The sequence below is a fragment of the Streptomyces sp. NPDC086077 genome (assembly GCF_040686175.1).
Classification (GTDB): domain Bacteria; phylum Actinomycetota; class Actinomycetes; order Streptomycetales; family Streptomycetaceae; genus Streptomyces.
Window position 1 is genome coordinate 1 of sequence record NZ_JBFBJT010000031.1, and the last position, 57,622, is coordinate 57,622.

Below are 57,622 nucleotides of genomic sequence, written 5' to 3' on the forward strand. Positions count from 1 at the left end.
GCATCTGGCGCTGGGTGCCCTCGCCGGGGTCGAAGAGGATGCCCTCGCCGTCCCAGCGCAGCAGGTAGCCGTTGTGGTTGCGGTGCCGGGTCGGGACCTGGCTGGCGGTGCCGAGGACCACCAATTCACGGACGGACACGACGACTTACCCGGGCGGCCATTCCAGTCCGCGCCCGCCCAGGACGTGGGCGTGCGCGTGCCAGACGGTCTGGCCGGCGCCGGTGCCCGTGTTGAAGACGATGCGGTAGCTCTCCAGCTTCTCGTCGTCGGCGACCGCCTGCGTCTCGCGCAGGACGTCGGCGGCGATCGCCGGTTCGGCGGCGGCGAGGGCCGCCGCGTCCCGGTGGTGCACCTTGGGGATCACCAGGACATGGGTGGGCGCCTGTGGGTTTATGTCCCGGAACGCGACGGTCGTCCCGGTCTCCCGCACGATCGTCGCCGGGATCTGACCCGCGACGATCTTGCAGAACAAGCAGTCGTCCTGCGGCTCCCCTGCCATGGTCCCTCCGGAGGTCGAGCGGTGGATCGTGTGGGGCATCGTATCGTCGCCGGGTGCGCCCGCCGTGTGGCCGGTCGCGCCCACGCGGCGGAGCCGCCCATCGACACGGCCCCGCGCCCCTTACGTGGGCAAGCTCGGCGGAGTCTTCGCGGGACGTGACTCCAACTCCTCCAGAGCCAGTCTTATGGCCTCGTCGAGCTGTACGTCCCGTTCCGCCGCGTAGTCCTGCGGACGCTGCACGACCTCCACGTCCGGGTCCACGCCGTGGTTCTCGACGCCCCACTCGTAGCCCTCCAGCCAGAAGGCGTACTTCGGCTGGGTGATCAGCGTGCCGTCCACCAGCCGGTAGCGGCTGTCGATGCCGATCACGCCGCCCCACGTCCGCACCCCGACGACCGGGCCGAGCCCGAGCGCCTTGATCGCCGCGTTGACGATGTCGCCGTCCGACCCGGAGAACTCGTTGGCGACGGCGACGACAGGCCCCCGCGGCGCGTCCTGCGGGTAGCTGTAGGGCCGCATGCCGCGCGGCACCGCCCAGCCGACGATCCGCCGGGCCAGCTTCTCCACCACCAGCTGGGAGGTGTGCCCGCCCCGGTTCTCCCGGACGTCCACGACGAGCCCCTCGCGGCCCACCTCCACCCGCAGGTCGCGGTGGATCTGCGCCCAGCCCGGCGCCTGCATGTCCGGCACGTGGAGATAGCCCAGCCGGCCGCCGGACCGCTCGTGCACGTACGCCCGCCGGTCCGCGACCCACGCGTGGTAGCGCAGCGGCTCCTCGTCGGCGATCGGTACGACGACGGCGTGCCGTACCTCGCCCCCGCCGGACGGCGAGATGGTCAGCTCGACCGCCTTGTCCGCCGTACCGACGAGCAGCGGCCCCGGACCGGTCACCGGATCCACCGCGCGTCCGGCCACCGCGACGATCGCATCCCCGGCGCGCACCGCGACGCCGGGGGCGGCCAGCGGGGAGCGGGCCTCCGGATCGGAGGTCTCCGAGGGCAGGATGCGGTCGATGCGCCAGCTGCCGTCCGCGTGCCGGGAGATGTCCGCGCCGAGCAGGCCCTGCCGGGCGCCGTCGCCGTGTCCGCCACGCGGGACGACGTAGGCGTGCGAGGTGCCCAGTTCGCCCTGCACCTCCCACAGCAGGTCCACCAGGTCGTCGTGGGTGGCGACCCGGTCCAGCACGGGCCGGTAGCGGTCGAGGACGCCGTCCCAGTCGACGCCGCTCATGTCCGGCCGCCAGAAGTGGTCACGCATGATGCGGCCGGTCTCTTCGTACATCTGCCGCCACTCGGCCGCCGGTTCGACGGTCTGGCGGACGCGGGTGAGGTCGACGGTGACGTTGGTGTCGTCGTCGCCGGAGGCGCGCCGGTCGCTCGGTACGACCTTCAGCCGGCCGTCGGTCCACAGCAGCACCCGCTTGCCGTCGCCGCTGACCGCGAAGTGGTCGGCGTCGGCCGCGAGGTGCTCCAGGCGCTGCTGGGCGAGGTCGTAGCGCTCCAGCTCGGTCTTGGGGTCGGGATCGTCCGGAGTGGCCCGGGCGGAGCCGAGGACGCCCTGCACGGGGTGCCGCAGCCACAGCACGCCGTCCTTCGCGGCGCGCAGGTTGGAGTAGCGTCCGGCCTCGACCGGGAAGGGCACGATCCGGTCGGCGAGGCCTTCGAGGTCGATCCGCGTCGTCGGCGTGCCCTCGCTGTCGGGGGTCTCGTCCTTGTCCGGCGTCTCGAAGGGACGGCCGTGCCGCTGCGGGCCGAACGGGGAGGGCGTGGTGGCGGACAGCGTGATCAGGTGCGGCCGGTCGCCGACCACGAACGCCAGGTCGAAGACGTGCTCGTCGTAGACCGGGTCGAAGGCGCGGCTGGACAGGAAAGCGAGGTGCTTGCCGTCGGTGGTGAAAGCCGGGGCGTAGTCCTGGAAGCGCAGCGGGGTCGCCTCGGTGACCGACAGGTCGGTGGTGTTGGCGAGCTTCAGCTGGCACAGCGGGCGCGGGCCGGGGTGGGACCAGGCGAGCCACGCCGAGTCGGGCGAGAAGACCAGGCCGCGTACGTCGCCGTTCTCGCTGCGGTCGACCTCGCGCACCTCGCCGGTCTCCCGCTCGACGAGCAGCAGCCGTCCGTCGTGCGAGGCGACGGCGGCCCGGCTGCCGTCGGGGGCCATGGCGAGCCCGAGGACCCGGCCGAGCCGGCCGCCGGCGAGCCGGCGCGGGATCGAGCCCGGCGCCAGCCCGGAGGCGGGTGCGAACTCCAGGGCGTCCTCGCCCTCGGCGTCCGTCACCCACACCACCCACTCCTCGCCCTCGGCGCGGAACGTGCGGGGCAGCCGGGCCCGGACGCCGGGTTCGACGGCCAGCGCGCGGGCGGGCCCGGAGCGGTGGGTCACCCAGTGCACGCCGCCGCGCACGGCGACCGCGCTGCCGCGTGCGGTGTGGTCGGGGGACGCCGAGCCGAACCAGCGGGAAGGGTTCACCGGGTAGGGCTGGCGGTCGGTGCGCTGCCCGCCGATCCGGATGTCGAGGCGGCGGGGCTCGGCGCCGTCGAGGTCGTCCAGCAGCCACAGCTCACCGGCGGAGGCGTACACGACGCGGGTGCCGTCGCCCGCCGCGTGCCGGGCGTAGAAGCCTCCCCCACTCTCGGCTTCGCTCGAGCGGGAGGTGCCCCCAAGGGGGGTGTGCCGGCGCAGGTCGGAGCCGTCGGCGAGGGAGGAGTACAGCGCGCCGGTGCCCTCGTGGTCGCAGAGGAAGGCGATCCGGTCGCCGGCCCAGACCGGGTACTCGATGTTCCCGTCGAGGTCCGCGTGCAGCCGTACGAACTCCCCGTCGCCCTCCGCGTCGATCCACAACTTGCCCGCCGTGCCGCCCCGGTAGCGCTTCCACGCGGCGGCCTCGCGGCCCATCGGCGCGGACAGCAGCACGGTGCGCGGGCCGTGGGCGACCTCGCCGACGGGGCCGTACGGCAGCCGCCGCGGCGGTCCGCCGTCGAGCGGGACGGCGTGCGCCCAGGTGCGGCGGAGGGTGGCCTGGCCGTGGGTGGTCAGGGCGAGGACCTGCCCGTCGGGGGTCCAGCCGCGCACCCGGGTCATCCAACTGCCCCAGTACGTCAGTCGCTTGGCGGGGCCGCCGTCGACGGGCGCGACATGCACCTCGGGGGCGCCGTCGCGGGTGGAGGTCCAGGCGACGGTGGTGCCGTCGGGTGAGATACGGGGCTGGGTCACCGGCACGTTGTCGGCGCTGACCCGCCAGGCGCGCCCCCCGTCGAGCGGCGCGAGCCAGACGTCGTCCTCGGCGGTGAAGGCCACCAACTCGCCCTGGACGTGCGGAAACCGGAGATACGCGGGCACTGCGGACTGGGTCACCAGGTCACCCTACGCAGGCACCCGGGTCCGCGCACAGGGGTTTGGATCACTTGCGTCGCCCGCTATTTGCCCTCGGGCCAGCATGTGGGGGCGCTTCGGCAGTAGACGGTCTTGGTGACGGTCACCGTCGTGGTGGGGCCGCCGCCCGGCGGGTTGCCGCCCACCGGCGGGGCGGAGGTGGCGTCGCAGTCACCCAGTCCGGTGACCCGGAACCACTCCTTGCCGTCGATCTTCGCGGTGAGGTCGCCGCGCACACAGGCGCCGCCGACCGCGCGGGTCACCTCGCCGGCGACGGTGATGTCCCTGCCGTCGGTGGTCCGCCCCTCGCAGTCGACGTCCGCGACGGCGCGGACGCTCGCCGACGGCGCCGACGCGCTCCGGTCCCCGAAGTCGGCCGTACACGTCAGCCACTGCACATCGGCCTCGCGCCGCTCCAGTTCCCGCGTCACCAGCTCGTCGGTCGTGTAGGCCACGGTCGCGGAACTCAGCGTCCCCGGCTCGCAGGCCACCAGCCCACCCGCACCGGCCACGACAACCACCACCGCACCGGCCGCCCGCCACCCACGAGGACGGCCACGAACCCACCGCAAAGCCCCCATGGCGGCAGCCTGCCACGCTCCCGCCCGCCCCGGAAGGGCACACCCGGCCACTCGGTGCCCGGCGCCGGCGTCGACGCAGGTGTCGTCAGACGTGCAGGAGTTGCCACTCCTGGAGTTCCACCAGGTTGCCTTCCGGGTCCTTGAGATGGGCCACGCGCAGGCGTGGGGTCATGGGGGCCGGGCCGTGGAGGAGGGTGGCGCCGCGGGACGCGACGCGGTCACAGTAGGTGTCGAGGTCGTCCACGCGCAGGACGACGAGGGAACGGTGGCCCGTGACGGTGTCGTTCACCTCGCCGAGCAGGCCGGCCATCGTCGCGCGGTCCTGGAGCGCGATGCCCGCCGAACCGGTCGTGGGGCTGAACTTCTCGTACGGCCCCTCGGTCGCGCCGGACTGCGGCTTCAGGCCAAGGACGTCGGCGTAGAAGCGGTAGCAGGTGGCGAAGTCGCTGACCAGAAGTCTGACCTGGGCTAGTTCCATGGTGTCCTCCCGCGTGGGGATCAGGACCAGCGTCCGGTACGGCCGAGCAGCAGGGCCGCCGCCGCGGTACCGGCCGTCGAGGTGCGCAACACGGACGGTCCGAGGCGGTAGGCAGGCGCCCCGGCCTCGGCGAACAGGGACAACTCCTCGGGGGACACGCCCCCTTCGGGGCCGACGACCAGCATGATCTCGCCCTCGGTGGGCAGTTCGGCCGCGGCCAGCGGCTCCTCACCGCCCTCGTGCAGTACGGCGGCGAAGTCGGCCTTCGCCAGCAGCGCGGCGACCTGCTTGCTCGTCGCCGCGTCCGCGACCTCGGGGAAACGCACGCGCCGGGACTGCTTACCGGCCTCGCGCGCGGTGGCCCGCCACTTGGCCAGGGCCTTGGCGCCGCGGTCGCCCTTCCACTGCGTGATGCAGCGGGACGCGGCCCACGGCACGATCGCGTCGACCCCGACCTCGGTCATGGTCTCCACGGCCAGCTCGCCCCGCTCCCCCTTGGGCAGTGCCTGGACGACCGTGACGCGCGGCTCCGCCGCCGGCTCCTCGGCCACCGAGTCCATGTGGACGATCAACCGGTCCTTGCCCTCGGTGTCCACGACCACGCACTCCGCCCAGCGCCCGGCCCCGTCGGTGAGGACCACGTCCTCACCGGCCCGCAGCCGCTTCACGGAGACCGCGTGCCGCCCTTCGGGCCCGTCCAGGACGTACCGCCCGCCGCCGCCCGCGTCGAAGTGGTCGACGACGAACACCGGCGCCGTCATCCGGCACCGCCCCGGCCGGACAGCGCCGACCCGGCCTCGGCCAGCTCGGCCGCCAGCACCTCCACCAGCTGCCCGGCGGGCAGCTCACGCGCCATCCGGTGCCCCTGGCCCGCCCACAGCGCCATGCCCTGCGCGTCGCCCGCCTTCCCGGCGGCCTTGCGGATCGGGGAGGTGAGGTGGTGGACCTCGGGATAGGCGGCGGGGGCGTACGGGCCGTGCTCGCGCAGGAAGCGGTTGACCAGGCCGCGGGCGGGGCGGCCGGAGAACGCGCGGGTGAGCGCCGTACGCACGAAGAGCGGGTTGGTCAGCGCCTGCTTGTGCACGGCGTTGGCGCCGGACTCGGCGGTGGCGAGGAACGCCGTGCCGAGTTGCGCCGCGCTCGCGCCGGCCGCCAGCACGGCGGCGATCTGGCTGCCGCGCATGATGCCGCCGGTGGCGATCAGGGGCAGGCCGACCGCCTCGCGGATCTGGCCCAGCAGGGAGAGCAGCCCGACGGCCGAGCCGTCGTTCTCGGGGATGTCCCGGTGGGTGCCCTGGTGGCCGCCTGCCTCGGCGCCCTGCACGATCACGCCGTCCGCGCCGGCCTGCTCGACGGCCCGGGCCTCGTCGGGGGTGGTGGCGGTGACGAGGGTGAACGTTCCGGCCCGGCGCAGGGCGTCGAGCACCTCACGGGAGGGGACGCCGAAGTGGAAGGAGACCACCGGCACCGGGTTGTCCAGCAGCACCGCGAGCTTGGCCTCGTAGCCGTCGTCCCGGCCGCTGTCGGGGTCGCCCAGCTCGGTCTCGTACCACGCGGCCTCGCCGGCCAGCTGGTGGGCGTAGACGTCGACGGCGGCGGGCTCGGCGTACTCGGACTGCGGCATGAACAGGTTCACGCCGAAGGGGCGGCCCGTCAGCCCCCGCAACTGCTTGATCTCCTGGTACATGCCGTCGGCCGTCTTGTAACCGGCCGCGAGGAATCCCAGCCCGCCTGCCTCGGACACGGCCGCGGCGAGCTGCGGAACGGAGACGCCGCCCGCCATGGGGGCCTGCACGATCGGAAGCGGGACGAGATCGGTCAGTGCGGAGGACATGACGGCATGTTGTCACGTCCTCCGAACAAGTCCGAATCGGGCCTGCCACCCGGCATAGGCCGGTGGCAACCCGCGGAGCCCGGAGTCCCCGGCGTCCGTCGAACGGGCCCGCCGACCGCGAGAACGACCCTTGCCGCCCCGGCTGGCCGGGCCCGCCCGGGGCCCCCGGCCGGCCTCGGCAGCCGCGCCGCTCGCCCCGTCAGCGCCCGTTGAACGCGTCCTTCAACCGCGAGAACAACCCTTGCTGCCCCGGCTGGAACTGCCCCGTGGGCCGTTCCTCCCCGCGCAGCTTGGCCAGCTCGCGCAGCAGGCGCTCCTGCTCCACGTCCAGCTTGGTGGGGGTCTGGACCTCGACGTGGACGATGAGGTCGCCGCGTCCGCCGCCGCGCAGGTGGGTCACGCCCCGGCCGTGCAGCGGGATCGACTGGCCGGACTGGGTGCCCGGGCGGATGTCGACCTCCTCCATGCCGTCCAGGGTCTCCAGCGGCACCTTCGTGCCGAGGGACGCCGCCGTCATCGGGATCGTGACCGTGCAGTGCAGGTCGTCGCCGCGGCGCTGGAAGGTCTGGTGCGGCAGCTCGTGGATCTCGACGTAGAGGTCACCGGCGGGACCGCCACCGGGCCCGACCTCGCCCTCACCGGCGAGCTGGATGCGCGTGCCGTTGTCGACACCGGCCGGGATCTTGACCGTCAGGGTGCGGCGGGACCGCACCCGGCCGTCGCCCGCGCACTCCGGGCACGGGTTCGGGACCACGGTGCCGAAGCCCTGGCACTGCGGGCAGGGGCGCGAGGTCATGACCTGGCCCAGGAAGGACCGCGTGACCTGCGACACCTCACCACGGCCGCGGCACATGTCACACGTCTGCGCCGACGTACCCGGCGCCGCGCCCTCGCCGCTGCAGGTGGAGCAGACGATGGCCGTGTCGACCTGGATGTCCTTCGTCGTGCCGAAGGCCGCCTCGTCCAGCTCGACCTCGATACGGATCATCGCGTCCTGGCCGCGGCGGGTGCGCGAGCGCGGCCCGCGCTGCGACGCCGTACCGAAGAACGCGTCCATGATGTCCGAGAAGTTCCCGAAGCCACCCGCGCCGAAGCCGCCCGCGCCACCGGCGCCGCCGGCCTGCGACAGGGGGTCGCCGCCGAGGTCGTAGACCTGCTTCTTCTGCGGGTCCGAGAGCACCTCGTAAGCGGCGTTGATCTCCTTGAACCGCTCCTGGGTCTTCGGATCCGGGTTCACGTCCGGATGCAGCTCGCGTGCGAGCCGCCGGAAGGCCTTCTTGATCTCTTCCTGCGACGCGTCGCGGCGCACGCCGAGGACGGCGTAGTAGTCCGTGGCCACTTACGACTCCGCCAGGATCTGTCCGACGTACCGTGCCACTGCGCGTACCGCTCCCATCGTTCCCGGGTAATCCATGCGGGTCGGTCCGACCACGCCGAGCTTGGCAACCGCCTCGCCGCCCGAACCGTAGCCCACCGACACCACCGAGGTGGAGTTGAGTCCCTCATGGGCGTTCTCGTGCCCGATGCGCACGGTCATGCCCGAATCCTTCGCCTCGCCAAGCAACTTGAGGAGGACGACCTGCTCCTCCAACGCCTCCAGCACCGGCCGGATGGTGAGGGGGAAGTCATGTCCGAAGCGGGTGAGATTGGCCGTACCGCCGATCACCAGCCGCTCCTCCGTCTCCTCGACAAGCGTCTCCAGCAGGGTGGAGAGCACCACGTGGACCGTGCCACGGTCCTCCGCCTCGAAGGCCTCGGGCAGATCCTGCACCAGCTGGGGCACATCCGAGAAACGGCGGCCCGCGATCCGGCTGTTCAGCCGGGCCCGCAGATCGGCCAGCGACGCCTCTCCGAACGGGGCCGGGCAGTCGACCATCCGCTGCTCGACCCGCCCGGTGTCCGTGATCAGCACCAGCATCACGCGCGCGGGTGCCAGCGAGAGCAGCTCCACGTGCCGCACGGTGGAGCGGGTCAGCGACGGGTACTGCACGACCGCGACCTGCCGCGTGAGCTGCGCGAGCAGCCGCACGGTCCGGGTCACCACGTCGTCCAGGTCGACGGCCCCGTCGAGGAAGTTCTGGATCGCGCGCCGCTCCGGCGCGGTCAGCGGCTTGACCTCGGCCAGCTTGTCCACGAAGAGCCGGTAGCCCTTGTCGGTCGGGATGCGCCCGGCGCTGGTGTGCGGCTGGGCGATGAACCCCTCGTCCTCCAGCGCCGCCATGTCGTTGCGGACCGTCGCCGGGGAGACGCCGAGACCGTGCCGTTCGGTGAGCGCCTTGGAGCCGACCGGCTCCTCCGTGCCGACGTAGTCCTGGACGATCGCACGCAGTACCTGCAGCCGTCGTTCACTGAGCATCCGCGCGCACCTCCAGTACGTCGTCCCTGGGCGCTCCCCCTGGCACTCGACGCACGCGAGTGCCAGTCTTACCGGCCCAGTGTACGGCCGTCCGGTACGCCCCGGGCAAGGCCCGTCCTGCCAGGTCGTGCCGGACGGGGGGTACGGCAGGCCCTGCCGACCCTGTCGCCGTGCTCCCGATTCCGGACGTTCGCCCCCGGGCAGGCGCGAACACCGCGACAGGGCCTAGCGTCGCCGTATGAGCGTGACTTGGGAAGAGGTGGGCTGGGAGCGGCTCGCGAGCGGCGTCGGCCGGTGCCGGCTGCCCGGGTGGGACTGCACGGTGGGGCTGGTGACCGGCCGGGGCGCGGCGCTGCTGATCGACGCGGGGTCGAGCCTCGCCGAGGGGGCGGGGCTGCGGGCGCGGGCGGAGGCCCTGGCCGGGCATCGTGTGACCCATCTCGCGCTCACGCACCCTCACTTCGACCACGTCCTCGGCGCGGCGGCGTTCGCGGGCGCGGAGGTCTTCGGCGCGGTCGGCGCCGACACCGTGCTCGGCGGCCGGCGCGGCCGGGAGGAACTGCGCGCGGACGCCGTCCGCCACGGCCTCGACGCCGCGACCGCCCAGGAGGCGGCCGACACCCTGGTCGCGCCCCGCCACCTCGTCTGCGGCGAGTGGACTCTCGATCTGGGCCCCGGCCGCCAGGTCCTGCTGGCCAACGTGGGGCCGGCGCACACGCCGTACGACCTCGCCGTACTGGTCCCCGGGGAGCGCGCGGGCGAACCCGAGGTGGTCTTCTGCGGCGACCTCGTCGAGGAGTCCGGCGAGCCGCAGGCGGGCCCCGACGCCGTACCGTCCCACTGGCCCGCCGCCCTCGACCGGCTGCTCGGCCTCGGCGGTGAGGACGCGCTGTACGTGCCCGGTCACGGTGCGGTCGTGGACGCCGCGTTCGTGCGGCGCCAGCGCGACGCCCTGGCCGCGCGGTTCGGCGTGTCGCACGGATGACGTAAGGAGCTGTCCATATCGTCATGCGAATGCGCCAGTATTCTCCGGACCTGACACCGCCGTGGAAGAAGCCCCGACCCGTGCCCGAGGTCCCCGCGGAGCCCGGACTGGTGGTCGAGGAGCCGGGCACCGGTTTCTGCGGCGCGGTGATCCGCTGCGAGGCGGGCACGGTGACCCTGGAGGACCGCTTCGGCAAGCACCGGGTCTTCCCGCTGGAGCCCCGGGGGTTTCTGCTGGAGGGCCGCGTGGTGACGCTGGTGAGGCCCGCCGCGGGGCCGGAACGGCCCACCCGCACCGCCTCCGGCTCGGTCGCCGTCCCCGGCGCACGCGCGCGTGTGGCCCGCGCCGGCCGCATCTACGTCGAGGGCCGGCACGACGCCGAGCTCGTCGAGAAGGTCTGGGGCGACGACCTGCGCGTCGAGGGCGTGGTCGTGGAGTACCTGGAGGGCGTGGACGACCTGCCCGCGATCGTGCGGTCCTTCGCGCCGGGCCCGGACGCCCGGCTGGGCGTGCTGGTGGACCACCTGGTGCCGGGCACGAAGGAATGGCGCATCGCCGAGTCGGTGACGAGCGGGCACGCCCTGGTGGTGGGCCACCCGTACATCGACATCTGGGAGGCCGTGAAGCCGTCGGCGCTGGGGATCCCCGCGTGGCCGGCGGTGCCGCGGGGGCAGGACTGGAAGACGGGGGTGTGCCGGGCCCTGGGCTGGCCCTCGGAGAACACCGGGGCGGTGTGGCAGGCGATCCTGAAGCGGGTGGGGTCCTACAAGGACCTGGAGCCGGAGCTGCTGGGCCGCGTGGAAGAACTGATCGACTTCGTCACGGCCCCCGCGTAGAGCACCCCCCGAGCACCTAGCCCCGAGCCTCCAGGCTCCCGCACAGCGGACCCCCGGCCCCGAACTCGTCCAAGGTGCCCCGGCGGCGAACCCCCGGACTCCCGGGACCACGCACCACGCCCAGGCCCCGAACCCCAGACTTCCGGTCACCACCGACCACGCCCCGGCACCCGCGCCCCCGGACCTCCGTGCGCGGCGCCCCGGCACCCGAGCGCCCCGGCCCCTGGGCCGCGACAGCCGGGCAGCGCGCTCCCGGCGGCGGGCCCCTGCGCCGGGTCAGTCCACGAGGTCTCGTACCACGGCGTCCGCCAGCAGGCGCCCCCGCAGCGTCAGTACCGCGCGCCCCTGAGCGTACGGCGTCTCCTGGAGGAGGCCGTCCGCCAGGGCCCGCCGGGCGGCCGTGCGGCCCTGTTCCCGGAGCAGCGACAGCGGCACGCCCTCGCGCAACCGCAGCTCCAGCAGGACGCGCTCCACGCGACGGTCCTCGTCGGAGAGCAGCTCGCGGCCGGCACCCGGGGAGCGGCCCTCGGCCAGCGCGGCGGCGTAGGCGCCGGGGTGCTTCACGTTCCACCAGCGCACGCCCCCGGCGTGGCTGTGCGCGCCCGGGCCCGCGCCCCACCAGTCGGCACCCCGCCAGTACAGCTCGTTGTGCAGACAGCGGGCGGCGTCGGACGTGGCCCAGTTGGACACCTCGTACCACTCGAAACCGGCCGCGGACAGCCGCTCCTCCGCGATCAGGTACCGGTCGGCGTGCACGTCGTCGTCCGTCATCGGCACCTCGCCCCGCCGGATCCGGCGGGCAAGCTGCGTGCCCTCCTCGACGATCAGCGCGTACGCGCTGATGTGATCCGGCCCCGCGCCGAGCGCCGCGTCCAGCGAGGCCCGCCAGTCGTCGTCGGACTCCCCGGGGGTGCCGTAGATCAGGTCCAGGTTCACATGCTCGAACCCGGCGGCCCGGGCCTCCGCGACGCACGCCTCGGGCCGGCCGGGGGTGTGCGTGCGGTCGAGGACCTTCAGCACGTGCTGCTTCGCGCTCTGCATCCCGAAGGACACCCGGTTGTAGCCGCCCTCCCGCAGGGCCGCGAGATACGCCGGGTCGACCGACTCCGGATTCGCCTCTGTCGTGACCTCGGCGTCCGCCGCCAGCCCGAACTCCTCCCGGATCGCCCCCAGCATCCGGACGAGATCGTCCGCGGCCAGCAGCGTCGGCGTACCGCCCCCGACGAAGACCGTCCGGACCTCGCGGGGGTCGTCGCCGAGCACCTTGCGGGCCAGCCGGACCTCGTCGATCAGCGTGTCGGCGTAGTTGTCGCGCGAGGCGAGCACGCCGCCCGTGCCGCGCAGCTCTGTGGCGGTGTACGTGTTGAAGTCGCAGTAGCCGCAGCGGGTGGCGCAGTACGGGACGTGCAGGTAGAACCCGAGGGGTCGGTCCGCCGCCCCGGCGAGCGCGGCCGGGGGCAGCGCGCCGTCGTGCGGGACGGGCTCGCCGTCGGGAAGTGCGGAAGGCATGTCCCCCATTGTCCCGTACGCCGGGCGTCACTCCGCCTGCAGCACCAGCAACGCCAGATCGTCCTCCGGCGGCCGTCCGCCGAACTCGTGCACCAGGTGCCGGATCCTTTCAGCGATCAGCTCCGCGTTCATCCCCGCGCACCCCGCCAGCGCCGCCGCCAGCCCGTCCCCGTCGTCGAACTGGCGCGAGCCGCTGCGACGCTCGGTCACCCCGTCCGTGACGCACAGCAGGGTGTCACCGGGCCGCAGCTCGAAGCTCTCGCTGATGTACGTCTCGTCCTCCACGACCCCGAGCAGGGTCTGCGGCCGCGCCGCCGTTCGAACGTCGCCGCCGGGCCGCAGGAGCAGCGGCAGCGGGTGTCCGGCGGAGGCCACGGTGCAACGGACGCCGCCGTCGAAGGGGGCGAGTTCGCCGTAGAGCAGCGAGAGGAAGCGGGTCTGCGGGCCCTCGCCGGGGCCTGCGGGGCCGACCAGGGCGCGGGCGGCCGCGTCGGCGGCCTCCGTGGCGTCGTCGAGGAGGAGCTGATTGAGGCGGTCGAGGACGTCGGCGACGCGGTAGCCCTCGCGGGCGAGCAGCCGCAGCCAGGGGCGGGCCAGCCCGATCACGACGGCCGCCTCGGGCCCCTTGCCCTGCACGTCCCCGATGGCGAAGCACCAGCGCCCGTCGCCGGCCGGGAAGAGGTCGTAGAAGTCGCCGCTGGGCCCGCCCTTGTCGCAAGGCTCGTACACCAGGGCGCTGCGCACGCCGGGGATCTGCGCGACCGCGCCGGGCAGCAGGCCGCGCTGGAGCACGGCGCTGATGGTGGCCTGCCGGGCGTACTGCCGGGCCGCCCCGATGGCCAGCGCCACCCGTCGGCTCAGGTCCTCGACGAGCCCGGTGATCTCGTCCGGGAACCCGGGGACGCCGGCCCGCCCGATGACCAGCGTCCCGAGCGGCCGTCCTCCGGCGACGAGCGGGTAGGCGAGGGCGACGCCGGTCCCCGCGTCGGCGACCAGCCCCTCGGGAACGACGGACGCGCCGTCTCCTCGCCCCTCCCCGGGCCAGGAATCCGCACCCCAGGAATCCGCACCCCACGCGTCCGACGGCCACGGGTACGGCGTCGGTCCGGACGGCGTCGGACCCTCCCCGCCGCGCGGTGGCTCCTTCTCCAGACAGCGGCGGAGTTCCTCGATCCGCTCCTCGCTGGCGTGCCACACCCGCGCCAGGCGCGTTCCGCCCGCCCCGCCACCCATGGCCTCGTCCGCCAGCCAGACCGCGCACCAGTCGGCGAGGCGGGGCACGATCAGCTGGCCGGTGAGCGCGGCGACCAGGTCCTCGTCCAGCTGCCCGGCGAGCAGGTCGGAGGCCTCGGCGAGGAAGGACAGCGCGCCCCGCCCGAGCCAGTCCCGGTCCCGCTCGGCCCGCTGCGGCGCGGGCGCGAGCAGCTCGGCGCCGGAGAAGCCCGTGTCCTCCGGGTCGTGCCCCTCCGCGTCCGGGCACACCTCGGCGGACATCCGCGCCCACACCGACTTGGCGCCCCGCCGGTACGTCACGCCCCAGGACTCGGAGAGCGCGGCGACCAGCCGCAGCCCGCGCCCGTACTCCGGTGTCTCGTACGCGGCTGCGCCGTCCCCGTCGCGGGGCGGCCGTGAGGGATGGTGGTCGCAGACCTCGACGACGACGGCACCGGTGTCCGGTTCCAGCCGGCAGACGAGCTCGACATCGGTACCGGCGTGCACGACGGCGTTCGTCACCAGCTCGCTGAGGACGATCATGGCGTCATGGGCGAGCCGGTCGGTGAGCCCCTCGGCGCCGGGCAGTCCGAGGGCACTCCACTCCTGGAACGCCGTGCGCAGCAGTCCCCGCGCGGTACCCGGCGCGAGAGGGCTTCCGCCGAGAGCGGCGCGCACCTGCGCGCCGGGGCGCACGGCGGCAAGGGACCCGGACTCCCTCTGCGCCGGAACGGCCCCCATCTACGGCTGCCCGAGCGGCTCGGACCAATACGCCTCGATCACGTCCGACAGGGTGACAGACAGGTCCCGCCCATCACCGCGGAGTTACCGAAGTGGCCAATTTCGACCAGAAAACGCCAGCCGTGCGTACACGGGAGGCGTAAACCAACCCGGGGACGCGGACCTGTGTCCAAAAACAGCACGACCGCGTACGCGCGACCGGCCCTCGGAACGGCCGACCGCGCGTGCGCCCCCTCAGCGTCCCCCTACGCCTCGCGCGTCCCCTCGTACATCTCCTCCAGCAGATGCTGGTACTCGCGCTCCACCACGGGCCGCTTCAGCTTCAGGCTCGGCGTGATCTCCCCGTGCTCCACGTCCAGGTCCCGGGGCAGCAGCCGGAACTTCTTGATCGTCTGCCAGCGCTGCAGCCCGGCGTTGAGCTGCTGCACATACCCCTCGACCATCGCCAGGGTCGCCGGCGCGGCGACCACCTCGGCGTACGGCTTGCCCTCCAGCCCGTTCTCCTGGGCCCACTGCATGATCGACGCCTCGTCGAGCGCGATCAGCGCGGTGCAGAAGTTCCGGTCGGCGCCGTGCACCAGGATGTTGGAGACGTACGGGCACACCGACTTGAACGCGCCCTCGACCTCGCTCGGCGCCACGTACTTCCCGGCCGAGGTCTTGAACAGGTCCTTCTTGCGGTCGGTGATCCGCAGATACCCGTCGGGCGACAGCTCGCCGATGTCCCCGGTGTGGAACCAGCCGTCCGGCTCCAGCACCTCGGCGGTCTTCTCGGGCAGCCCGTGGTATCCCTCCATGATCCCGGGCCCGCGCAGCAGGATCTCGCCGTCCTCGGCGATCCGCACCTCGGTCCCGGGCAGCGGCTTGCCGACCGTGCCGGTCCGGTACGCCTCACCCGGGTTCACGAAGGACGCGGCCGACGACTCGGTCAGGCCGTACCCCTCCAGGATGTGGATGCCGGCGCCGGCGAAGAAGTAGCCGATCTCGGGCGCCAGCGCCACCGACCCGGACACGCACGCCCGCAGTTGCCCACCGAAGGCGTCCCGCAGCTTGGAGTAGACGAGCGCGTCGGCCACCTTGTGCTTCGACGTCAGCGCGAAGGGCGCCGACGCGGTCCCGGTGCGCCGGAAGTTGTCCTGCGTGACCTTCGCGTACTCGCGCGCGACACCCGCCGCCCACTGGAAGATCTTGTACTTGGCGGCGCCACCGGCCCGGGCCTTCGCGGCGACACCGTTGTAGACCTTCTCGAAGATCCGCGGCACGGCCGCCATGTACGTCGGCCGCACCACCGGCAGGTTCTCGATGATCTTGTCGACCCGCCCGTCGACGGCGGTGATGTGCCCCACCTCGATGTGCCCGGAGGTCAGCACCTTGCCGAAGACGTGCGCGAGCGGCAGCCAGAGGTACTGCACGTCGTCCGGCCCGAGCAGCCCGGTCGAGGCGATCGCCTTCGCCATGTACGACCAGTTGTCGTGCGGGAGCCGGACACCCTTGGGCCGGCCGGTCGTACCGGAGGTGTAGATCAGGGTGGCCAGCTGGTCCTTGGTGATCGCGCCGACCCGCTCCTTGACCAGGCTGGGCTCCTTCTGCAACCGGGCCGCGCCCAGCACCTCCAGCTCGGCCAGACTGAGCACCCCGTCGCCGGTCTCCACGCCCTGCGCGTCGATGACGACGACATGCGTGAGCTCGGGCAGCTCGGCGCGCCTCTCCTGCGCCTTGGCCAGCTGCTCGGCGTTCTCCGCGACGAGCACCCGGCTGCCGGAGTCCGCGAGGATGTACGCCGACTCCTCGGCGTTGGTCTGCGGATAGATCGTGGTGGTGGCCGCGCCCGCGCACATGATGCCGAAGTCGGCGAGGATCCACTCGATCCGGGTGGCCGAGGCCAGCGCGACCCGCTGCTCCGGCTCGACACCCAGCTCGATCAGTCCGGCGGCGATCGCGTACACCCGCTCGGCGGCCTGCCCCCAGCTCAGCGACTTCCAGTCGTCCGGCCCCTGCCCCGAGGCCGGCGGGACCGGATAGCGGTAGGCCTCGGCGTCCGGGGTGGCCGAAACGCGCTCCAGGAAGAGGCCCGCTACGGACGGCGGACGGTTCTCGATCAAGGTCTGTGTGTCGCTCACGACATCCTCCGGGGCCCGCGACGGTGCGGCTGGCTCAGGGCGTCTTGCGCCTTCAATGCGGCAGTTTTCACTCGCGAGCCGTTGTTTAACTCGCGAGTAACTATCGAGCAGGGATCAGGGTAGATGCCTATCGGCCACTGCGTAAGTGTCCGCGCTTCGTCACTTCCTCCAGAAGGACGGCCGTACGCACGCGACAGGGGCCCGCCGTAACCTACGGCAGGCCCCTGTTTGCGTGATGTGCGAGGCAGTCCCTCGTTGACGCCGGCTACTTCTTGCTCTTGCCCGACGCCGCGCTGTCATCGCTCGACAGCACCGCGATGAAGGCCTCCTGCGGAACCTCCACGGAACCGACCATCTTCATCCGCTTCTTGCCTTCCTTCTGCTTCTCCAGCAGCTTCCGCTTACGGGAGATGTCACCGCCGTAGCACTTGGCGAGGACGTCCTTGCGGATGGCGCGGATGGTCTCGCGGGCGATCACCCGGGAACCGACGGCGGCCTGGATGGGCACCTCGAAGGCCTGCCGCGGGATCAGTTCGCGCAGCTTGGCGACGAGCCGCACCCCGTAGGCGTACGCGGCGTCCTTGTGGGTGATCGCCGAGAAGGCGTCGACCTTGTCGCCGTGCAGCAGGATGTCGACCTTGACCAGGCTGGAGGTCTGCTCGCCGGTGGGCTCGTAGTCGAGGGAGGCGTAGCCGCGGGTCTTGGACTTCAGCTGGTCGAAGAAGTCGAAGACGATCTCCGCGAGGGGCAGTGTGTAGCGGATCTCGACGCGGTCCTCGGAGAGGTAGTCCATGCCGAGCAGAGTGCCGCGCCGGGTCTGGCACAGCTCCATGATCGAGCCGATGAACTCGGTCGGCGCCAGGATGGTGGCCCGGACCACCGGCTCGTAGACCTCGCTGATCTTGCCTTCGGGGAACTCGCTCGGGTTGGTCACGATGTGTTCGGTGCGGTCCTCCATCACCACGCGGTAGACCACGTTCGGCGCGGTGGCGATGAGGTCGAGGCCGAACTCGCGCTCCAGGCGCTCACGGATCACATCGAGGTGCAGCAGGCCGAGGAAGCCGACGCGGAAACCGAAGCCGAGCGCCGCGGAGGTCTCCGGCTCGTACACCAGCGCGGCGTCGTTGAGCTGGAGCTTGTCGAGGGCCTCGCGCAGCTCGGGGTAGTCGGAGCCGTCCAGCGGATACAGGCCGGAGAAGACCATCGGCTTGGGGTCCTTGTACCCGCCGAGGGCCTCGGTCGCACCCTTCGCCTGGCTGGTGACGGTGTCACCGACCTTGGACTGGCGGACGTCCTTCACCCCGGTGATGAGGTAGCCCACCTCGCCGACGCCGAGGCCGTCGGCGCCCAGCATCTCGGGCGAGTTGGTGCCGATCTCCAGCAGCTCGTGGGTCGCGCCCGTGGACATCATCCGGATGCGCTCGCGCTTGTTGAGCTGGCCGTCGATGACCCGGACGTAGGTGACGACGCCCCGGTAGGAGTCGTAGACCGAGTCGAAGATCATGGCACGCGCGGGGGCGTCCTTGACGCCGACCGGCGGCGGGACCTCCCGGACCACCCTGTCGAGCAGCGCGTCGACGCCGAGCCCGGTCTTGGCGGAGACCCGCAGCACGTCGTCGGGCTCGCACCCGACCAGGTTCGCCAGCTCCTCGGCGAACTTCTCCGGCTGCGCGGCCGGAAGGTCGATCTTGTTCAGCACGGGGATGATGGTGAGGTCGTTCTCCATCGCCAGGTACAGGTTGGCGAGGGTCTGGGCCTCGATGCCCTGGGCGGCGTCCACGAGGAGGACGGTCCCCTCGCAGGCGGCGAGCGACCGCGAGACCTCGTAGGTGAAGTCGACGTGCCCCGGGGTGTCGATCATGTTGAGGATGTGCGTGCTGCCCGGGTCCTGGGTGGGGGCCCAGGGCAGGCGCACGGCCTGGGACTTGATCGTGATGCCGCGCTCGCGCTCGATGTCCATCCGGTCGAGGTACTGAGCACGCATCTGCCGCTGCTCGACCACACCGGTCAGCTGGAGCATCCGGTCGGCGAGGGTGGACTTGCCGTGGTCGATGTGCGCGATGATGCAGAAATTGCGGATCAGAGCCGGGTCGGTACGGCTCGGCTCGGGCACATGGTTAGGGGTCGCGGGCACGCAGGGTCCTGTCTCTTGAGGCGCCTTATGCCTCGGGTCGGATCGTTACGCAGCCTCCATGGTCCCATGGGCGGCGACCGGGGACCGGTTTGGGCCACCAGGGGCGCCGCTGGTACCTTGGGCCGATGTGCCTCATGCCCTCTCAGCACGAGGCGCGTCCTAAGAAATCACCTGGCACGGGTCCCGGAGTCGCTTCGGCCCCGCGCCTGAACCTGAAAAGGCTCATTCGTGGCGAACATCAAGTCCCAGATCAAGCGGATCAAGACCAACGAGAAGGCCCGGCTGCGCAACAAGGCCGTCAAGTCCTCCCTGAAGACCGCGATCCGCAAGGCCCGCGAGGCCGCTGCCGCGGGTGACGTCGAGAAGGCCACCGAGTACCAGCGCGCTGCCGCGCGTCAGCTCGACAAGGCCGTCTCCAAGGGCGTCATCCACAAGAACCAGGCCGCCAACAAGAAGTCGGCGCTTGCTTCCAAGGTCACCGCGCTCAAGGGCTGAACCCTTCACTGATCTGATCGCCGGAAGGACCCAGGGCGGGCCCTCTCTCATCCGCCCCCGACCGGCACACCCGGATTCGCGCGCGGCCTGCGTTCGCCACGCGGGCGCGAATCCAGCAGCTTGATTCGCAGGCCCCGGCACCCGCTCTTCCCCAGAGCGAGCACCGGGGCCTTCGGCATGCCACCCCGACCGTTGCCGCGGGCGGGCCGCGGGCCAGGGCTCTAGCCGCGCCCCCGCGACCGCGCCGCCCGTGCGATCGTCACGACCGCCTTCTCCAAGGCGTACTCCGGATCGTCGCCGCCCCCCTTCACGCCCGCGTCGGCCTCGGCGACCGCCCGCAGCGCCACCGCCACCCCGTCCGGCGTCCAGCCCCGCATCTGCTGCCGCACCCGGTCGATCTTCCACGGCGGCATCCCCAGCTCCCGCGCCAGATCGGCCGGACGGCCACCGCGCGCGGAGGACAGCTTCCCGATCGCGCGCACGCCCTGCGCCAGCGCGCTGGTGATCAGCACCGGCGCCACCCCGGTCGCCAGCGACCACCGCAGCGCCTCCAGCGCCTCCGCGGCCCGCCCCTCGACCGCCCGGTCGGCGACCGTGAAGCTCGACGCCTCGGCCCGCCCGGTGTAGTACCGCCCGACCACCGCCTCGTCGATCGTGCTCTCCACGTCCGCGCACAGCTGGGACACGGCGGACGCCAGCTCCCGCAGATCGCTGCCGATCGAGTCGCAGAGCGCCTGGCAGGCCTCCGGCGTCGCCGACCGCCCCAGCGCGCGGAACTCGCCCCGCACGAACGCCAGCCGGTCCGCCGGCTTGGTCATCTTCGGGCACGCCACCTCCCGCGCCCCCGCCCTGCGCGCGGCGTCCAGCAACCCCTTGCCCTTGGCCCCGCCGGCGTGCAGCAGCACGAGCGTGATCTCCTCGGCGGGCGCTCCCAGATACGCCTTCACGTCCTTGATCGTGTCGGCCGACAGATCCTGCGCGTTGCGCACGACGACGACCTTGCGCTCCGCGAACAGCGACGGGCTGGTCAGCTCCGCGAGCGTGCCCGGCTGGAGCTGGTCCGGGGTCAGGTCACGCACGTCCGTGTCGGCGTCGGCGGCCCTGGCGGCTACCACCACCTCCCGCACGGCACGGTCGAGCAGGAGATCCTCCTGGCCCACGGCAAGCGTCACGGGGGCGAGAGGGTCGTCTTGAGCAGTCTTCCTGGCCATCCCGCACAGCATCCCACGCACCACTGACAACGACTCCGTCAGCGGCGACGACCCAGCCGACGGACACCGGCCCTCGCCGAGGGACACCGGCCCTCGCCGAGGGACACCGACCCCGCCGGCTGACACCCACCCGGCCGGCGGTCGACGACCCCGCACCGGCCCCTCGGCCTACGGCTCTTCCCGCCACCCCTCCCACTCCGCCGCGAACTCGTCCAGCTGACCCGCGTCCAGCCGCCCGTCCTCGTCCCGCAGCACGACCAGCCACTGCGCGTCCTCGGCGTCGTCCTCCCCGGCCAGCGCGTCCCGCACCAGCAGCGGCTCCTCACGTAGCCCGAACCGCTCCCCGAGGGCCTCCGCCACCTCCTGGGCGGCATCACGGTCGGGCAGCACCAGCACATGTCTCACATCACTCACGCCAGCCATCTTCCGGCACCGCCCCGGGCCCGCGAGTACGCAGGTCAGTCCTCCCCGCCCCCGCTCCCCCGCACCACCGGCACCCGGTCCAGCCCGATCCCGAACCGCTCCCGGTACACCGCCAGCACCTCCTCGTCCGTCCTCACCTCCCGTGCGTCCCGCTTCCCGTCCGGGGCCGTCACCTTCAGCTGCCGCCCGCTCAGCGTGATCCGCCCGCCGTCCTCCGTGAGCCGGGAGCACACCAGCGACTGCACGAAGTGCGACTCCGGCGAGGTGCTGTGCCACCAGGCCCCGGCCACGAAGTCCCGGAGCACCCGCGGCCGCATCTCCAGCCGGTACACGGGACTGCCGTCCCTGACCAGGTCCACGTCGGGGGTCCCGGCCCCGCCGCCCGCCAGGACGGCACCCCGCGCGCCCGCCGCGTCCGGCCCCGCCTGGGCGAACCGGAACGCACCCCCCGGATCCTCCTGTTCCCGCCCCTCCTCGAAGACCAGGGGGTAGTGGCTGAGCGCGCCGAACCCGACGTCGGCCAGCCACTCCCCCGCGTCCACCGTCCGCACCCGCAGCGCGAGGTGGTCGTAAGGGATCCCGAGCCGCCCGCCCTCCCCGTGGACCCGCCCCGCCAGCAGCGAGACGTCGTACCCCAGCGCGGCGAGCAGCGCCCCGAAGGCCCCGTTCAGTTCGTAGCAGAACCCGCCCCGGCGCGCCCCCACCACCTTGTCCAGCAGCCGCTTCTCCTCCAGCACGATCTCCTCTCCGAGGTGGATGGCCAGGTTCTCGAAGGGGACCGTCTGCAGATGTCGCAGTTGCAGTTCACGCAGGACGTCGATGGTGGGCCATGCCGGGTGCCGGACCCCGAGGCGGCTGAGATAGGCGTCGACCTGTGCGGAATTCATGCCCTCAGTCTCGCGCCACGCGCAACCCTGTGCCCGCACCCACGACCGCCATCGCCCCGTCCACATCCGTCCGCAGCACCGTCGCGCCCCCGTCCCGCAGCGCCGCGACCGTACTGGGGGCCGGGTGGCCGTACGGGTTGTCCGCACCGCAGGAGACCAGCGCCAGCCGCGGCGCGGCCCGGCGTATCAACTCAGGGTCCTGGTAGGCCGAGCCGTGATGCGCGACCTTCAGCACGTCCACGCCGCCCACCAGCGCCGCCGCCGGTGTCCGCGACAGTGCCCGCTGGGCCGGGGGTTCGAGATCCCCGAGCAGCAGCATCCGCAGGCCCGCCGACCGTACGAGCATCGCGACGCTGGCGTCGTTCGCGCCCTCCGGCGCCGGTGACGCTGCCGGCGGCCACAGGACCTGCCAGGACAGGTCCCCCGTACGCCGCCGCTCGCCGGCCAGGGCACGGGTGACCGGGATCCCCAGCGCCGCCGCCTGTCTGTGGACGAACTCCGCCTGGTCAACGGGCTCTTCGAAGCCGGTCGTCTCGATCGCCCCCACGGCCCGCCCCCGCAGCACGCCCGGCAGGCCGGCCACATGGTCGGCGTGGAAGTGCGTGAGGACCACCAGCGGGACACGGGTGATGCCGAGGTCGCGCAGGCACCGGTCGACCAGTCCCGGGTCGGGCCCGGCGTCCACGACGACCCCCGTGCCAGGGCCGGCGGCGAGCACGGTCGCGTCGCCCTGGCCCACGTCGCACATCGCCAGCCGCCATCCCCGCGGCGGCCAGCCCGTGACGACGGAGGCGAGCGGCGGCGGCTGCACCACCGCCAGCACCAGCAGCACCCCGCAGCCCACGCTCAGCCACGGGTGCCGCAGCAGCCGCCGGCCGGCGGCCACGACGGCCACCGTGACGAGGGCGAGCAGTGCCGCCCCACCCCAGCCACCCGGCCAGTCCACCCCGGCGCCGGGCAGCGCCGCCCCGCTCCGGGCGACGTCCGCGATCCACCCGGCCGGCCAACTCGCGCACCACGCCAGCGCCTTGGCCACCGGCATCGTCACCGGCGCCACCGCCAGTGCCGCGAAGCCCAGCACGGTGGCCGGCGCGACGGCGAACTCCACGAGCAGGTTGCACGGCACCGCCACCAGGCTCACCCGCGCCGACAGCACCGCCACCACCGGCGCGCACAGCGCCTGCGCCGCCCCCGCCGCGGCCAGTGCCTCCGCGAGCCGAGGCGGCACGCCGCGCCCGCACAACGCGCTGCTCCAGCGGGGCGCCAGGGTGAGCAGCGCACCCGTGGCCAGCACGGAGAGCAGGAAGCCGTAACTGCGGGCCAGCCACGGGTCGTAGAGCACCAGCAGCAGTACGGCGGTCGCCAGCGCCGGGATCAGCGACTTGCGGCGGCCGGTCGCGAGGGCCAGCAGCGCCACGGCTCCGCAGGCCGCGGCCCGCAGCACGCTCGGGTCCGGTCTGCACACGACGACGAAGGCCAGCGTGAGCGCTCCGCCGGCCACCGCCGTCGTCCGCAGCGAGATGCCGAGCCTGGGCGCGAGGCCTCGCCGCTCACTGCGCTGCGCCAGACCGGGCGGTCCCAGCAGCAGGGCGAGGATGATCGTGAGGTTGCTCCCGGACACGGCGAGCGTGTGGGCGAGGTCGGTCTCCTTGAAGGCCTCGTCCAGCTCCGGAGTGATCCGCGCGGTGTCCCCGACGACCAGCCCCGGCAGCAGCGCCCGCGCGTCCGCCGGCAGCCCGTCCGTGGCCTCGCGCAGTCCCGCCCGCAACCGCCCCGCGAACCGCTGGGCCCCCGACGGCTCCCCCACCACCTCCGGCCCGGCCCGGTCCCGCACGCGCAGCACGGCCGCGATCCGGTCCCCGCCCACCACTGCGGGCGCCAGCCGCCCGGTCACCCTGACCCGCGTGGAGGGCAGCAGCCCGAGCCACTCCCGCCGCCCGGCCACCCCCGCGTCGACGATCACGAGCACGGGCGTCCGTGTCACCGCCCTCGCCCCGGCCGTGCCCTCCACACCACGCACCTCCGCCTTCGCCAGCACGGACACCGGGGCCAGGTGGTTCCCGGTGACCCTCGGCCGCGTGAGCCGGGGATCGGAGGTGACCGCGATCTCCGCGGTCACCGTGGCGAACCGCTCCGCCAGCCCCGGCACCGGTCCCCGGCGCAGGTCGGCTCCGTGCAGCCCGGCCGAGACGGCGGCCGCCGCGACGCAGAGCAGCACGGCGGCGACGGGTGCACGCGAGCGGACGCCCACTGCCGGAACGGCACCCAGCAGCAGCCCGCAGGCCACGACCAGGCCGGCCACGGCCACCCCGGTCAGCAGCCCCGGCGAGGCGTCCGGCGCCAGGGCCGCCGTAGCCCAGGCGGCCAGGGCGGGCGGCACGAGCCGCAGGTCCGTCGGGCCTTCCTGCCGTGGGTGCGCCATACCGAGGCGGCTCGGGGCATCCTCGTGGACGGAGGAGCGCGCACCCTGGATGTCCTCGGAGCGCCTCATGGCCGTACGAGATCCCGCAGGTCGGCGAAGCGCCGTTCACCGATGCCGTTGACCTCCCGCAGCTCGTCCACCGAGCGGAAACCGCCGTGCCGGGTGCGGTGGTCGACGATGTGCTGCGCCAGCACGGGACCGACGCCGGGGAGGGTGTCGAGCTGCTCGACCGTGGCGGTGTTGAGGGAGACGGGGGCTGCGGGCGCACCCGCCCCGCCCGCCGGTACTCCCCCGGCCGGGGCCGCCGGGACGGCCGCGGGGCCCCCGACGACCACCTGCTCGCCGTCCACCAGGAACCGGGCCCGGTTCAGACCCTCGACGTCCGTGCCCGGCCGCACGCCGCCGGCCGCCTTCAGGGCGTCGGCGACCCGTGAGCCGACCGGCAGACGATGGATTCCGGGCTCGCGCACCTTTCCGCTCACGTCCACGACGATCCCGGCGACCGGCGTGCCGGTGGCCGGGCCGGGCGGATCCGTCGCCGTGCCCGCCGCCGTGGCCGGCTCGCCGTCCGGCGGCTGCCCGAACGGCGCGGCCGCCCTGACCACTTCGGGCGCCCGCACGGACTGCGTCCGCCCGGCCCAGAAGTGCTGCACTGCGAACCCCGCGACGACGACGAGCAGCACGGTGAGCGCCACCACGCTCCTGCGCTCCAGGCCGCACCGCGCCTGCAACCACACCGGCATCCGCTCCCGCAGTGCGAGCGCGGCCCGCTCCCGCCGGCCCTCCGTGGCGCCGGGCACGGCCACGGCGGCGTCCGCACCGGCGTCATCCGGTGGTCCCGCTCCCGACTCCCGCCACTTGCCGGCGCGTTCACCGAAGAGCACCTCGGCACGGCGCCGGAGCTCCTCCGCCGAGGCGTGCCGGTGCCGGGCGCGGACCAGGGCGGGAGTGTGGCGACGACGGTGTGCCGTACGGCCGTCGGAGGCGGGTCGGCGGCCGGGGCCGCTCGTCACGGATGCTGCGCGGATGTGTGATCGAAGTGCCATGCGACGAGGATGCGGGCACCCGGCACCCTCGCGATGATCTTGCTCAATTCCCGTGGACCGCCGACCGGTTGTGGAAAACTCCACCACCCACACGGGTGAGACCGCTCACGATTCCGCTCAAGAATCCGCTCAAGAACCGCTCAGGAGAGGGGCCCCCTCACCGCGCCGAAACCACGACCCCCAGCAAACCCGGCCCCGTGTGCGCCCCGATCACGGCCCCCACCTCACTCACATGCAGGTCCGCCAGCCCCGGCACCCGCCCCCGCACCCGGTCCGCCAGCGCCGACGCGCGGTCCGCCGCGGCCAGATGGTGCACCGCGATGTCCACCGGCGCATCCCCCGCCCGGTCGGCCACGATCTCCTCCAGCCGGGCGATGGCCTTCGACGCCGTCCGGACCTTCTCCAGCAGCTCGATCCGGCCCCCGTCCAGCTGCAACAGCGGCTTCACGGCGAGCGCGGATCCGAAGAAGGCCTGGGCCGTGCCGATCCGACCGCCGCGCCGCAGATAGTCGAGGGTGTCGACGTAGAAGTACGCCGAGGTGCCGCAGGCCCGCTTCTCCGCGGCCGTGACCGCCTCGTCGACCGTGCCGCCCGACTGCGCCGCCTCCGCCGCCGCCAGCGCGCAGAAGCCCAGCGCCATCGCGATCATGCCGGTGTCCACCACCCGTACCGGCACCGGTGCTTCGCGTGCCGCGAGGACCGCCGCGTCGTACGTGCCCGACAGCTCGGCCGACAGGTGCAGGGAGACGATGCCCGTGGCGCCCGCCTCGGCGGCCTTCCGGTAGGTCTCGGCGAACAGCTGGGGGCTGGGGCGCGAGGTGGTGACGGGGCGTCGCTTCTGCAGCGCCTGGGCCAGCGAACGGGTCGAGATCTCGGTGCCCTCTTCCAGCGCGCGGTCGCCGAGGACCACGGTCAGGGGGACCGCTGTGATGCCGTGGCGCTCCATCGTCCGGGGCGGCAGGTAGGCCGTTGAATCGGTGACGATCGCGACATGGCGGGACATGAGCTGGAGGTTACCTGCCGTAGCGCCCGGGTGGCAGCCCGGGCCTCTCACCAGCACGGAACATGTGCGAGCAAGCCACGCCGAACCCGCGCGCACCGCATGGGCCACCGGGCCGGCGCCACCTGCTCAGGTCGTGCTCTCGGGGCGGGGCTTCTTCTGCCAGGGGTACGCGGGGCGCGGTCCCGGCGGGGTGATGGCGGGTCGCGTCGGCTCCTCGGCCGTACGCGGTGTGTCCGGCCAGGTCTGCTGCGCGGTCGGGGTGTCGGTGGGCGGGGCCTCGGGCCACGGCGGCGGGGTCGCGGTGGAGTCCGTCGTCGTCCAGTGCCGCAGCGCCCCGCTCTCCACGTCGATCTGCGCGCTCAGCGCGTCCAGGTCGTCGTCGGCGAAGCGCCCCGCGCGGTCCCGGGCGGCCCAGCGCAGCGACTCCGCCGAGTGCGTGATGCGCGCGGTGCGGTCGCGCAGCTCGGGCAGCCGCCCGGCGAGCCTCGCGCGGTCCGGCTCGGACTCCAGGCGCCTGAGCTCGGCGTCCAGTTCGTGCCCGTGGGCGCTGAGGCGCTGGAACAGGCCGAGCGCCTCCTTCAGGGACTCGTCCTCGGCCGCGCCCGCCTGCAGCGTGTCCTGGGTGGCCCGCATCGACGTGCGCAGCTTCAGCCGGAGCTGGGCGATCTCGCCCACGGGGCCCGCCTGGGTGAAGGACTTGGCCCGCAGCGTGTGGTCCTCGACCGTACGACGGGCCTGCGTGAGGGTGCGGTCCACGCCGCGCTTGGCGGCACCGACCACCTTGACCGTGGCGTACGCGCCCAGGCCCAGGAAGAGCACGAAGAGCAGGGCGAACACCATGATCACTGCTTCCACGACGCTCCTCCTCCGAACCGGCTGCGGCCCACACCGCGCTCCTCTTCAACGGTAAACGCAACGGGCAGGCCCGGAGTTCCGGAAGAACCCCGAACCTGCCCGCAGAGCACCCCGAACCGTCCCGTAGGGGACGACCCGGAGCAGGGGCCTCACCGCCCCCGGACATCCGCGCCGAATGGATCGCCCCTACGCCGGAACGATGTTCACCAGCTTCGGTGCCCGCACGATCACCTTCCGGATCCCGGCCCCGCCCAGCGCCGCGACCACCTTCTCGTCGGCCAGCGCCACCTTCTCCAGCTCCTCGTCGGAGATCGCCGGGGGCACCTCCAGCCGCGCCTTGACCTTGCCCTTGACCTGCACCACACAGGTCACGGTCTCGTCCAGGACGTACGCGGGGTCGGCGACGGGGAAGTCCGCGTGGACGACCGAGTCGGTGTGCCCCAGCCGCCGCCACAGCTCCTCGGCGATGTGCGGCGCCAGCGGCGCGACCATCAGGACCAGCGCCTCGGCGACCGGCCGGGACACCGCGCCGCCCGCCTTGGTCAGGGTGTTGTTCAGCTCGGTGACCTTGGCGATCGCGGTGTTGAACCGCAGGCCCTCCAGGTCGCCGCGGACACCGTCGATGGCCTTGTGCAGGGCACGCAGCGTGTCCTCGTCGGGCTCGGCGTCGACCACGGTCACGTCACCGCTCGTCTCGTCGACGATGTTGCGCCACAGGCGCTGCAGCAGCCGGTACTGACCCACCACCGCGCGCGTGTCCCACGGCCGCGACACGTCCAGCGGGCCCATGGCCATCTCGTACAGCCGCAGCGTGTCGGCGCCGTACTCGGCGCAGATCTCGTCCGGGGTGACCGCGTTCTTCAGGGACTTGCCCATCTTGCCCAGCAGCCGGGTGACCTGCTCGCCCTCGTAGTAGTACGCGCCGTCGCGCTCCTCCACCTCGGCGGCCGGCACCGCGATGCCGCGGCCGTCCCGGTAGACATAGGCCTGGATCATGCCCTGGTTGAACAGCCGGTGGAACGGCTCGGCGGACGAGACGTGCCCCAGGTCGTACAGCACCTTGGACCAGAAGCGGGCGTACAGCAGGTGCAGCACGGCGTGCTCGGCGCCGCCGACGTACAGGTCGACGCCACCGTGTGGCTGGCCCTCGCGCGGGCCCATCCAGTACTGCTCGATCTCGGGTTCGACCAGCCGCTCGCTGTTGTGCGGGTCCAGGTAGCGCAGCTCATACCAGCAGGAACCGGCCCAGTTGGGCATGGTGTTGGTCTCGCGGCGGTACTTCTTCGGGCCGTCGCCCAGGTCCAGCGTGACGTTGACCCAGTCCTCGTTGCGCGACAGCGGCGTCTCGGGCTGGGTGTCGGCGTCGTCCGGGTCGAAGGTGCGCGGCGAGTAGTCCTCGACCTCCGGCAGCTCCAGCGGCAGCATCGACTCGGGCAGGGCGTGCGCGATGCCCGCCTCGTCGTACACGATCGGGAACGGCTCGCCCCAGTACCGCTGCCGGCTGAACAGCCAGTCGCGCAGCCGGAAGTTGACGGTGCCCTCACCGATGCCCCTGCGCTCCAGCCACTCGGTGATGCGCGCCTTGGCGTCGACGACCCCCAGACCGTCCAGGGAGACGTCCTCGCCGGACGAGTTGACGATCTTCGCGTCGTACGAGGCGAAGGCGTCCTCCCAGGTCGAGGCGTCGGTCCCACGGTCGTCGGAGGGCTCGACGACGCATCGCATCGGCAGTTCGAAGGCGCGGGCGAAGGCGAAGTCGCGGCTGTCGTGCGCCGGGACGGCCATGATCGCGCCGGTGCCGTAGCCCATCAGGACGTAGTCGGCGATGAAGACCGGGACCCGCTCGCCGTTGACCGGGTTGGTCGCGAACGCGCCCGTGAAGACACCGGTCTTGTCCTTGGCCTCGGCCTGCCGCTCGACGTCGGACTTGGCGGCGGCCTGCGCGCGGTACGCGGCGACGGCCTCGGCCGGGGTCCGGTGACCACCGGTCCACATCTGATGGGTGCCCTCGGGCCACTGGTCCGGGGTGAACTTCTCGACCAGCGGGTGCTCGGGCGCCAGCACCATGTAGGTCGCGCCGAACAGGGTGTCCTGGCGTGTGGTGAAGACCGTGATGTGCTCGCCGTCGATCGGGAAGTCGACGCGGGCGCCCTCGGAGCGGCCGATCCAGTTGCGCTGCTGCAGCTTGATGGCCTCGGGCCAGTCCAGCGCCTCCAGGTCGTCCAGCAGCCGGTCGGCGTAGGCGGTGATGCGCATGTTCCACTGGCGCAGCTTGGCCTTGAAGACGGGGAAGTTGCCGCGCTCGGAGCGGCCGTCGGCGGTGACTTCCTCGTTGGCCAGGACCGTGCCCAGGCCCGGGCACCAGTTGACCGGCGCGTCCGAGGCGTAGGCCAGGCGGTACTCCCCCAGCACGTCGGCGCGCTCGCCGGCGCTCAGCTCGTTCCAGGAGCGCCCGCCGGGCAGCGCGCGCTCACCGCTCTCGAACTGGGCGACCAGCTCCGCGATCGGGCGGGCCTTCTTCGCCTCGTCGTCGTACCAGGAGTTGAAGATCTGCAGGAAGATCCACTGGGTCCACCGGTAGTAGTCCGGGTCGATCGTGGCGAACGACCGGCGCTTGTCGTGGCCCAGGCCCAGCCGGCGCAGCTGGACCTTCATGTTCTCCATGTTGGCCTCGGTGGACACGCGCGGGTGCGTGCCGGTCTGCACGGCGTACTGCTCGGCGGGCAGGCCGAAGGCGTCGAAGCCCAGGGTGTGCAGCACGTTGTGGCCGGTCATGCGCTGGAAGCGCGCGAAGACGTCGGTGGCGATGTACCCCAGGGGGTGGCCGACGTGCAGCCCCGCACCGGAGGGATACGGGAACATGTCCATGATGAATTTCTTGGGCCGCGCGACGATCTCGGGGTCGCCCGCCAGGTCACCCTTGGGGTTCGGCGCGGCGTAGGTGCCCTCGGCGTCCCAGAAGTCCTGCCAGCGTGCCTCGATCTCGGCCGCCATGGCGGCCGTGTAGCGGTGCGGCGCGGCATCCACCGACATGCCGGGGGTGGCTGCGGGGTTCGTCTCGCTCATGATCCTCAAAGCTCCATCGATCGTCTCTGCCAGCGGCTGTGATTCTTCAGAAACGAAAAATCCCCTCGCACAGGAGGGGACGCCGCGCCGACTCCGGCCACTCGACTCACCCGGTGGCCGGGACTGATCAGCGCGGCCCGCTAAGCAGAAGGCGTACGGCACGCATGGCGTCAGGGTACCGCAGCCGCCGCGCCGACCGCGACGGACTTGAACGCCGGTCAAAAATTACTCCGCGTAACGGCCACTTAGGGGCAGAACCGCGAGCACATCGTCGTTTGATAACAACGCAATAACTCAAACCTCGTACCCATCGGTTTGGGCGCGACTTAGAGTGCGGCGCGGGACCGCTTTCCCGAATCCGCTCGGAGTTGCCCCCATGAACCCTCGACGTAGTACCAGCTCGCTCCCCCAGCCTGGCCGATCGGCCTATGGGGTCGCGACCGCTGTCACCCTTGTGGTCATACCCGTCGCCGTGCTGGTCGGAGGTGATCAGTTCCGCGAGTTCCTGAACTTCGGTGCGGGCGTCCTGTCCCTCGTGACCCTCACCGGTTCGGTGCTCTGGGGCCTCTTCGCCCAGGACCGGATCCTGCTCAACGCGCGCCAGCGCATCCTCGGGCAGGCGGTGCACCGGACGATGGCGGTCGCCTCGATCGCGTTCCTGCTGCTGCACATCACGACCAAGCTCGCGCTCGACCACGTCGGCTTCCTCGCCGTGATCATCCCGTTCTCGCTCGGCGTCACCGGCAGCGCGGGACTGATCGGACTCGGCTCGGCGGCCGCCCTGCTGATGATCTTCGTCGGCGTCACCGGCGCGCTGCGCGGCGCCTTCGCCTCCCCGGCGCCGGTCGCCTCGCGCTGGCGGGCGATGCACAACCTGGCCTACCCGGCCTGGTGCGCGGCCCTGGTCCACGGCCTGTTCGCGGGCCGCGAGGCCAAGCCGGTCTTCGTGATCCTCTACGGCCTGTCCCTGGTCGCCGTGATGGCCGCCCTCGCCCTGCGCTCGGCACCCCGCTCGGTCAAGCGCCAGGTCGCCGAGCGGGTGGGCGCCCTCCTCGGCACCCAGCAGCTGCCGGGCCGCGAGGACCTGGACGCGAGCCGCGCGCGGGTGAGCGGCGAGTCCGCCCTGCCGGGCTACGAGAAGGCGCTCCCCGGTTACGAGAGGCAGCGCCCGGCGGCCGGCCCCACGGCTCCGTCGTACGCCCCCTCCGAGGCCTCCGCACGCCCGTCCGCGGCGGAGACCACGGGCGGTTTCGCCGCCGCCTACCGCGCCGTCGGCAACACCCCCCGGCCTCAGCAGTCGTTCGCCGACCGGACCGCCCGCATGGAGGTACCGGACTACCAGCCCACGGAGGCCTTCCCGCGCCTGGAGAGCCCGTCCGGATCATGGCCGATCCCGTCCCCGCCGCCGGTCGGCGAGGCGCCCCCGTCGGTCTACGACCCGCTCCAGGACACGGGATACAACATCCCGGCCTATGGCAATTCGGGCGCGGCCGGCCATGGATCTAGTGACGTGTACGACACCGGTGAGATGAACGCGGCCTTCGGCACGTATTACCCGGACGACACGTACAACAACAGCGGTCCCGCCACTGAAACACTGCCCGGTGCGTCCTACGACTTCGACGCACCGGGTTCGGGCGAACCTTGGAACACGCCTTCCGGAGGCTTTAAGTGAACGAGGCCCTGCCCGACGTCCCAGAAGTCCGCGTGGTCGGCCTTCCTCAGCTCACGTCGGGCTTCGACCTTGTCGAACGACTCGATCTGCCCATGCACCTCAAGGTGCACGGGCCGCTCGAACCACTGGGCGGCGAGCAGCTCGCGCAGCTCGCCGAGCGCATCAACCTCAGGGGCCGCGGCGGCGCGGGCTTCCCCTTCCACAAGAAGCTGCGCTCGGTCGCCGAAACGGCGATCAAACGCGGCGTCCGGCCGGTCGTCGTCGTCAACGGCAGCGAGGACGAACCGGCCTGCCGCAAGGACACGGTGCTGATCAACCGTGCTCCGCACCTGATCCTGGACGGTGCCCTGCTGTGCGCCGAGGCGATGGGCGCCCGCACACTCGTGGTGGGGGTCACCCGTGAGTCCACGCAACGCTCCATGGAGGCCGCGCTCGCCGAACGCGGCCTCAGCAACGGCCGCCGGTCGGTCCTGCGGGCCCGCGTGCAGCGCAACCCGGTCCGCATGGTCACCGGCGCCGCCGCCGCCCTGATCCGCTCGATCGACGGCGGCCCGGCCATCCCGCCCGGCCGCAAGATCAGCGCGTCGCAGAGCGGGGTCGGCGGCGCGCCCACCCTGCTGTCCAACGCCGAGACGTTCGCGCAGCTGGCGATCGCCGCCCGCATCGGCCCGGAGCGCTACGGCAACACCGGCCTCTACGACGAACCGGGCACCGTCATGCTGACGGTCTCCGGCGCCGTCGCCCGCCCCATGGTCATCGAGGTGCCCACCGGTGTGCCCCTCCGCTACGTCCTGCAGCTCGCCGGCGCCCCGCCGGTCCCGCAGGGCGTGCTGACCGGCGGCTACCACGGCAAGTGGATCGACGCGGCGACGGTCAACGAGGCGATCGTCTCGCGCAACTCGCTGGACGCGGTGGGCGGTTCGCTGGGCGCCGGCGCGATCCTCCCGATCACCCAGGACACCTGCCCCCTGGGCGAGTCGCTGCGGGTCGCCCAGTGGCTGGCGGAGGAGAGCGCGGGCCAGTGCGGCCCCTGCTACCTCGGCCTGCCCGCCGCCGCGCGCGGCCTGGAGGACATCCTCAACGGCGGTGGCCCCGCCGCCCTGGAGGCGCTGAAGCAGGTCGCCAAGAACGTCAAGCGGCGCGGTGCGTGTTCGCACCCCGACGGTTCCGCGATGTTCCTGGAGTCGACCGTCAAGGCCTTCACCGACGACCTGGCGGCCCATGTCCTCGGCAACGGCTGCGGACGGCCCGTGCAGGGCGTGCTGCCGCTCTTCGAGGGCGGCCGTGCCCCGACGGGCATCCCGGGCGGCGCGGGTGAGGAGAACGGCCCCAGCCGCCAGAAGATCTACGTCGACTGGACGCTGTGCCGGGGCCACGGCCTGTGCGCCGACATCCTCCCGGAGGTCTTCGAGCTCGGCGCCGACGGATTCCCGACCGTCGCCCAGGCCCAGGTACCGCGCCGCGCCGAGGACAAGGCGCTGCGCGCGGTCCGCCGCTGCCCGGCTCTCGCCCTGCGCATCGAGGAGCAGGCGGAGCGGGCACCGGCCCGCAACAACCTCCCGGTCCTGTCCCAGGGCCGCGGCCGCCGCGCCCTCGGCCGCTGACGGCAGACGAAGGGGCCGCCTGGAAGCAGGCGGCCCCGAACCCCCTCGAACACCCGGGAAAACGCAAAGATCCCACCGGGTCGAATCCGATGGGATCTGCTTGTGGAGCTAAGGAGAATTGAACTCCTGACCTCCTGCATGCCATGCAGGCGCTCTACCAACTGAGCTATAGCCCCTTGTGCTGTTCCGCCGGTCTCCCTGGCGGCGACGCCAACATTACACGGTCGACCGGGCACTCCACCAAATCGTTTCCCGTCTGCACCGGTACGACCGATATCGTCGGCCCTCGTGACCGTGATCACGTCCACCGCAGTCCACCGTCGGACGCCCGTCGCCCTGGGCGCCTGCCTGCTGTCCTTCGTGGCGTTCTGGATCGCCCAGCGGGCCGCGCACGTCTCGATGATCGATCTGATGGTGTACCGGGCCGAGGGTGCCACCGTGCGCGTCGGCGGCGACCTGTACGCCTTGCGCGCGACCGCCGCCCAACTGCCCGCCACCTACCCGCCCTTCGCCGCCCTGCTGTTCACCCCGCTGACACTCCTGGACACGGGTTCCCTGCGCACGCTGGCCACCGCCGGGAACCTCGCCCTGCTGGTGGCGTTCGTGCACCTCTCCCTGCGGCTCGTGGGGCACGCGCGCGTGGAGACCGTCTGGTGGGCCTCGGCGGCGGCCGTGTGGTGCGAGCCGGTGTGGACGACCCTGCGCTACGGCCAGGTCAACCTGCTGCTCGCCGTACTCGTCCTGTGGGACCTCACCCGGCGGCCGGGCGACCGCTGGGCGGGCGTCGGCATCGGCGTCGCGGCGGCCGTGAAACTGACCCCGGCGCTGTTCGCCGTCCTCCTGCTGGCCACCGCCGTCATGGCGCACGCAAGCGGGCGGAAGGGCCCCTGGCTGCGGCACGCGCGGCGGGCCGCGGCCGGTTTCCTCTGGGCGACGCTCCTCGCGGCGGCCGTCCTGCCGCGCGACTCCTGGCGGTTCTGGACCGACGTGGTGTTCCGGGCGGACCGGGCCGGGCACGCCGAGGAGACCGCAAACCAGGCGCTGCGCGGTGTGCTGGCCCGTCTGCTGCACACCCCCGACCCGGGGACCCTCTGGGCCGTCGCGGCGGCTCTCGTGACCGCGGCGGGGCTCGCGGTGGCGGTGCGGGCGGAGTTGCGCGGCGACCGGGCCTGGGCGGTGGCCGGCTGCGCCGTGACGGCGCTGCTCGTCAGCCCGGTGTCGTGGTCGCACCACTGGGTCTGGTGCGTGCCGCTGGTCCTGCTCCTCGCGGTCCGTGACCGGCGCGCGGCCGCCGCCGCCACGCTGCTGGTCTTCTGCTCGTACGCCCTGTGGTGGGTGCCGCACACCCCCGGCCGGCCCGAACTGCACCAGAGCCCGGCCGAGTTCGCGCTGTCGGGGCTCTATGCCGCGACCGGCTGCCTCGTCCTGGTGATCGCCGCCGCTTCCACCCGAAAGGGTCAGGCCGTCACGAACGAGTAGAACCGCTTGAGCGTGCAGTGCTCTTCGAGGAGCCGCCCGTAGATCGGCTCACCCTCCAGTTCGCGGTACGTCTCGATCGGGTCGCCTTTTATGATCAGCGCTCGTGCGCATTCCTCGCACCAGTACTGGTAGTCGGGATTCACCGGTTCCATGTCGCGGACGATCGGTGTACCACTGCCACACCAGTCGCACTTCCGCCTGTGTGCACCCATCGATCAGCTCCAGCTGTGGCCGCAGGCCGTGCACACGTAGGAGATCCCACCGTTGTCGCCGAGAACCTGCGCGACATGCGCGGAGCCGCAGGAAGGGCAGCTGAGCCGGGTGGTCGTGTCCCGTATCAACGCCGCTTCGCCAAGGAGGTGGCCGACCTCCCCGAGGATGCTCGCAGGCATCGCTACTCCCTCCCGTCGGGCCGCGCCCCCTTCCGGCCGTTTGATTCTGCCACGGCCGGACCAATACGGTCAGCGACGCCTGGGTACCAGTCCGGCCACAGGCAGCCTGGGGCGCCTCCACAGAGGTATACGCCTCGTGGGCCAGGACTGCTCAAACGTCTGAAGACGAAAAATCCCGCCCCCTGAAGGGGACGGGATTCGTCCGTGGAGCTAAGGAGAATTGAACTCCTGACCTCCTGCATGCCATGCAGGCGCTCTACCAACTGAGCTATAGCCCCTGGCCCCCACGCGGCGGAGCCGCATGGTGTTTCGCCCCGCTCGGCGGGGCGAACAAGAAGAACTTTAGCCTGCGACCTGCCGGAAAGTGAAATCCGGATGCCCGCCGTGCCCACACCGCTCAGTCGTCGTCGCCGAGCACCGGCTCCGGGAGCGTGCCGGCGTTGTGCTCCAGCAGCCGCCAGCCGCGGGCGCCCTCGCCGAGGACGGACCAGCAGCAGTTGGAGAGGCCGCCGAGGCTCTCCCAGTGGTGGGGCTCCATGCCGAGCAGGCGGCCGATGGTGGTGCGGATCGTGCCACCGTGGCTGACGACCACCAGGGTGCCGTCGTCGGGCAGCTTCTCGGCGTGCCCGAGCACGACCGGGGCGGCGCGGTCGGCCACCTCGGACTCCAGCTCGCCGCCACCGCGGCGCACCGCCTCACCGCGCTTCCACGCGGCGTACTCCTCGCCGTACCGGGCGATGATCTCGTCGTGCGTCAGGCCCTGCCAGACGCCCGCGTACGTCTCGCGCAGCGCCTCGTCGCGGTGCACCTCCAGGCCGGTGAGCGCGGCCAGCTCGGCGGCCGTGTGCGCGGCCCGCATGAGGTCGGAGGCGATGATCGCGTCAGGCCTCAGGGAGGCGAGCAGGCGGGCGGCGCGGCGGGCCTGGCCGACGCCGGCCTCGGTGAGCTCGACGTCCGTGGAGCCCTGGAAGCGGCGCTCCACGTTCCAGGAGGTCTGGCCGTGCCGCCACAGGATGATCCGGCGGCCCCGCCCCGGTTTCGCCGCGCTCACCTCACCCGTGCTGCTCACCGCCAGTCACCACCTGTCTCGGCGGCCTCCTCGGCGGCCTTCAGCCGGGCGTGCTCCTGGGCCTTGCCGCGGGTGGCCTTGGCGTCGGCGGGCAGCTCCAGCTCGGGGCAGTCCTTCCACAGCCGCTCCAGGGCGTAGAAGACGCGCTCCTCGCTGTGCTGCACGTGCACGACGATGTCGACGTAGTCGAGGAGGATCCAGCGGGAGTCCCGGTCACCCTCGCGGCGCACCGGCTTGGCGCCCAGCTCCTTCTGGAGCCGCTCCTCGATCTCGTCCACGATCGACTTGACCTGGCGGTCGTTGGGCGCGGACGCGAGCAGGAAGGCGTCCGTGATCGACAGCACATCGCTCACGTCGTAGGCGATGACGTCGTGCGCGAGCTTGTCGGCGGCCGCCTGGGCGGCGCTGTTGATGAGCTCCAGGGAACGGTCTGTTGCGGTCACTACATGGCTTTCCGTCGGCGGTCACTTGACCTCAAGGGTCTCACGGACCGCCGACGGCGCCCCACGCATTACCCGGCGGAGGCCGGCTCGTAGTCCTGGCCGAGGACCACGGAGACGTTCGCGTTGGAGGAGACCTCACCCTTGGCGACCGCGCTGTCCGGCAGGCCGAGGGTCTTGGCGACCTCGATGGCGTTCTCCTTGTCGGCGGCGTCCGCGTAGGTGACCTCGGACGCGGACCGGGCGTCGCTCGCCGCACCGGCCTCCAGGAAGGTGAAGCCGCCGTTGAGGAGCACCACGCGGGCCTTCTCCGCGTTGTCCTTCACACCGGTGGCGTTCTGCACCGAGACCCGGACGGCCGCGTCCTGGTCGGGGCTCTTCGCGGTACCGCCGAGGACGTCCTTGACCACGCTGTCGCTCGTCTCGGCGCTGAGCGTGCCGTCGGTCTGGACGGGCAGCATGGCGGTCTTGAAGTCGCCGCTCTTGGCGAGGTCGGACAGCTTCGCGAGGAAGGCGCCGAGGTCCTTGTCGGTGAGCGACGGGTCGAGGATCTGCGCCAGCGTCTGCACGGTGGTCGTGGCGGCCTGCGCGTCGGACGACACCTTGCGCAGCACCCCGTGCATGACCTGCCCGAACCGCTCCAGCTGGGCGTTCTGGGCCTCGCCGGGGGCACGGTAGGTGGCGTAGGCGACGGCCATCTTGCCGCTGAGGGTCTGGCCCTCGCCCTTGTTGACCAGCGGCGCCTCGCCCTTCTTGGCGGCCGGGTCGGGCACGTCGGCGTTGGTGTCCACCTCGACGTTGCCGACGAGGTCGACGAGGTTCTGCAGGTAGGGGGTGTCCAGGCGCCAGGTGCCCTGGATGGAGGTGCCGAGGACGGTGTCCAGGGCCTCGCGGGTGCCGGAGGAGCCGTCGTCGTCGACCGACTTCGCCAGCGTCGTCGTGCCGTCGTCGCCGGTCAGTGCGAGCGAGTTGGGCAGCAGGACGGTGGTGCCCTGCTTGGTGGTGGCGTTGTCGACGAGCAGCGCCGTGGAGGTGCCGCCGTTCTTGGTGTCGTGCAGGTGCACGACGATCACGTCCCGCTTCTGGGCCGCGGCCGACGTCGTACCGCCCTTCTTGTCCTCGGGCGTGGACACGCCGGGCAGCTTCCCGGCGTACCAGAGGTAGCCCACCCCGCCGGCGGCGACCAGCGCCAGTACGACGACCAGGGCGGTCAGGCGGCTGCGGGCGCGGCGCTTGGCCTCCTCGCGGCGCTCGGTGCGGTTCTCGGTGAACGCCAGCCAGTCGATGACGTCCTCGGAGTCCTGGTCGGGCTCCTCCACGAAGGCGAACTGCTCGGTCCGGTAGTCCCGGTCACCGGGGTCGTCGTGGCTGCCGTGACCGTCCCCGGGGCCGGGGGCGCCCTGTCCGGGCTCCTGGCGCTGCCCGGGCTCGGCCGGGCGGGCCTGCTGCGGGATGTAGGCGGTCTGCTCGGCGACGCGCGGCTGCTGACCGCTGGTGGCGGTCTGCCCGTAGGGGTCGTACCCGTCGTAGGTGTCGTACGAGGTCACGGGCGGCTGCCGGCCGGTGCCGTAGGGGTCGTAGGGCGGCACCGGCTGCTGCTGGCCGGTGGCGTACGGGTCGTAGCCGTAGCCCTGCTGCTGCGCGTAGGGGTCGTACTGCTGCTGGGCCTGCTGTGGCTGCTGCTGGGCCGGCACCTGCCGGTACACAGGCCGGCCGTACTCGTCGTAGCCGACGAGCTCGTACTGCCCGTCCCCATACCCCGCGTCGTATCGGTCGTTCACCGGTGCCCCTCTCGGCTCACTCGCCGCGGTACAGCTGTCGCTTTGCGATGTAGCGCACGACTCCGTCCGGCACCAGATACCAGACGGGGTCGCCCTTGGCGACTCTCGCACGGCAGTCCGTGGAGGAGATGGCGAGGGCGGGAACCTCGACCAACGAGACGCCACCCTCCGGAAGCCCGGCGTCGGTCAGGACATGACCCGGCCGGGTGACCCCGATGAAGTGCGCGAGGGAGAACAGCTCCTCGCTGTCGCGCCAGGTCAGGATCTGGGCGAGGGCGTCCGCGCCGGTGATGAAGAACAGGTCCGTGTCCGGATTGAGGGAGCGCAGGTCACGCAGGGTGTCCACGGTGTACGTGGGGGCCCCGCGGTCGAGGTCGATACGGCTCACCGAGAACTGCGGGTTCTCGGCGGTCGCGATGACCGTCATCAGGTAGCGGTCCTCGGCCGGGGACACACTGCGGTGGGTCTTCTGCCACGGCTGCCCGGTCGGTACGAACACCACCTCGTCGAGGTGGAACTGCGCGGCCACCTCACTGGCCGCCACCAGGTGCCCGTGGTGGATCGGGTCGAACGTCCCGCCCATGACGCCGAGGCGGCGCTTGGCCGGGGTCGACGGGCCGGTAGGCATGTCCTGCTCTCCCATGCGTGCAGACCCTACCGGCCCGGACTGTGGAGTCAGCGGTCGCGGTTGAACCGGGTGGTGATCCACAGCAGCAGCATCAGGGCGATGAACGCGCCACCGCCGGTGAGCAGGGGGTTGAGGCTCTCGTGGTTGCCGCCGTGCTCCTGGCCCTCGGCGGCGAGTGTGACCAACTGGGCAGCGGCGCTGTGGAAGCTCATCTTCGGCAGGACCTATCGCGTGTGGGCGGGATAAAGACGTCGGCTCATCGTAAGCGGGCGCCTCGGCCGCGCTCACGCCGACTCCGCCGTCGGGCAACCTTCGCGTGCCCTCAGTCGTCCTTCCGCCTGTAACCCCGAAGCAGGAACCACCCCGTCAGCACACAGCCGACGACCATCACGATCAGTACGACCCGGAGGAGATTCCCCGCTCCCTGCTCTTGAGCGGCGCTGAGCCAGTCGGTCGCGGCGATGTGGTGCATGGTGCGGGACTCCTTCGTCGTACTGCCCGACCACCGTATCTCCGCCTAGGCTGGAGCTTGCTTCGGGGGCGTACAGGAAAGCGCGGAGAAACACCGCGGAAGCGACACCGCAGAAGAAACACCAGGGCACACCGACGCACATGGGGGACCACATGTCCGACGACGGCCGTCAGCAGGGCGGGTACGAGAAGGTGCCGAGCAGGCAGCGCAGGCGCTTCCCGGACATCTCCTCGCGCGCGTACGAGCACCCGGCCGACCGCTCCGCCCTGGTCGCGCTGCGCAAGCTGAGCGGCTTCGACACGGTCTTCAAGGTCCTCAGCGGCCTGCTGCCCGAGCGGAGCCTGAGGCTGCTGTTCCTGTCGGACTCGGTGCGCGTCTCGGACCGGCAGTTCGCCCATCTCCACGACATGCTGCGGGACGCCTGCTACATCCTGGACCTGAAGAAGGTCCCGCCGATGTACGTCAACCAGGACCCGCAGCCCAACGCGATGTGCATCGGCCTGGACGAGCCGATCATCGTCGTGACCACGGGACTCGTCGAGCTGCTCGACGAGGAGGAGATGCGGGCGGTGATCGGCCACGAGGTCGGCCACGCCCTGTCCGGCCACTCCGTGTACCGCACGGTGCTGCTCTTCCTGACCAATCTCGCCCTCCGGGTCGCCTGGATCCCGCTCGGCAACGTCGCGATCATGGCGATCGTGACGGCGCTGCGCGAGTGGTTCCGCAAGTCGGAGCTGTCCGCCGACCGGGCCGGGCTGCTGGTCGGGCAGGACCTGCAGGCCTCGATGCGCGGCCTGATGAAGCTCGCCGGCGGCAACCACCTGCACGAGATGAACGTGGACGCCTTCCTGGAGCAGGCCGAGGAGTACGAGGCGGGCGGCGACCTGCGCGACTCCGTGCTGAAGATCCTCAACGTGCTGCCCCGCTCCCACCCGTTCGCCACGATCCGCGCGGCCGAGCTGAAGAAGTGGGCGGCCTCCCGCGACCACCAGCGGATCATGGACGGCCACTACCCGCGGCGCGGCGAGGACAAGGACACCTCGGTCACCGGCTCCTTCCGCGAGTCGGCGGCGAGCTACGCCGGGCAGGTGCGCAACAGCAAGGACCCGCTGATGAAGCTGGTCACGGACATCGCGGGCGGCGCCGGCGACCTCGGCAGCCGGGTGCGGCGGGGCTTCGGCGGCTTCGCGGGCGGCGGCGCGGGTCCCGGTACGGGCGGTGCGCCGGGCTCCGCGGGTGCGCCGGGCTCAGCGGGCACGGGGTCCACGGGCACGACGGGTGCCAATGGCTCCCCCGGCTCCGGTGGCCCGACCGACCCCGCGTCGAAGGAGCCGCCGCGCGACGAGGACTGAGCTCCCTCGCGCCCGTCTCCCGCCCCGCTCACGCCTTTGGCTGCGCGCTGTCCGCCAGCGTCCCGCACAGTGCCGCCGTGCCGTGCGGCGCGTACGGGTCTGTGCCGGCCGGGCCGCCCGCCCTGGCGGTCTGGCCGGCGAGCAGGGGGCGCAGGTGGTTGGTGGCGTCGTCGGCACAGGACAGCGGACCGGCTTGGAGGACCGAGCCGACCAGCTCGGCCTGGTGCAACCGCAGGTCCTCGCGGTCGAAGCGGAAGTGGAGCTCGCGCCGGACGGTGAACAGCGACGCCTCCGCCCGGTCACCGGCCTCGGCCGGTCGCAGCGCGTACACGAACGTGTGGTCCGTGGTGACCTCGAGGGTGGACGCGTCGGCCTCGGTGGCCTCCAGCGAGCCCTGCACCCGGACCTTGCGGTCGGCGAGCTCGGCCCGGGCCGGGTCGAAGCGCACCAGCCAGCCGGTGGGGGCGTGCCGGCCGTCGGCGGTCGGCAGCGCGAAGCTCTGGTCGAACTGCTCCAGTTGATCCGGGTCGAGCAGCACCCGCACGGGCCTGGTCTGCCCGCCGGTGAGCACGTCGGGGTAGAGCGAGGAGCGGACGAGGTAGTCCTTCGCCGTGGTCAGGGCGGTGACGACCTGGGCGTCGGAGAAGTTCGCGGTGCGCCGGGCCGCCGGGAGCGCGATGCCCTCGGCGCCGACGCGGAACTGGGCGGCCGGACTGTTGGCGTACAGCTGTTCGGGGTCGGTGGCGCCGGGGACCCTGCCGTGCGGGGAGAGCGGTACGACCGTCATCCGCAGCGGCTCGGCGAGCCGGGCGCCCCCCGAGCTCTGATACGGGTGCCGTACGCCCAGGTAGATGGCGGTGCCGAAGGCGACCGCGATCAGCATGACCAGGATCAGGGCCTGCCGGGACAGGCTCCGGCGCATGGGCGGGCGGCGGCGTACGGCGGGCGCGTGGTCGCCGATGCGCTCCTGCGCGGAGAACTCCTGGAGGCGGGCAGCACGTACGAACGATTCGTCGAACACGACGGATCGGTATTCGTCGTCCGCTCCGTTGTTGGGGGCGCCGTCGGGTGTCCCCTCAGGTGGTTCTCCAGGCCCGCCCATATCTTCAGAGTAGGTCTGCCGAAGCCCCGGTAAACGCCCCGCTGCACGACAACTTCTGACAGGTACTCACCAGGTCTGCGAGCCTCTGTCCGGGCCTTGCCGGGCCTTCGGCCCGGGCTCTGCCAGGTCGTCCGGCCGGGCCGCCGGATCCGGCCGCTCAGGGGGTGCGCGGGACCGCTGAGACGGCCGGCCGGGAGTAGTCGGCGGATGCTGAGGGCGCCGCCGACGCGCCGTGCTCCAGGCCGGTCGAGGCGGGCGGCGGGACCGGGTCCTGGCGGTTCGAGGAGGCACCCCTGTAGACCGCGGCGAAGGCCAGCACGACCATGCCGATGCCCATCACGAGGGCGAGCAGCCAGGCGACGGGGCGGTGCCAGCGGACCTGTTTTCCGTAGGGCCCCGCGGTGCCGTCGTGGTCGTCGAGGACGTCGAAGTCGTCCAGGTCGTCGAAGTCCGGGTCATCGAGATCGCCCGGGTCGTCGGGGCCGTACCCGTCGTCGTAGCGCTCGCCCCGGCCGCGTGCCCGGCGGGCCTCCGCCTCGGACGCCTCGGCTCTCGCCTGCGCGGCGGCCAGTAGCCGATCGACCGCGGTCGGCTCGTGCACCACGGCCGCCCGTACGAAGGCCTCGTCGAACACCACGGAGGCGAACTCTTCGTCCGACACCCCGCGGTCGTGGTCGTCGTCGGGCTCCCAGCCGTCAGGGAACGGCGTGCCCCCCACGTCCTCCGGCACGGATCCAGAGTAGACCTGGGGGGTCAATTTGGGCAGACGGTATGGAAATTCATCCGCCTGCCGGGACCTCTCCCGGCCGCGCGCGCCGGGGTCGTGCGCCTCAGCGCCGTACGTGCCCGTCACCGGTCACGATGTACTTCGTGCTGGTCAGCTCGGGCAGCCCCATCGGCCCGCGGGCGTGCAGCTTCTGCGTGGAGATGCCGATCTCGGCGCCGAAGCCGAACTGGCCGCCGTCGGTGAAACGGGTCGAGGCGTTCACCGCGACGGTGGTGGAGTCCACCAGCTGGGTGAAGCGGCGGGCGGCCTGCTGGGAGCTGGTCACGATGGCCTCGGTGTGGCCGGATGTCCACAGCCGGATGTGCTCGACGGCCTTGTCCAAGGAGTCCACGACCGCCGCGGCGATGTCGTACGACAGGTACTCCGTCTCCCAGTCCTCGGTGGTCGCCTCGACGACGGTCGCCTTGCTGTCCTTGGCGTACGCCATCACCCGCTCGTCGGCGTGCACGGTCACCCCGGCCTCGGCGAGCGCCTCCAGGGCGCGCGGCACGAACCGGTCGGCGATGTCCCGGTGCACCAGCAGCGTCTCGGCGGCGTTGCAGACGCTGACCCGCTGGGCCTTGGAGTTGATCAGGATCTCGACGGCCGTGTCGAGGTCGGCGTCGGCGTCGACGTAGACGTGGCAGTTGCCGGTGCCGGTCTCGATCACCGGGACGGTGGACTCCTGGACGACCGTCCGGATCAGCGAGGCCCCGCCGCGCGGGATCAGCACGTCGACCAGGCCGCGCGCCCGCATCAGCTCGCGCACGCTCTCGCGGCTCTCGCCGGGCACCAGCTGCACCGCGTCGGCGGGCAGACCGGCGCCGCCCACGGCGTCGCGCAGCACCCGGACGAGGGCGGTGTTCGACTCGTAGGCTGAGGCCGAGCCGCGCAGCAGGACGGCGTTGCCGGATTTCAGGCAGAGCGCGGCGGCGTCCACGGTGACGTTCGGGCGGGCCTCGTAGACGATTCCGACGACGCCGAGCGGGACCCGCACCTGGCGCAGGTCGATGCCGTTGGGGAGGGTCGAGCCCCGGACCACCTCGCCGACCGGGTCGGGCAGCGCGACGACGTCACGGACGTCGGAGGCGATGGCCCGCACACGCTCCGGGGTCAGGGCCAGCCGGTCGACGACGGCCTCGCTGGTGCCGGCCTCGCGCGCCTTGGCCACGTCCTTGGCGTTGGCCTCGACGATCTCGCTCGTACGGACCTCCAGGGCGTCCGCGACGGCGAGCAGCGCGTCGTCCTTCACGGCCCGCGGCAGCGGCGCGAGGTCGGCGGCGGCGGCCTTGGCGCGATAGGCGGCCCGGGTGACCGGGGTCATGGAGTCGTACGGCGAAAGCGTGGTCATGAGGGAAGGGTAGTGCGCCTCAGCGGCCGGTCCCCCGGCCATCCCAAACCCCGAGACAAGCGCGCAAGGCCCTCAAAAGGGGTGTACTCCGACGGGTGCCGCGGGCAGCGGTCCGTAGCCCTCGGAGATGCGCTGGTGGTAGGTGGCCCGGTCGATGACCTCCAGGCCGACGATCTCCCACGGTGGTAGCCCGGCGGTCTGCCGGTGCTCGCCCCACAGACGCAGCGCGACGGCGGCCGCGTCGTGCAGGTCGCGGGCCTCCTCCCAGTACCGGATCTCCGCGTGGTCGTCGGCGTATCTGCTGGTCAGCAGGAAGGGGTGGTCGTGGGCGAGCTGTTCCAGGGCGCGCCGGAGCTCCGGCAGCGGGGCCGCCTCGCCGGAGACGCTGAGGGTGACGTGCCACAGCCGTGGCACGTCCTCGGGCTCCTCGCCCGGGTAGCGGTCACCGGCGGCGACGCTGGTGAGGGCCCGCTCCTCGCCCGCCGGGCGGGAGGAGGCTCCACCGGCACCGCCGCGGGACGCTGCCCCAGGGCGCACTCGTCTCACGACGGCCTCCTTTACACGATGGTCGAGCAGGGGTCGAGCCATGCCCGTGCGGAATCTGCCTCTGAGACAAAGTTGAGCAGGCCCCACAGGATCGCGGGGCGGTTTTGCGGAACGTCCACCTCAGGGCGGTGGCTTTTGCGGGGCGTTCCCCCTGTTTTCGGCCGCGCGCCGGGCTGCGTCAGTGGTGCAGGATCACCAGGTCGTCCCGGTGGACGACCTCACGCTCGTAGGCGGGGCCCAGGTCACGCGCCAGCTCCCGGGTGGAGCGGCCGATCAGCTGGGGGATCTCCTTGGCGTCGAAGTTGACCAGCCCGCGCGCCACGGCGTGCCCGCTGCCGTCCCGCAGTTCGACCGGGTCTCCCGCGCTGAACTCGCCCTCGACGGCGGCGATCCCGGCCGGCAGCAGCGACGTGCGGCGTTCCACGACCGCGCGCACGGCACCGTCGTCCAGGGTGAGTGCCCCCTGCGGCGCGGAGGCGTGCTGGAGCCACAGCAGCCGGTCGGCGGAGCGCTTGCCGGTGGGGTGGAAGAACGTGCCGGTGTCCTGGCCGGTCAGCGCGTCGGCGGCGTGGATCGCGCTGGTGAGGACCACGGGGATGCCCGCGGCGGCGGCGATGCGGGCGGCCTCGACCTTGGTGACCATGCCGCCGGTGCCGACGCCGGCCTTGCCGCTGCTGCCGATCTCCACACCGGAGAGGTCCGCCGGTCCCCGTACCTCCGCTATCCGCGAGGTGCCGGGCTTGCTGGGATCGCCGTCGTACACGCCGTCCACGTCGGAGAGCAGGACCAGCAGGTCGGCGTGGACCAGATGGGCGACGAGGGCGGCGAGCCGGTCGTTGTCGCCGAAGCGGATCTCGTCGGTGGCGACGGTGTCGTTCTCGTTGACGACGGGCAGGGCGCCCATCGCGAGGAGCTTGTCCAGGGTGCGCGAGGCGTTGCGGTGGTGGGCGCGGCGGCTCATGTCGTCGGAGGTGAGCAGCACCTGGCCGACGCGGACGCCGTAACGGGCGAAGGAGGCGGTGTAGCGGGCGACGAGCAGCCCCTGGCCGACGCTGGCCGCGGCCTGCTGGCGGGCGAGGTCCCGGGGGCGGCGGCGCAGGCCCAGCGGGGCGAGTCCGGCGGCGATGGCACCTGAGGAGACCAGAACGACCTCTCTCTCACCACCGCTGCGGATCTTGGCCAGCACGTCGACGAGCGCGTCGACCCGGTCCGCGTCCAGACCCCCGGAGGCGGTGGTCAGCGAGGAGGAACCCACCTTGACGACGATCCTGCGGGCCTCGTGCACGGCCTGCCTTGCCCCTGCCACCTTGCTGTCTTTCCCCTCGCGTAGGTACGGGTGCCGGACACCGCAATCTACGCGAAGCGGATCGGCCCCCGCGCATCGGTCCAGCGTCCGGACAGGGGGACGTGACGGACAATCGGGCCCGCCGGGGCCTCCAGTTCCTCTGCCGCACCACCGTGACCCGCGGACGTGCCCCTCGGGGGCCGACGGCGCCTGCGCGGTGTGCCTAGACGGCCGGCTGTCCGGCGTCCTCCGGTTCGACCTCCTCGACGGCCCCGGCCGCGGCGCGTGACTCCTGGCCGAGGTTGCGGGTCCGTGCCTTCAGCGCCAGTTCCCCCACCGCCGTGTCGAACCGGTCGATCGCCTTCGGCTCGTCCGGGCCCAGCAGATACCGCTTCAGCTCCTTGCGGTCCTCGGCCAGCGGGTCGGCCGCCGGGTCGCGGACCGCCGCCAGCAGCCCACCCAGCTCGGCGGCGCTGTTGGTGAGGATGACCGCGGCGCGCACGGCGGTGTTCTGCCGCTTGAACTCCTCGGCGCCCAGCTCGGCCGAGTCCGTCACGGCGTACGGCTTGCCACTGGCGATGAAGTCGGAGACCACGCTGGAGATGTCGGAGACCATCGCGTCGGAGACGTTGAAGCAGTCGTACAGGCGCGGCTCGGCGCCCGTGACGACACGGTGCTCGTACGACGGGAAGGAGCGCCAGTGGGCGTCGTTCCGCTCGGCGCGCAGCCGGGCGACCTCCTGGTGCCTCGCGAGGTCGGTCATGCCCTCGCGAGTGGCATCGGCCTCGTCGCCCTTCGCCCCGCCGGTGCTGCCGGACAGTTCGGCGAGCCGGGCCTCGATCCGGGCCAGCTCGGCCTGGGCGGCGCTCAGCGCGGCGGGGTCGGCGGTGAAGGCGGGGTCGGCGGCGCGCTGCGCGGCGGCCTCGCCGACCAGGGCGGCGATCCGCCGGTGGGCGGCCTTGGCCTCGGCGCTACGGGTGCCGATGAAGGGGTGCGGTTTGTACAGCACGCGCACCGGAGGGTCGGCCGTGACCAGCCGTCGCACGATGTTCTCGCCCGCGAGGAGGATCGACGTGTTGCCCGGGTTGTCGTCCCAGCCCTCCCAGGTCGGCGCGTACAGCACGGTGGGCATGTGATCGCCCCGCCCGCCCTGCCAGGTCCGGATCGGCGCCAGCTGCGGGCGGCCCACCTCCACGATGTCCTCGTCGCGGACACCGACGTCGGCGAGAGCGTAGCGGTCGCGGCCGGCACGGCCGGCGGTCCACACCTCGTCGTACACCTTGCTGAACGGGTTGACGCTGGCCAGCTTGTCGCTGTCGCCGTGACCGATGAAGACGTGCTTCATGCTCGGGACGCGCAGCATGTGGATGTTCTTGCCGACGTTCGCCGCGTACAACGTGACCCGCACGGTGGACAGGTCCATGTTCATCAGGTGCACCCCGCCGGGCACGCAGATCACGGGGACCGTGGTGGGCGCGAGGTTCTGCAGGACGACCCGCTCCCGCAGGATGATCAGCGGCTTGGTGTCCAGCCGCTCCATGGTCTCCAGCCACATGTTGACCTGGTACGCCGAGTCCTTGGAGCCGGAGAAGTACAGCACCGTCCGTGGCCCGTACTCGCGCAGCCAGTCGTCGACCCCGGCCAGCACGGCGTCCGGACGGGTCGGCACCCGGCGCCCGCGCACGTACGGCAGCAGCGCGAGGACGTAGGCGCAGCCCAGGACCAGGGTCACGGCGATGCCCGCGAAGCCGGCCACGGCCGAGTCGGCGGCCGCGGAGATCAGCACGCCGACGACCGCGGCGAGGTCGAGGTGCAGCATCTTCTCCGCCGAGCGGTGCAGCAGACGGCGCGGCGGAGAAGCGGGGACGCGGATGCGTGACGTGAGGTCGACGTTGCGGGTGGCGACCGGAAGCCGGCGGCGGTTGCGGATCAGCGTGACCAGGGCGCCGTGCGGGGCCTGGAGCCCGTAGAAGGCGATGAAGCAGCCGACCGCGCCGTAGAAGAGCAGGTCGTTCGAGAGGGAGAGCCGGGCCAGCAGCAGCACCAGCAGCAACTGCCGGATCAGGAAACGGATCGACAGACCGGCACGGACCTTGCTGAGCCGGTTCACCAGATAGCTGCTCCGGCGGTGCAGATAGTGGTCCGCCAGGTACGTCACGGCGGCCGCGGCCGCGAAGGCGGGGACGCTCGGGGCGAGCGCGGCCAGCATGAGGCAGGGATAGCCCAGCAGCATGAGGGCCGCCGCGGCCAGCTCGGCCGCGCTGCCCACCCGGGCGACGCGTATAGCGGTGGAGATCACGAAGAACCTGCTCTGTCGGGAGGGGCCGGTCTTGGTCGACGGTTCCGTACGGCTACCGGTGGGCGATCACGCCACGTTGTCCTGCCGGTCCAGGACACTGGCCAGCGCCTGCTCGAAACCGGAGGCCGTGACGGCACTCGCCGTCGGGTCCTGCTGGCGGACGTCGATGACATGGCCGGTCAGCTCGGACAGCAGCACGTCGAGCGAGGTACGCGCCACCGCCTCGGAGGAGAGCAGCGAGTTCGCGGGCTCGTCGCCGAAGGCCTTGGTGCGCATCGGGGTCGCGGTGCGCTCGGGGTTGACGCAGTTGACGCGGATGCCGTCGCCGGCCCACTCGTCGGACAGGGCCTGGGTGAGGTTCACCATGGCGGCCTTGGTCGAGGAGTAGAGGGAGTACTCGGCGCGGCCGCGGGTGTAGCTGCTGGAGGTGTAGAGCAGCAACTGCCCCCCGGTCTCGGCCAGGTACTTGTACGCCGAGCGCGCGATCTGGACCGGCGCCAGGTAGTTGACCTTCAGCGCCTCCTCGATGGTGGCGTTCTCGGTCTCGGCCAGCCTGCCGATGCGCAGCACACCGGCGGTGTTGACGACGTAGTCGATGCGCCCGGTCTCGGCGTAGGCCTGGGACAGCGCGTCGTCGACCTCCTGCGGGTTCTCGACGTGCGTGCCGGTGGTGGAGCGGCCGAGTGCGTAGACGTGCGCGCCGTAGGACTCGGTGAGTTCGGCGATGTCCTTGCCGATGCCGTACGAGCCGCCGAAGACGACGACGGTCTTGCCGGTGAGCAGCTCGCGGTAGCCGTTCTCGCCGATCTGCTCGGGCGCGGCCGTGGTGCCCAGCTGGAACAGCTTGTCGGCGATGAAGACGTCAACCGGCTGGGTGACCTTCATGTTGTACTCGTCACCCGCGACGACATGGATCGGCACTTGCGGCAGGTAGCGCAGCACGACCGAGCAGTCGTCCGTGGCCTGGAAGTTGGGGTCGTCCGCCGCGACCTCGTAGGCCCGCTTGATCGTGGAAAGCTTGAAGGCCTGCGGGGTCTGACCGCGGCGCAGCCGGGCGCGGTCGGGGATCTCGGTGATGAACTCGCCGTCCTCGCCGTGCGTCCGTGTGACGATGATGGTGTCGGCGGACGGGATGGCGACGTCCACGGCCTGGTACCGGTCGAGCGCGCCCACGCAGTCGTCGATGACGCGCTGCGACAGCAGCGGGCGTACGGCGTCGTGGAACAGGACGTTGAGGTCCTCGCCGTCGGCCAGGCCCGCGCCCAGCGCCGCGATGGCACGCTCGGTCGTCTCGTTGCGCGAGGATCCGCCCTCGATGACACGGGAGACCTTTTCGAACCCGGCCCTGGCGACGATCTTCTCGACGTCGGGCACATAGCCCGGTGTCATCAGCACGATGACGTCGTCGATGGAGTCGGCGTTCTCGAAGGTGGTCAGGGTGTGCTCGATGACTGCCTTGCCGGCGATCTTCAGCAACTGCTTGGGGATCGACAGACCCACGCGCTGACCGGTACCACCGGCCAGGATCACTGCGGTGGTTCGGGGCTTGGCTATGTGCTGTGACACAGGTGACCTACCTTTGGCGACTGGGAACTTGCAAAGGGTCCCACTTGCGGTTACCGCTGTGCAAGGCGAGGGACGACGGCCGAAAACGTACACGCAACCCGCCATTCACCTTGCACTACTGGCAGCCCCGCGGGACGTTCCGTGGACAGGCGTGCAAATGCTGTGAGTTACTGCACAATTGGTTTGGATTGCTGGATGACGCGCGGGTTCCGCGTAAGTAACACACTGTCGACGCGGCGCCGCCGGAGCCGTTTCACGCCGCGCTGTCCGAGGACCTTCACCAATTCTCTGTAAGACGTTCGGTGCACCGTACGCGACATGGCGGCGCCGCGCACCGGCGCGCGGCACCGCGGCCGCCCAGGCGGGAGACGTGGCTCACCATGCGACTGCGGCGGCCTCCGGAACCCGTCGCGGAGTGCAGATCTTCACATCCCGCGAATAAGGAGCGCACGCGTTCTTCATATGCGTCACGGCTTCATTGCCGACGAGCCCGGAAGGCGGCTCGCCGGGCAGCCCATTTCCCCGGAATTCCCTGCCGGGATTCCTCAGGATTTCGGTCCCGGCGAGCGTAAGTGAGCGATTCGCCGTGTCCGCGACGGGCTGCGACGACTTCTCCGGAAGGCCGAGGAGTGTCTCGAACATACCCATCGGGCCGTCCCGTCCAGGTCGTTCACAATCACAACGGTGACCCGCTCCGGCATCTGACCCGGGGTTATTTCCTCAACCCGTGAGGTGTCAGACCACCCGTACCCCGGGCCGTCCGGCGTCGACCCGCAGGCGCGCCAGTGTGCTCGGCGTCGCCCGCGGCCCGAGCACGGTGTCGACGATCCTCACCCGCGCGTCGCTGCCGTCCTGACGGTCGCCGACGAACTCGGCGCCGACGACCGCGGAGGCCGGGTCGGCGAAGTCCTTCCTTGAGGTCGGCGACCACCGTGAAAGCTTCCAGTGCGGGTTGTCCGGCATGCGCGGGTCCCACTCCTAGATGCCGATCACCGGTGAGCACCACCGGATTGCCGGGGCGGAGGCGGGCGGCGCCGACAGGGAGACCACGTCCGAGCGAGGTCGACAGCGGTGGCGGGTCTGGTCAACTTCGGGCATCCTGCGGAACTCCCTTGCCACAGCGGCCTCTTGGTCGCTTCGGAAGCTCAACGGCCGGTCAGGCCGCCCGCTGAACACAGAGAGGCGCGTACATGACAAATGGGCGGACAGGAAGAGACCCGTTGCGGCAGAGAGACGGCGCGTGAAACGCCACCTTGCCCCAACGGGTCCCACGGACCGTCGGGCGGCCGCCGCCGGAGCGGCCGCCACTCAGCCTAGAACGGCTCGAAGTCGTCGAACTCCTGTTGGAGCTCGTCACGTTCGGCCTGCCGGTCGCGGCGCCGGTGCACGGCGGGGCGCTGCTCCTCGAAGCGGTGGTCCTCGCCACGGCGGCCCAGCATCTCCGCACCGGCCATGACGGTCGGCTCCCAGTCGAACACCACGGCGTTGTCCTCGGGACCGATGGCCACGCCGTCCCCGTTCCGGGCGCCGGCCTTGACCAGCTGATCCTCCACGCCGAGCCGGTTGAGCCGGTCGGCGAGATAGCCGACCGCCTCATCGTTGCTGAAGTCGGTCTGCCGCACCCAGCGCTCCGGCTTCTCGCCACGCACCCGGAACAGCCCGTCCTCCTCGCGCACCACGGTGAAGCCCGCGTCGTCCACGGCCTTGGGCCGGATGACGATCCGCGTCGACTCCTCCTTGGGCCGGGCGGCACGCGCCTGCGCCACCAGCTCGGCCAGCGCGTACGACAGTTCCTTCAGCCCCGTCCGCGCCACCGCCGACACCGTGAAGACGCGGTAGCCGCGCGCCTCCAGGTCCGGCCGCACGATCTCGGCGAGGTCGTTGCCGTCCGGCACGTCGATCTTGTTCATGACGACGATGCGCGGCCGGTTGTCGAGACCGCCGTACTCCCGCAGCTCCGCCTCGATGACGTCCAGGTCGGAGACGGGGTCACGGTCGGACTCCAGGGTGGCGGTGTCCAGCACGTGCACCAGCACACTGCACCGCTCCACGTGCCGCAGGAACTCCAGGCCCAGCCCCTTGCCCTGGCTGGCGCCGGGGATGAGACCGGGGACGTCGGCGATGGTGTAGACGGTGGAACCGGCGGTGACGACACCGAGGTTCGGCACGAGCGTGGTGAACGGGTAGTCGGCGATCTTCGGCTTGGCGGCGCTGAGCACGGAGATCAGCGAGGACTTGCCGGCGCTCGGGTACCCCACGAGCGCCACGTCGGCGACGGTCTTGAGTTCCAGCACGACGTCCTGGAGATCGCCCGGCTCACCGAGCAGCGCGAACCCGGGCGCCTTGCGCCGGGCCGAGGCCAGCGCGGCGTTGCCGAGCCCGCCCCGGCCGCCCTGCGCGGCGACGAAGGAGGTGCCGTGCCCGACCAGGTCGGCGAGGACGTTGCCCGCCTTGTCCAGCACCACGGTGCCGTCCGGCACCGGCAGCACCAGGTCCTGGCCGTCCTTGCCGGAGCGGTTGCCGCCCTCGCCGGGCTTGCCGTTGGTGGCCTTGCGGTGCGGGGAGTGGTGGTAGTCGAGCAGCGTGGTGATCGACTGGTCGACGACGAGGATCACGTCCCCACCGCGCCCGCCGTTGCCGCCGTCGGGTCCGCCGAGCGGCTTGAACTTCTCACGGTGGACGGAGGCACAGCCGTGGCCTCCGTTACCCGCGGCGACATGCAGTTCGACGCGGTCCACGAAGGTGGTCATGGTGCGGTGCCTCCAGTTACGTGCGGGAATGTCTTTTGTACAACACGCGAAAGGCGGACCCGCTTCCCCGGAGGGAAGTGAGGCCCGCCTCGCGAAAGCTTCCGATCAGGCGACCGGAACGATGTTCACGACCTTGCGGCCACGGTGGGTACCGAACTCCACCGAACCGGCCTGCAGCGCGAACAGCGTGTCGTCGCCGCCACGGCCGACGCCGGCGCCGGGGTGGAAGTGCGTGCCACGCTGGCGGACCAGGATCTCGCCCGCGCTGACGACCTGACCGCCGAAGCGCTTCACGCCGAGGCGCTGAGCGTTGGAGTCACGACCGTTACGGGTGGACGATGCGCCCTTCTTGTGTGCCATCTCTCCTCAGTCCCTTACTTCGCAGCCGCGGGGATCTCAGTGACCTTGATCGCCGTGTACTGCTGGCGGTGGCCCTGACGACGGCGGTAGCCGGTCTTGTTCTTGTAGCGCAGAATGTCGATCTTCTGGCCCTTGTGGTGGTCCACGACCTCGGCCTGGACCTTGATGCCGGCCAGCACCCACGGGTCGCTGGTCACAGCATCGCCGTCGACAACGAGCAGGGTCGAGAGCTCGACCGTGTCGCCAACCTTGGCAGTGGAAATCTTGTCAACCTCAACGATGTCGCCGACAGCAACCTTGTGCTGGCGACCACCGCTGCGCACGATGGCGTACATGCGGATCTCACTCTCTCGCTCGGGAACGGCACCCCCGCAGTCCAGCCGCGACAGGCGAAGCGGCCTCTCCGAAGCGCCCGGCGCTCCGGAGGAAGAGGTTTACGGGGATGTGGCATGCCACTCGACACGCCGACGGCCAAGATTACGGGGCCCGGCTTGAGGGGTCAAACCGGGCCCCCTGGGACGCCGCTCCGGATCAGTTGGCGCGCCTCACGTCCGCAAGGCATGCGGAGCGAAAGCCTGGATGTCGCCCATCGCGTCCTCGGCACGGCAGCCGAGCGAGACACTCGAGCAGGAGCGCCTCGACCTAGGTGTGGGCGTCCTCGACCGTGAGGTCGTGCGTGCGTCGGCGCTCGTCGAAGGCGCGGGTGGCCGTGAGGGTGACCGACTCGCCGTCCGCGGTGTGCAGACGCATGCCCGGCCTCAGATCTCCGGCCTCGATCCACGCCTGCTCCGTGCCGAGCGGAGAAGGATCACAGGGACCTCCACATCTCACGCATGGCGTGGCCATCTCCCTCGTCGCGGTCGCACGCGGCACACAAGAGCGCGGGGCACCCCGACCCTCGGGGTGCCCCGCGCTCGACCGCTGTGTGAAGGGCCGGTCAGTCCTCCGTCGAGACCGACACGGTCGGCTGCGACTGCTCGGCCGCCGCCGTCTTCTTCGACGTCGCCTTGGTGGCCTTGACGGCGGTCGCCTTGGTGGTGGACTTCGCCGCCGTCTTCTTGGCCGTCGCCTTCTTCGCGACCGTCTTCTTGGCCGCTGTCTTCTTGGTGGCGGCCTTCTTCGCCGTGGCCTTCTTCGCCGTCTTGCGGGCCGTCTTCCTGGCCGGGGCGGACTCCTCGTCGCCCTCACCCTCGTGGACGGCCTCGGCGGCGGCCGCCCTGGCCTCCACGAGGGCCTGCTCGGCCTCGTGGGCGGCCTGCTCCGCGACCGGCTCCTGCGTCTCCGCCGACGGGACGACCAGCACGGCCGCCTCCTCCGGCGCGGTCGGCGCGGTGGCCTTGCGGACCGCACGGCGGCGCGGACGGGCCGGGGCGGCTGCCTCGGCGGGCGCCTCGGCCTGCTCCGGCTGCGCCGGGACAGGCTCCTGCGCGGCCTCCGGCGTCTCCGGCACGGCCGGCGCGGTCTCGGCGATCGTCACCACAGCCGTCTCGGCCGACGCCGACGCGGGCGCCCCGGCCGGTGCGCTCACCTTGCGGGTGGCGCGACGGCGCGTACGGCCCTTGGGCGCGGTCTCCTCGGCGGGAGCCTCCGCCGGGGCGGCCTCGACCACCGGGTCCTCGACGGCCATCGGCTCCGCGTGTGCCGCGGCGGCCGGCTCCGGCTGCACCGGACGGGCGGCCTCCTCCTCGACCGTCACGTCCTGAGCCGTGGGCACCGGCAGGCCGGCCTCGCTCTTCGGCGCGGGCGCGCCCGCCGGAGCGGACGCCCGACGGCTCGACCGGCGGCGCGAACGACCACGCGACGCGGCGGCCTCGGCCTCGGCGACGCTGCTGTACAGCTCCTCGTCCGGCGCGAACTCCGGCGACGCCAGCGCCACCGGCTCGGCGACCTCGGCGGCGACCTCGGACTCGGTCTCCGCCTCCTCCTCCGCGGTCCCGCCGGCCACCACCTCGTGCGTGTGCTCCGGGTGCTCGGCACCGGCCCGCGCGCGCTTCTTGCGCTTGCCGCCGCCACCGCTCGCCGTCGGCTGCTCCAGGTGCACGATGACGCCGCGGCCGTTGCAGTGGACGCAGGTCTCGGAGAACGACTCCAGCAGACCCTGGCCGACCCGCTTGCGGGTCATCTGGACCAGGCCCAGCGAGGTCACCTCGGCGACCTGGTGCTTCGTACGGTCCCGGCCCAGGCACTCCAGCAGGCGCCGCAGCACCAGGTCCCGGTTGGACTCCAGCACCATGTCGATGAAGTCGATGACGATGATGCCGCCGAGGTCGCGCAGCCGCAGCTGGCGGACGATCTCCTCGGCCGCCTCCAGGTTGTTCCTGGTGACCGTCTCCTCCAGGTTGCCGCCCTGGCCGGTGAACTTGCCGGTGTTGACGTCGACGACGACCATCGCCTCGGTCCGGTCGATCACCAGCGAACCGCCGCTGGGCAGCCAGACCTTGCGGTCCAGCGCCTTGGCGAGCTGCTCGTCGATCCGGTACGTCGCGAAGACGTCGACCTCGGAGGTCCACTTCGACAGCCGTCCGGCCAGGTCGGGCGCGACGTGCGCGACGTAGCCGTGGATGGTCCCCCAGGCGTCCTCGCCGCTGACGACGACCTTGGAGAAGTCCTCGTTGAAGATGTCGCGCACGACACGGACGGTCATGTCCGGCTCGCCGTACAGCAGAGTCGGCGCGTTGCCGTTCTTGGCCTTCTTCTGGATCTCCTCCCACTGCGCCTGGAGCCGCTCGACGTCCCGGCGCAGCTCGTCCTCGCTCGCGCCCTCGGCCGCGGTGCGCACGATGACGCCCGCGTCCTCGGGGACGATCTTCTTGAGGATGGTCTTCAGCCGGGCCCGCTCGGTGTCGGGCAGCTTGCGGCTGATGCCGGTCATCGAGCCCTCGGGCACGTACACGAGGTAGCGGCCCGGGAGGGAGACCTGGCTGGTCAGACGCGCGCCCTTGTGCCCGATGGGGTCCTTCGTGACCTGCACGAGCACGGACTGGCCGGACTTCAGTGCGGACTCGATGCGGCGCGGCCCGTTGGCCATGCCCAGCGCCTCGAAGTTGACCTCGCCTGCGTAGAGGACCGCGTTGCGGCCCTTGCCGATGTCGATGAAGGCGGCCTCCATCGACGGCAGCACGTTCTGCACCTTGCCGAGGTAGACGTTGCCGACGTACGAGGTCGACTGCTCCTTGTTGACGTAGTGCTCGACGAGCACGCCGTCCTCCAGGACACCGATCTGCGTACGGTCGCCGTGCTGGCGGACGACCATCACGCGCTCGACGGCCTCGCGGCGGGCCAGGAACTCGGCCTCGGTGATGATCGGAACCCGGCGGCGGCCCTGCTCACGGCCCTCACGGCGGCGCTGCTTCTTCGCCTCCAGTCGCGTGGAGCCCTTGATGGACTGCACCTCGTCGGACGGCTCGGCACCCTTCTCCCGCAGCGGCCGCGGCTCGCGGACCTTGACGACCGTGCGCTCGGGGTCGTCGGCGGACGGCTCGGTGTCCGGGCCGCTGTCGCCGGCCCGGCGACGACGGCGGCGGCGACGGCGGCTGGAGGACGAACCCCCCAGGTCTCCGCCGGCGCGGTCGTCCTCGTCGGCGTCCTCGTCGATCTGCTCGGCGGTGTCCTCGGCGTCCTGCGCTGCCTGCTCGGCGGCGAGTTCGTCGCCGTCACCGTCGGCGAAGTCACCGGACTCGCCCCGACGGCGGCGCCGGCCACCCCGGCGGCGGCGGCGACGGGACCCGGTCTCCTCGCCCTCGTCGTCCTCGACGGTGTTCTCGGGGCCCTCCTCGGGCTCCTCCACCTCGTCGTCCACGGCGGTCTCGACGGCCTGCGTCTCGGGCTCCTCCGCGGGTCCGGCAGCCCGGCGCCGGCGGCGACGCCGCGACCCGGTCGGCTCCTCGGGGAACTCCTCGGCCTCGGGGGCCTCCTCCGCCGCCTCGGCGGCGGCTTCGGCGGCGGCCCGCTCGGGCGTCTGGAACCTCGGCTCGGTGAACACCGGCGGCTGGAACACCGCGACCGCGGGCCGCGCCGGCGGACGCAGTGCGTCGCCCTCGCCGGACCCGGACTGCGCGGGCGCGGCGAACCCGGTCGCCGCCTTGCGCACGACCCGTCGCCGCGCACGACGCGTGGCACCACCCTGTTCGGCGGCGCCCTCGGCCTCGGCGGGCTCGGCGGGCTCGGTCACGGCGGGCTGCTCGGCCCGCGCGGGCTCGACGGATTCCGCGACGGCGGCCTCGGCGGCCGCCTCGGCGGCGGCACCCCGGCGGCGGCGCGTACGACGCGGCGCGGCGGCCTCGTCGGCCTGCTCACCGTCGACCTCGACGCCCTGCTCAGCGGCGGTCTCGACGGTCTCGTCCGCGGCGGTCGCGGCCGTCTCGGCGGGCGCCGTCACCCGGCGCGTGGCCCGGCGACGGGCGCGACGCGGAGCGGCTTCGTCGGTCGCCTCGCTCTCCTCGGCGGCGGCGATCCCTGCCGATGCCTCGGTGGCGGGTACGACGTCATCCTGCTGCGCGGTTCCGGCATCGGCCGGGGTCTCGGTCGGCGCCGAGACCCGGCGGGTCGCCCGGCGGCGGGTGCGCCCGGCGGGCGCGGCCTCCTCGACCGGCGCGGACTCCTCGGCGGCGGCACCGGCGGCGGGCACCTCGGCGCTCACGGAC

At 72.2% G+C, this 57,622-nt stretch carries 47 protein-coding genes, 2 tRNA genes and 1 pseudogene; 7 read left to right on the plus strand and 43 right to left on the minus strand.

Annotated elements, in window-relative coordinates:
- From AB0O67_RS12020 to hrcA, 9 genes and pseudogenes are all read right to left on the minus strand, one after another.
- Positions 1-139, minus strand: a pseudogene (locus AB0O67_RS12020) (ribonuclease Z); the annotation flags it as partial.
- 6 nt (positions 140-145) lie between these two features.
- The gene (locus AB0O67_RS12025) at positions 146-499 is read right to left on the minus strand and encodes a histidine triad nucleotide-binding protein (protein ID WP_365448876.1); all 354 of its coding nucleotides are present in this window, start codon (positions 497-499) and stop codon (positions 146-148) included.
- A 120-nt stretch (positions 500-619) separates the two neighbouring features.
- Positions 620-3,850 carry a S41 family peptidase gene (locus AB0O67_RS12030; RefSeq protein WP_365448878.1) on the minus strand — a complete coding sequence of 1,077 codons (3,231 nt, stop codon included), beginning with the start codon at positions 3,848-3,850 and terminating at the stop codon, positions 620-622.
- Between the two features lie 62 nt (positions 3,851-3,912).
- Positions 3,913-4,449 (minus strand): hypothetical protein, encoded by a 537-nt coding sequence (locus tag AB0O67_RS12035; RefSeq protein ID WP_365448880.1) that lies wholly within the window; start codon positions 4,447-4,449, stop codon positions 3,913-3,915.
- An 85-nt stretch (positions 4,450-4,534) separates the two neighbouring features.
- Complete coding sequence (locus AB0O67_RS12040; protein WP_365448882.1) at positions 4,535-4,927, minus strand: VOC family protein; 393 nt, start codon at positions 4,925-4,927, stop codon at positions 4,535-4,537.
- Between the two features lie 20 nt (positions 4,928-4,947).
- Positions 4,948-5,688: a 16S rRNA (uracil(1498)-N(3))-methyltransferase gene (locus AB0O67_RS12045; RefSeq protein WP_365448884.1), complete on the minus strand. Its 741-nt coding sequence runs from the start codon at positions 5,686-5,688 to the stop codon at positions 4,948-4,950.
- A complete protein-coding gene (locus tag AB0O67_RS12050) occupies positions 5,685-6,761 on the minus strand; it encodes a nitronate monooxygenase (RefSeq protein WP_365448886.1) in 1,077 nt (358 codons plus the stop codon). Before AB0O67_RS12050 ends, AB0O67_RS12045 begins: the two co-directional genes overlap by 4 nt.
- A gap of 199 nt (positions 6,762-6,960) precedes the next feature.
- A complete protein-coding gene (gene dnaJ, locus AB0O67_RS12055) occupies positions 6,961-8,100 on the minus strand; it encodes a molecular chaperone DnaJ (protein ID WP_365448888.1) in 1,140 nt (379 codons plus the stop codon).
- Complete coding sequence (gene hrcA / locus AB0O67_RS12060) at positions 8,101-9,117, minus strand: heat-inducible transcriptional repressor HrcA (protein ID WP_365448890.1); 1,017 nt, start codon at positions 9,115-9,117, stop codon at positions 8,101-8,103. It abuts the gene before it with no gap.
- A gap of 238 nt (positions 9,118-9,355) precedes the next feature.
- Between hrcA and AB0O67_RS12065 the strand changes: the two genes are divergently transcribed.
- Together AB0O67_RS12065 and AB0O67_RS12070 are read left to right on the plus strand one after the other, a co-directional pair.
- Entirely contained in the window at positions 9,356-10,102 is a 747-nt protein-coding gene (locus tag AB0O67_RS12065) for an MBL fold metallo-hydrolase (protein ID WP_365448892.1), read from the plus strand.
- A 29-nt stretch (positions 10,103-10,131) separates the two neighbouring features.
- Entirely contained in the window at positions 10,132-10,938 is an 807-nt protein-coding gene (locus AB0O67_RS12070) for a DUF3097 domain-containing protein (RefSeq protein WP_365448894.1), read from the plus strand.
- Positions 10,939-11,214: 276 nt separating this feature from the next.
- On the opposite strand, the gene hemW is transcribed toward AB0O67_RS12070, so the two are convergent.
- The 4 genes from hemW to lepA form a co-directional block, all read right to left on the minus strand.
- A complete protein-coding gene (gene hemW, locus AB0O67_RS12075) occupies positions 11,215-12,447 on the minus strand; it encodes a radical SAM family heme chaperone HemW (RefSeq protein ID WP_365448896.1) in 1,233 nt (410 codons plus the stop codon).
- Positions 12,448-12,474: 27 nt separating this feature from the next.
- On the minus strand, positions 12,475-14,400 hold the full coding sequence (locus AB0O67_RS12080) for a SpoIIE family protein phosphatase (protein ID WP_365448898.1): 1,926 nt from the start codon (positions 14,398-14,400) through the stop codon (positions 12,475-12,477).
- Positions 14,401-14,645: 245 nt separating this feature from the next.
- Entirely contained in the window at positions 14,646-16,520 is a 1,875-nt protein-coding gene (locus AB0O67_RS12085) for an AMP-dependent synthetase/ligase (protein ID WP_365448900.1), read from the minus strand.
- 265 nt (positions 16,521-16,785) lie between these two features.
- Positions 16,786-18,654, minus strand: coding sequence for a translation elongation factor 4 (lepA, locus tag AB0O67_RS12090; protein WP_365448902.1), 1,869 nt, complete (start codon positions 18,652-18,654; stop codon positions 16,786-16,788).
- A 228-nt stretch (positions 18,655-18,882) separates the two neighbouring features.
- On the opposite strand from lepA, the gene rpsT reads away from it, so the two are divergent.
- On the plus strand, positions 18,883-19,149 hold the full coding sequence (gene rpsT / locus AB0O67_RS12095; RefSeq protein WP_019074070.1) for a 30S ribosomal protein S20: 267 nt from the start codon (positions 18,883-18,885) through the stop codon (positions 19,147-19,149).
- Between the two features lie 221 nt (positions 19,150-19,370).
- Here rpsT and holA read toward each other — a convergent pair whose 3' ends face one another.
- The 8 genes from holA to leuS form a co-directional block, all read right to left on the minus strand.
- The gene (gene holA, locus AB0O67_RS12100) at positions 19,371-20,360 is read right to left on the minus strand and encodes a DNA polymerase III subunit delta (RefSeq protein ID WP_365448904.1); all 990 of its coding nucleotides are present in this window, start codon (positions 20,358-20,360) and stop codon (positions 19,371-19,373) included.
- Positions 20,361-20,528: 168 nt separating this feature from the next.
- Positions 20,529-20,774, minus strand: coding sequence for a hypothetical protein (locus AB0O67_RS12105; RefSeq protein ID WP_365448906.1), 246 nt, complete (start codon positions 20,772-20,774; stop codon positions 20,529-20,531).
- 44 nt (positions 20,775-20,818) lie between these two features.
- Positions 20,819-21,670 (minus strand): arylamine N-acetyltransferase, encoded by an 852-nt coding sequence (locus AB0O67_RS12110; RefSeq protein WP_365448908.1) that lies wholly within the window; start codon positions 21,668-21,670, stop codon positions 20,819-20,821.
- 4 nt (positions 21,671-21,674) lie between these two features.
- Positions 21,675-24,161 (minus strand): ComEC/Rec2 family competence protein, encoded by a 2,487-nt coding sequence (locus tag AB0O67_RS12115; protein WP_365448910.1) that lies wholly within the window; start codon positions 24,159-24,161, stop codon positions 21,675-21,677.
- Positions 24,158-25,138 carry a ComEA family DNA-binding protein gene (locus AB0O67_RS12120; RefSeq protein WP_365448912.1) on the minus strand — a complete coding sequence of 327 codons (981 nt, stop codon included), beginning with the start codon at positions 25,136-25,138 and terminating at the stop codon, positions 24,158-24,160. The genes AB0O67_RS12115 and AB0O67_RS12120 overlap by 4 nt, the downstream gene beginning before the upstream one ends.
- Positions 25,139-25,295: 157 nt before the next feature.
- A complete protein-coding gene (locus AB0O67_RS12125; RefSeq protein ID WP_365448914.1) occupies positions 25,296-26,141 on the minus strand; it encodes a DegV family protein in 846 nt (281 codons plus the stop codon).
- A gap of 126 nt (positions 26,142-26,267) precedes the next feature.
- A complete protein-coding gene (locus AB0O67_RS12130) occupies positions 26,268-26,996 on the minus strand; it encodes a hypothetical protein (RefSeq protein WP_365448916.1) in 729 nt (242 codons plus the stop codon).
- A 186-nt stretch (positions 26,997-27,182) separates the two neighbouring features.
- Positions 27,183-30,062, minus strand: a complete 2,880-nt coding sequence (gene leuS, locus AB0O67_RS12135; RefSeq protein WP_365448918.1) for a leucine--tRNA ligase — start codon at positions 30,060-30,062, stop codon at positions 27,183-27,185.
- Positions 30,063-30,438: 376 nt separating this feature from the next.
- On the opposite strand from leuS, the gene AB0O67_RS12140 reads away from it, so the two are divergent.
- The gene (locus tag AB0O67_RS12140) at positions 30,439-31,737 is read left to right on the plus strand and encodes a cytochrome b/b6 domain-containing protein (protein ID WP_365448920.1); all 1,299 of its coding nucleotides are present in this window, start codon (positions 30,439-30,441) and stop codon (positions 31,735-31,737) included.
- Positions 31,734-33,341: an NADH-ubiquinone oxidoreductase-F iron-sulfur binding region domain-containing protein gene (locus tag AB0O67_RS12145; protein ID WP_365448922.1), complete on the plus strand. Its 1,608-nt coding sequence runs from the start codon at positions 31,734-31,736 to the stop codon at positions 33,339-33,341. The genes AB0O67_RS12140 and AB0O67_RS12145 overlap by 4 nt, the downstream gene beginning before the upstream one ends.
- 103 nt (positions 33,342-33,444) lie before the next feature.
- Here the strand turns inward: AB0O67_RS12145 and AB0O67_RS12150 are convergent.
- Positions 33,445-33,517 (minus strand) — tRNA-Ala (locus AB0O67_RS12150).
- Positions 33,518-33,629: 112 nt separating this feature from the next.
- On the opposite strand from AB0O67_RS12150, the gene AB0O67_RS12155 reads away from it, so the two are divergent.
- Positions 33,630-34,820, plus strand: coding sequence for a glycosyltransferase 87 family protein (locus tag AB0O67_RS12155; protein ID WP_365448924.1), 1,191 nt, complete (start codon positions 33,630-33,632; stop codon positions 34,818-34,820).
- Here the strand turns inward: AB0O67_RS12155 and AB0O67_RS12160 are convergent.
- From AB0O67_RS12160 to AB0O67_RS12200, 9 genes are all read right to left on the minus strand, one after another.
- A complete protein-coding gene (locus AB0O67_RS12160) occupies positions 34,799-35,032 on the minus strand; it encodes a hypothetical protein (RefSeq protein ID WP_003976229.1) in 234 nt (77 codons plus the stop codon). The genes AB0O67_RS12155 and AB0O67_RS12160 overlap by 22 nt on opposite strands.
- A gap of 3 nt (positions 35,033-35,035) precedes the next feature.
- Positions 35,036-35,212 carry a hypothetical protein gene (locus AB0O67_RS12165; RefSeq protein WP_189698385.1) on the minus strand — a complete coding sequence of 59 codons (177 nt, stop codon included), beginning with the start codon at positions 35,210-35,212 and terminating at the stop codon, positions 35,036-35,038.
- Between the two features lie 205 nt (positions 35,213-35,417).
- Positions 35,418-35,490: transfer RNA gene (locus AB0O67_RS12170), tRNA-Ala, on the minus strand.
- A gap of 119 nt (positions 35,491-35,609) precedes the next feature.
- Positions 35,610-36,287, minus strand: a complete 678-nt coding sequence (locus AB0O67_RS12175; RefSeq protein ID WP_365448955.1) for a histidine phosphatase family protein — start codon at positions 36,285-36,287, stop codon at positions 35,610-35,612.
- Positions 36,278-36,724 carry a ribosome silencing factor gene (rsfS, locus tag AB0O67_RS12180; protein WP_365448926.1) on the minus strand — a complete coding sequence of 149 codons (447 nt, stop codon included), beginning with the start codon at positions 36,722-36,724 and terminating at the stop codon, positions 36,278-36,280. Before rsfS ends, AB0O67_RS12175 begins: the two co-directional genes overlap by 10 nt.
- A gap of 68 nt (positions 36,725-36,792) precedes the next feature.
- The gene (locus AB0O67_RS12185) at positions 36,793-38,502 is read right to left on the minus strand and encodes a LytR C-terminal domain-containing protein (RefSeq protein WP_365448928.1); all 1,710 of its coding nucleotides are present in this window, start codon (positions 38,500-38,502) and stop codon (positions 36,793-36,795) included.
- Positions 38,503-38,518: 16 nt separating this feature from the next.
- Positions 38,519-39,145, minus strand: a complete 627-nt coding sequence (nadD, locus tag AB0O67_RS12190) for a nicotinate-nucleotide adenylyltransferase (protein WP_365448930.1) — start codon at positions 39,143-39,145, stop codon at positions 38,519-38,521.
- 32 nt (positions 39,146-39,177) lie between these two features.
- Positions 39,178-39,342, minus strand: coding sequence for a hypothetical protein (locus AB0O67_RS12195; RefSeq protein ID WP_218515539.1), 165 nt, complete (start codon positions 39,340-39,342; stop codon positions 39,178-39,180).
- Positions 39,343-39,452: 110 nt separating this feature from the next.
- Positions 39,453-39,602, minus strand: coding sequence for a hypothetical protein (locus AB0O67_RS12200; RefSeq protein ID WP_365448932.1), 150 nt, complete (start codon positions 39,600-39,602; stop codon positions 39,453-39,455).
- A 152-nt stretch (positions 39,603-39,754) separates the two neighbouring features.
- Here AB0O67_RS12200 and AB0O67_RS12205 point away from each other — a divergent pair, with 152 nt between their 5' ends.
- Positions 39,755-40,954 carry a M48 family metallopeptidase gene (locus AB0O67_RS12205; RefSeq protein ID WP_365448957.1) on the plus strand — a complete coding sequence of 400 codons (1,200 nt, stop codon included), beginning with the start codon at positions 39,755-39,757 and terminating at the stop codon, positions 40,952-40,954.
- Positions 40,955-40,982: 28 nt separating this feature from the next.
- On the opposite strand, the gene AB0O67_RS12210 is transcribed toward AB0O67_RS12205, so the two are convergent.
- From AB0O67_RS12210 to AB0O67_RS12265, 12 genes are all read right to left on the minus strand, one after another.
- Entirely contained in the window at positions 40,983-42,056 is a 1,074-nt protein-coding gene (locus tag AB0O67_RS12210; RefSeq protein ID WP_365448934.1) for a hypothetical protein, read from the minus strand.
- 157 nt (positions 42,057-42,213) lie between these two features.
- The gene (locus tag AB0O67_RS12215; protein WP_365448936.1) at positions 42,214-42,813 is read right to left on the minus strand and encodes a hypothetical protein; all 600 of its coding nucleotides are present in this window, start codon (positions 42,811-42,813) and stop codon (positions 42,214-42,216) included.
- A gap of 73 nt (positions 42,814-42,886) precedes the next feature.
- Complete coding sequence (locus AB0O67_RS12220; protein WP_365448938.1) at positions 42,887-44,173, minus strand: glutamate-5-semialdehyde dehydrogenase; 1,287 nt, start codon at positions 44,171-44,173, stop codon at positions 42,887-42,889.
- A gap of 72 nt (positions 44,174-44,245) precedes the next feature.
- Complete coding sequence (locus tag AB0O67_RS12225) at positions 44,246-44,719, minus strand: hypothetical protein (RefSeq protein WP_365448940.1); 474 nt, start codon at positions 44,717-44,719, stop codon at positions 44,246-44,248.
- Between the two features lie 178 nt (positions 44,720-44,897).
- A complete protein-coding gene (gene proB / locus AB0O67_RS12230) occupies positions 44,898-46,004 on the minus strand; it encodes a glutamate 5-kinase (protein WP_365448959.1) in 1,107 nt (368 codons plus the stop codon).
- Positions 46,005-46,227: 223 nt separating this feature from the next.
- The gene (locus AB0O67_RS12235) at positions 46,228-48,303 is read right to left on the minus strand and encodes a hypothetical protein (RefSeq protein WP_365448942.1); all 2,076 of its coding nucleotides are present in this window, start codon (positions 48,301-48,303) and stop codon (positions 46,228-46,230) included.
- A gap of 66 nt (positions 48,304-48,369) precedes the next feature.
- The gene (locus tag AB0O67_RS12240) at positions 48,370-49,869 is read right to left on the minus strand and encodes a bifunctional cytidylyltransferase/SDR family oxidoreductase (protein WP_365448944.1); all 1,500 of its coding nucleotides are present in this window, start codon (positions 49,867-49,869) and stop codon (positions 48,370-48,372) included.
- A 735-nt stretch (positions 49,870-50,604) separates the two neighbouring features.
- Positions 50,605-50,832 (minus strand): hypothetical protein, encoded by a 228-nt coding sequence (locus AB0O67_RS12245; RefSeq protein ID WP_365448946.1) that lies wholly within the window; start codon positions 50,830-50,832, stop codon positions 50,605-50,607.
- A 350-nt stretch (positions 50,833-51,182) separates the two neighbouring features.
- Positions 51,183-52,619: a GTPase ObgE gene (obgE, locus tag AB0O67_RS12250; RefSeq protein WP_365448948.1), complete on the minus strand. Its 1,437-nt coding sequence runs from the start codon at positions 52,617-52,619 to the stop codon at positions 51,183-51,185.
- Positions 52,620-52,724: 105 nt separating this feature from the next.
- Positions 52,725-52,979, minus strand: a complete 255-nt coding sequence (rpmA, locus tag AB0O67_RS12255; RefSeq protein ID WP_365448950.1) for a 50S ribosomal protein L27 — start codon at positions 52,977-52,979, stop codon at positions 52,725-52,727.
- Positions 52,980-52,993: 14 nt separating this feature from the next.
- A complete protein-coding gene (gene rplU / locus AB0O67_RS12260) occupies positions 52,994-53,314 on the minus strand; it encodes a 50S ribosomal protein L21 (RefSeq protein ID WP_004931419.1) in 321 nt (106 codons plus the stop codon).
- A gap of 602 nt (positions 53,315-53,916) precedes the next feature.
- A partial coding sequence (locus tag AB0O67_RS12265; protein WP_365448953.1) for an Rne/Rng family ribonuclease occupies positions 53,917-57,622 on the minus strand: 3,706 nt, incomplete at its 5' end.

Bases quoted from the DNA above. Each gene is read 5' to 3' on its own strand.
- AB0O67_RS12025 (WP_365448876.1), bottom strand. From the start codon at position 499: ATGGCAGGGGAGCCGCAGGACGACTGCTTGTTCTGCAAGATCGTCGCG.
- AB0O67_RS12035 (WP_365448880.1), bottom strand. From the start codon at position 4,449: ATGGGGGCTTTGCGGTGGGTTCGTGGCCGTCCTCGTGGGTGGCGGGCG.
- AB0O67_RS12040 (WP_365448882.1), bottom strand. From the start codon at position 4,927: ATGGAACTAGCCCAGGTCAGACTTCTGGTCAGCGACTTCGCCACCTGC.
- AB0O67_RS12045 (WP_365448884.1), bottom strand. From the start codon at position 5,688: ATGACGGCGCCGGTGTTCGTCGTCGACCACTTCGACGCGGGCGGCGGC.
- AB0O67_RS12050 (WP_365448886.1), bottom strand. From the start codon at position 6,761: ATGTCCTCCGCACTGACCGATCTCGTCCCGCTTCCGATCGTGCAGGCC.
- hrcA (WP_365448890.1), bottom strand. From the start codon at position 9,117: ATGCTCAGTGAACGACGGCTGCAGGTACTGCGTGCGATCGTCCAGGAC.
- AB0O67_RS12065 (WP_365448892.1), top strand. From the start codon at position 9,356: ATGAGCGTGACTTGGGAAGAGGTGGGCTGGGAGCGGCTCGCGAGCGGC.
- AB0O67_RS12070 (WP_365448894.1), top strand. From the start codon at position 10,132: ATGCGCCAGTATTCTCCGGACCTGACACCGCCGTGGAAGAAGCCCCGA.
- hemW (WP_365448896.1), bottom strand. From the start codon at position 12,447: ATGCCTTCCGCACTTCCCGACGGCGAGCCCGTCCCGCACGACGGCGCG.
- AB0O67_RS12080 (WP_365448898.1), bottom strand. From the start codon at position 14,400: ATGGGGGCCGTTCCGGCGCAGAGGGAGTCCGGGTCCCTTGCCGCCGTG.
- holA (WP_365448904.1), bottom strand. From the start codon at position 20,360: ATGGCCAGGAAGACTGCTCAAGACGACCCTCTCGCCCCCGTGACGCTT.
- AB0O67_RS12110 (WP_365448908.1), bottom strand. From the start codon at position 21,670: ATGAATTCCGCACAGGTCGACGCCTATCTCAGCCGCCTCGGGGTCCGG.
- AB0O67_RS12115 (WP_365448910.1), bottom strand. From the start codon at position 24,161: ATGAGGCGCTCCGAGGACATCCAGGGTGCGCGCTCCTCCGTCCACGAG.
- AB0O67_RS12120 (WP_365448912.1), bottom strand. From the start codon at position 25,138: ATGGCACTTCGATCACACATCCGCGCAGCATCCGTGACGAGCGGCCCC.
- AB0O67_RS12125 (WP_365448914.1), bottom strand. From the start codon at position 26,141: ATGTCCCGCCATGTCGCGATCGTCACCGATTCAACGGCCTACCTGCCG.
- leuS (WP_365448918.1), bottom strand. From the start codon at position 30,062: ATGAGCGAGACGAACCCCGCAGCCACCCCCGGCATGTCGGTGGATGCC.
- AB0O67_RS12140 (WP_365448920.1), top strand. From the start codon at position 30,439: ATGAACCCTCGACGTAGTACCAGCTCGCTCCCCCAGCCTGGCCGATCG.
- AB0O67_RS12160 (WP_003976229.1), bottom strand. From the start codon at position 35,032: ATGGGTGCACACAGGCGGAAGTGCGACTGGTGTGGCAGTGGTACACCG.
- AB0O67_RS12165 (WP_189698385.1), bottom strand. From the start codon at position 35,212: ATGCCTGCGAGCATCCTCGGGGAGGTCGGCCACCTCCTTGGCGAAGCG.
- nadD (WP_365448930.1), bottom strand. From the start codon at position 39,145: ATGGGAGAGCAGGACATGCCTACCGGCCCGTCGACCCCGGCCAAGCGC.
- AB0O67_RS12195 (WP_218515539.1), bottom strand. From the start codon at position 39,342: ATGAGCTTCCACAGCGCCGCTGCCCAGTTGGTCACACTCGCCGCCGAG.
- AB0O67_RS12200 (WP_365448932.1), bottom strand. From the start codon at position 39,602: ATGCACCACATCGCCGCGACCGACTGGCTCAGCGCCGCTCAAGAGCAG.
- AB0O67_RS12205 (WP_365448957.1), top strand. From the start codon at position 39,755: ATGTCCGACGACGGCCGTCAGCAGGGCGGGTACGAGAAGGTGCCGAGC.
- AB0O67_RS12210 (WP_365448934.1), bottom strand. From the start codon at position 42,056: ATGGGCGGGCCTGGAGAACCACCTGAGGGGACACCCGACGGCGCCCCC.
- AB0O67_RS12220 (WP_365448938.1), bottom strand. From the start codon at position 44,173: ATGACCACGCTTTCGCCGTACGACTCCATGACCCCGGTCACCCGGGCC.
- AB0O67_RS12245 (WP_365448946.1), bottom strand. From the start codon at position 50,832: ATGCCGGACAACCCGCACTGGAAGCTTTCACGGTGGTCGCCGACCTCA.
- obgE (WP_365448948.1), bottom strand. From the start codon at position 52,619: ATGACCACCTTCGTGGACCGCGTCGAACTGCATGTCGCCGCGGGTAAC.
- rpmA (WP_365448950.1), bottom strand. From the start codon at position 52,979: ATGGCACACAAGAAGGGCGCATCGTCCACCCGTAACGGTCGTGACTCC.
- rplU (WP_004931419.1), bottom strand. From the start codon at position 53,314: ATGTACGCCATCGTGCGCAGCGGTGGTCGCCAGCACAAGGTTGCTGTC.